Source organism: Erysipelatoclostridium sp. MSK.7.34 (assembly GCF_019041935.1).
GTDB lineage: Bacteria > Bacillota_I > Bacilli_A > Erysipelotrichales > Coprobacillaceae > Thomasclavelia > Thomasclavelia ramosa.
The window spans coordinates 1-57,671 of sequence record NZ_JAHPYJ010000002.1 but is presented as its reverse complement, the minus strand read 5'-3'; the positions used below and the strand labels follow the sequence as shown (position 1 = coordinate 57,671).

43 protein-coding genes (1 of these 43 running past the window's edge) are annotated in these 57,671 nt (G+C 31.5%); 37 read left to right on the top strand and 6 right to left on the bottom strand.

The window, feature by feature from the left end; all coding sequences use genetic code 11:
• From KTF99_RS01770 to KTF99_RS01685, 18 genes are all read left to right on the top strand, one after another.
• A protein-coding gene (locus KTF99_RS01770; RefSeq protein WP_029481648.1) for an FtsX-like permease family protein crosses the window boundary here: on the top strand, positions 1-2,619 show its 3' portion. The gene continues 621 nt to the left of window position 1, outside the view; only the last 2,619 of its 3,240 coding nucleotides appear in the window; its start codon lies off the left edge, out of view; it ends in the stop codon at positions 2,617-2,619.
• Positions 2,620-2,864: 245 nt separating this feature from the next.
• A complete protein-coding gene (locus KTF99_RS01765) occupies positions 2,865-4,307 on the top strand; it encodes a C40 family peptidase (RefSeq protein ID WP_003538523.1) in 1,443 nt (480 codons plus the stop codon).
• A gap of 425 nt (positions 4,308-4,732) precedes the next feature.
• Positions 4,733-5,950 (top strand): BTAD domain-containing putative transcriptional regulator, encoded by a 1,218-nt coding sequence (locus tag KTF99_RS01760; RefSeq protein WP_008792092.1) that lies wholly within the window; start codon positions 4,733-4,735, stop codon positions 5,948-5,950.
• 156 nt (positions 5,951-6,106) lie between these two features.
• Positions 6,107-6,754, top strand: a complete 648-nt coding sequence (locus tag KTF99_RS01755; protein WP_008792091.1) for a hypothetical protein — start codon at positions 6,107-6,109, stop codon at positions 6,752-6,754.
• Positions 6,755-6,774: 20 nt separating this feature from the next.
• Positions 6,775-7,464 (top strand): LPXTG cell wall anchor domain-containing protein, encoded by a 690-nt coding sequence (locus KTF99_RS01750; protein ID WP_009008794.1) that lies wholly within the window; start codon positions 6,775-6,777, stop codon positions 7,462-7,464.
• On the top strand, positions 7,451-8,284 hold the full coding sequence (locus KTF99_RS01745; RefSeq protein WP_008792089.1) for a MucBP domain-containing protein: 834 nt from the start codon (positions 7,451-7,453) through the stop codon (positions 8,282-8,284). The genes KTF99_RS01750 and KTF99_RS01745 overlap by 14 nt, the downstream gene beginning before the upstream one ends.
• Positions 8,277-8,792, top strand: coding sequence for a signal peptidase I (locus KTF99_RS01740; RefSeq protein ID WP_003538514.1), 516 nt, complete (start codon positions 8,277-8,279; stop codon positions 8,790-8,792). Before KTF99_RS01745 ends, KTF99_RS01740 begins: the two co-directional genes overlap by 8 nt.
• Complete coding sequence (locus KTF99_RS01735) at positions 8,789-11,686, top strand: vWA domain-containing protein (RefSeq protein WP_003538512.1); 2,898 nt, start codon at positions 8,789-8,791, stop codon at positions 11,684-11,686. Before KTF99_RS01740 ends, KTF99_RS01735 begins: the two co-directional genes overlap by 4 nt.
• A gap of 23 nt (positions 11,687-11,709) precedes the next feature.
• On the top strand, positions 11,710-12,330 hold the full coding sequence (locus KTF99_RS01730; RefSeq protein WP_008792087.1) for a hypothetical protein: 621 nt from the start codon (positions 11,710-11,712) through the stop codon (positions 12,328-12,330).
• 17 nt (positions 12,331-12,347) lie between these two features.
• Complete coding sequence (locus KTF99_RS01725) at positions 12,348-12,989, top strand: BsaA family SipW-dependent biofilm matrix protein (protein WP_009299600.1); 642 nt, start codon at positions 12,348-12,350, stop codon at positions 12,987-12,989.
• A 22-nt stretch (positions 12,990-13,011) separates the two neighbouring features.
• The gene (locus KTF99_RS01720; protein ID WP_008792085.1) at positions 13,012-13,506 is read left to right on the top strand and encodes a signal peptidase I; all 495 of its coding nucleotides are present in this window, start codon (positions 13,012-13,014) and stop codon (positions 13,504-13,506) included.
• 18 nt (positions 13,507-13,524) lie between these two features.
• Positions 13,525-14,166 carry a SipW-dependent-type signal peptide-containing protein gene (locus KTF99_RS01715; RefSeq protein WP_003538500.1) on the top strand — a complete coding sequence of 214 codons (642 nt, stop codon included), beginning with the start codon at positions 13,525-13,527 and terminating at the stop codon, positions 14,164-14,166.
• A 232-nt stretch (positions 14,167-14,398) separates the two neighbouring features.
• Positions 14,399-15,172: a BsaA family SipW-dependent biofilm matrix protein gene (locus KTF99_RS01710; RefSeq protein WP_003538498.1), complete on the top strand. Its 774-nt coding sequence runs from the start codon at positions 14,399-14,401 to the stop codon at positions 15,170-15,172.
• Between the two features lie 232 nt (positions 15,173-15,404).
• On the top strand, positions 15,405-16,133 hold the full coding sequence (locus KTF99_RS01705) for a BsaA family SipW-dependent biofilm matrix protein (protein ID WP_008792083.1): 729 nt from the start codon (positions 15,405-15,407) through the stop codon (positions 16,131-16,133).
• 20 nt (positions 16,134-16,153) lie between these two features.
• The gene (locus KTF99_RS01700; protein WP_217215417.1) at positions 16,154-16,930 is read left to right on the top strand and encodes a BsaA family SipW-dependent biofilm matrix protein; all 777 of its coding nucleotides are present in this window, start codon (positions 16,154-16,156) and stop codon (positions 16,928-16,930) included.
• Positions 16,931-16,952: 22 nt separating this feature from the next.
• Complete coding sequence (locus KTF99_RS01695) at positions 16,953-17,666, top strand: BsaA family SipW-dependent biofilm matrix protein (RefSeq protein WP_003538491.1); 714 nt, start codon at positions 16,953-16,955, stop codon at positions 17,664-17,666.
• 151 nt (positions 17,667-17,817) lie between these two features.
• On the top strand, positions 17,818-18,840 hold the full coding sequence (locus KTF99_RS01690) for a hypothetical protein (protein WP_003538484.1): 1,023 nt from the start codon (positions 17,818-17,820) through the stop codon (positions 18,838-18,840).
• Between the two features lie 101 nt (positions 18,841-18,941).
• Positions 18,942-20,417 (top strand): bifunctional ADP-dependent NAD(P)H-hydrate dehydratase/NAD(P)H-hydrate epimerase, encoded by a 1,476-nt coding sequence (locus tag KTF99_RS01685; RefSeq protein ID WP_009008798.1) that lies wholly within the window; start codon positions 18,942-18,944, stop codon positions 20,415-20,417.
• 252 nt (positions 20,418-20,669) lie between these two features.
• Here the strand turns inward: KTF99_RS01685 and KTF99_RS16990 are convergent, their stop codons facing one another.
• The 3 genes from KTF99_RS16990 to pgeF form a co-directional block, all read right to left on the bottom strand.
• Positions 20,670-23,633, bottom strand: coding sequence for a bifunctional diguanylate cyclase/phosphodiesterase (locus tag KTF99_RS16990; RefSeq protein WP_254210082.1), 2,964 nt, complete (start codon positions 23,631-23,633; stop codon positions 20,670-20,672).
• Positions 23,634-23,641: 8 nt separating this feature from the next.
• Positions 23,642-26,236: a PAS domain-containing protein gene (locus tag KTF99_RS16985; RefSeq protein WP_254210081.1), complete on the bottom strand. Its 2,595-nt coding sequence runs from the start codon at positions 26,234-26,236 to the stop codon at positions 23,642-23,644.
• A gap of 337 nt (positions 26,237-26,573) precedes the next feature.
• Positions 26,574-27,320, bottom strand: coding sequence for a peptidoglycan editing factor PgeF (gene pgeF / locus KTF99_RS01675; RefSeq protein ID WP_003538479.1), 747 nt, complete (start codon positions 27,318-27,320; stop codon positions 26,574-26,576).
• Positions 27,321-27,394: 74 nt separating this feature from the next.
• On the opposite strand from pgeF, the gene KTF99_RS01670 reads away from it, so the two are divergent.
• Positions 27,395-27,787 carry a hypothetical protein gene (locus tag KTF99_RS01670; protein WP_009008800.1) on the top strand — a complete coding sequence of 131 codons (393 nt, stop codon included), beginning with the start codon at positions 27,395-27,397 and terminating at the stop codon, positions 27,785-27,787.
• 21 nt (positions 27,788-27,808) lie between these two features.
• Here KTF99_RS01670 and KTF99_RS01665 read toward each other — a convergent pair whose 3' ends face one another.
• A complete protein-coding gene (locus KTF99_RS01665) occupies positions 27,809-29,452 on the bottom strand; it encodes an Rqc2 family fibronectin-binding protein (protein WP_195992672.1) in 1,644 nt (547 codons plus the stop codon).
• Between the two features lie 123 nt (positions 29,453-29,575).
• Between KTF99_RS01665 and gmk the strand changes: the two genes are divergently transcribed.
• The 4 genes from gmk to KTF99_RS01645 all read left to right on the top strand — a co-directional run bounded on the left by gmk (position 29,576) and on the right by KTF99_RS01645 (position 31,751).
• Positions 29,576-30,148, top strand: coding sequence for a guanylate kinase (gene gmk, locus KTF99_RS01660; protein WP_003538467.1), 573 nt, complete (start codon positions 29,576-29,578; stop codon positions 30,146-30,148).
• A gap of 28 nt (positions 30,149-30,176) precedes the next feature.
• Positions 30,177-30,587, top strand: coding sequence for a hypothetical protein (locus tag KTF99_RS01655; RefSeq protein WP_003538465.1), 411 nt, complete (start codon positions 30,177-30,179; stop codon positions 30,585-30,587).
• A 125-nt stretch (positions 30,588-30,712) separates the two neighbouring features.
• Entirely contained in the window at positions 30,713-31,129 is a 417-nt protein-coding gene (locus KTF99_RS01650; protein WP_003538462.1) for a YjdF family protein, read from the top strand.
• A gap of 49 nt (positions 31,130-31,178) precedes the next feature.
• Entirely contained in the window at positions 31,179-31,751 is a 573-nt protein-coding gene (locus KTF99_RS01645; RefSeq protein WP_003538461.1) for a YdcF family protein, read from the top strand.
• On the opposite strand, the gene KTF99_RS01640 is transcribed toward KTF99_RS01645, so the two are convergent.
• On the bottom strand, positions 31,752-32,573 hold the full coding sequence (locus tag KTF99_RS01640; RefSeq protein WP_003538459.1) for a DUF4300 family protein: 822 nt from the start codon (positions 32,571-32,573) through the stop codon (positions 31,752-31,754). It lies immediately after the preceding gene.
• A gap of 116 nt (positions 32,574-32,689) precedes the next feature.
• Here KTF99_RS01640 and KTF99_RS01635 point away from each other — a divergent pair, with 116 nt between their 5' ends.
• The 11 genes from KTF99_RS01635 (at position 32,690) to KTF99_RS01590 (ending at position 48,183) form a co-directional block, all read left to right on the top strand.
• Positions 32,690-33,208 carry a nitroreductase family protein gene (locus tag KTF99_RS01635; protein ID WP_008792074.1) on the top strand — a complete coding sequence of 173 codons (519 nt, stop codon included), beginning with the start codon at positions 32,690-32,692 and terminating at the stop codon, positions 33,206-33,208.
• Positions 33,209-33,248: 40 nt separating this feature from the next.
• Positions 33,249-33,374, top strand: a complete 126-nt coding sequence (locus KTF99_RS17345; RefSeq protein ID WP_003538456.1) for a hypothetical protein — start codon at positions 33,249-33,251, stop codon at positions 33,372-33,374.
• Positions 33,375-33,568: 194 nt separating this feature from the next.
• Positions 33,569-35,767 (top strand): replication restart helicase PriA, encoded by a 2,199-nt coding sequence (gene priA, locus KTF99_RS01630; protein ID WP_020994633.1) that lies wholly within the window; start codon positions 33,569-33,571, stop codon positions 35,765-35,767.
• A gap of 12 nt (positions 35,768-35,779) precedes the next feature.
• Complete coding sequence (rsmB, locus tag KTF99_RS01625; RefSeq protein ID WP_029481638.1) at positions 35,780-37,033, top strand: 16S rRNA (cytosine(967)-C(5))-methyltransferase RsmB; 1,254 nt, start codon at positions 35,780-35,782, stop codon at positions 37,031-37,033.
• A gap of 1 nt (position 37,034) precedes the next feature.
• A complete protein-coding gene (gene rlmN / locus KTF99_RS01620) occupies positions 37,035-38,063 on the top strand; it encodes a 23S rRNA (adenine(2503)-C(2))-methyltransferase RlmN (RefSeq protein ID WP_029481636.1) in 1,029 nt (342 codons plus the stop codon).
• Positions 38,063-38,800 (top strand): Stp1/IreP family PP2C-type Ser/Thr phosphatase, encoded by a 738-nt coding sequence (locus tag KTF99_RS01615; RefSeq protein ID WP_003538450.1) that lies wholly within the window; start codon positions 38,063-38,065, stop codon positions 38,798-38,800. Before rlmN ends, KTF99_RS01615 begins: the two co-directional genes overlap by 1 nt.
• A gap of 1 nt (position 38,801) precedes the next feature.
• The gene (pknB, locus tag KTF99_RS01610; protein WP_008792071.1) at positions 38,802-40,748 is read left to right on the top strand and encodes a Stk1 family PASTA domain-containing Ser/Thr kinase; all 1,947 of its coding nucleotides are present in this window, start codon (positions 38,802-38,804) and stop codon (positions 40,746-40,748) included.
• Between the two features lie 9 nt (positions 40,749-40,757).
• Entirely contained in the window at positions 40,758-41,633 is an 876-nt protein-coding gene (gene rsgA / locus KTF99_RS01605; RefSeq protein WP_029481634.1) for a ribosome small subunit-dependent GTPase A, read from the top strand.
• On the top strand, positions 41,626-42,267 hold the full coding sequence (gene rpe, locus KTF99_RS01600; RefSeq protein WP_003538443.1) for a ribulose-phosphate 3-epimerase: 642 nt from the start codon (positions 41,626-41,628) through the stop codon (positions 42,265-42,267). Before rsgA ends, rpe begins: the two co-directional genes overlap by 8 nt.
• On the top strand, positions 42,264-42,854 hold the full coding sequence (locus KTF99_RS01595) for a thiamine diphosphokinase (RefSeq protein ID WP_008792070.1): 591 nt from the start codon (positions 42,264-42,266) through the stop codon (positions 42,852-42,854). The genes rpe and KTF99_RS01595 overlap by 4 nt, the downstream gene beginning before the upstream one ends.
• A 172-nt stretch (positions 42,855-43,026) precedes the next feature.
• Entirely contained in the window at positions 43,027-48,183 is a 5,157-nt protein-coding gene (locus KTF99_RS01590; RefSeq protein WP_029481632.1) for a beta-N-acetylglucosaminidase domain-containing protein, read from the top strand.
• Between the two features lie 130 nt (positions 48,184-48,313).
• Here KTF99_RS01590 and KTF99_RS01585 read toward each other — a convergent pair whose 3' ends face one another.
• The gene (locus KTF99_RS01585; protein ID WP_003538437.1) at positions 48,314-48,796 is read right to left on the bottom strand and encodes a PTS sugar transporter subunit IIA; all 483 of its coding nucleotides are present in this window, start codon (positions 48,794-48,796) and stop codon (positions 48,314-48,316) included.
• A 462-nt stretch (positions 48,797-49,258) separates the two neighbouring features.
• Between KTF99_RS01585 and nagE the strand changes: the two genes are divergently transcribed.
• From nagE to KTF99_RS01570, 3 genes are all read left to right on the top strand, one after another.
• A complete protein-coding gene (gene nagE, locus KTF99_RS01580) occupies positions 49,259-50,719 on the top strand; it encodes an N-acetylglucosamine-specific PTS transporter subunit IIBC (protein WP_008792068.1) in 1,461 nt (486 codons plus the stop codon).
• 19 nt (positions 50,720-50,738) lie between these two features.
• Complete coding sequence (locus KTF99_RS01575) at positions 50,739-51,569, top strand: PRD domain-containing protein (protein ID WP_008792067.1); 831 nt, start codon at positions 50,739-50,741, stop codon at positions 51,567-51,569.
• 187 nt (positions 51,570-51,756) lie between these two features.
• Positions 51,757-57,438, top strand: coding sequence for a beta-N-acetylglucosaminidase domain-containing protein (locus KTF99_RS01570; protein ID WP_029481630.1), 5,682 nt, complete (start codon positions 51,757-51,759; stop codon positions 57,436-57,438).
• Positions 57,439-57,671 lie beyond the last annotated feature (233 nt).

Genomic DNA, 57,671 nt, shown 5'->3' with positions numbered 1-57,671 from the left:
CAAGATCTATATGATCTTCGTAATGGAACTGTTTTTAATGAAATTCGAGTGACTTTAAAAAACAGTGATGATAATAATATTTTTAGTGATAATTATTTAAGGTATGTAAAAGATGTTAATAAAGAAATTAAAAAAGTTCTTAGTGGTAAAGTTGCTCAGGTCAATGAGGAATTAGCGGGTGATGCTAATCGTGAATTAGAAAAAGGCGAACAGGAATATAATGATGGTATCAATGAATACCAAGATGGATTAGCTCAATATAACAGTGGTCTTAGCCAATATGAAAGTGGCTTAAAGCAGTATCAAGATGGTTTAAATAAATACAATGATGGGTATCGTCAATATCAAAATGGTCTAAAGCAATATCAAGATGGAAAAGCTCAGTACGATCAAGGAGTCAGTGATTATCAGCTGGGAAAAGCTCAGTATGATCAAGGAATCAGTGCATATAATGAGGGGATAAATCAATATAATAATGGACTGAATCAGTATAATGTGGGAATTGAGCAATATAATCAAAGTGTAGTACAATTACAATATTTAATTGAGAATAATTTAATTACGCCAGAAGATGCTGCAATAATGCAAGAAAAGTTGAACGAGACTAAAATTCAACTGGATGCAACTAAAAAAACTTTGGATGCGAGCAAGCTGGAATTGGACAATAATGGTGCTGTTTTGGCTGCTACAGCTAATCAATTGGAAAGTGCAAGAATTACGTTAGCAAATACGAAAGTTACTTTAGACAGCTCCAAAGCCCAGTTAGATGAAACAGCGATAACTTTGACTAATTCTAAAAAACAACTGGACGATTCTAAAATTACATTAGACAAGACAAAAGTTTTACTGGATGAAACAAAGATTAAATTAGATGAAGCGAAAACATCGTTAGATGATGCTAAGATAAAACTGGATGAGGCTCGCAGTGCCATTGATGATATTCCAACTGGAAAACTGATTAGTTTAACACGTGAGGAAAGTGCTAGTATCTTAAGCTATGATTCTGCTTGTCAATCAATGAAAGCCATTGCAGTAGTCTTTCCACTGATCTTTTTCTTGGTCGCTGCATTAGTTAGTTTAACAACAATGACTCGAATGGTTGAAGAACAGCGAGTCCAAAGCGGAACCTTCAGAGCTTTAGGATATGATAAAAAAGATGTAATTAATCAATATTTGATTTATGCTTTTTTAGCTACTTTCGTGGCTAGTGTATTAGGAATTATCGCAGGAGTATATTTCTTCCCAAGTATTATTTATTTCTTGTATCGTAAAATGTTGTTTAATGTCGGTGCACCAATCAAGATTTCATTTGATACTTTTATTTGTATCCAAACATTTTTGATTTCAGTAGCGATTACTTTATTAGTTACTTACATAGTGACACGTCAAGAATTAAGTGAGATGCCAGCTAGTCTGCTTAGACCTAAGGCCCCTAAAATGGGAAAAAGAATTGTTCTAGAAAGAATAACATTTATTTGGAAACGTTTGTCTTTTAATCAAAAAGTTACGATGCGAAATATTTTTAGGTATAAAAAGCGTTTCTTTATGTCGATTATAGGAATTGCTGGTTGTGCGGCTTTAATTGTTACTGGATTTGGGATCAAGAATTCGGTTTCTACTTTAGCAGATAAGCAATATGGTGATATTTTTACTTACGATGGAATGGTTGTATTTGATCGTAATCTAAGTAATGATCAATTAAAAAAAGAAAAGGATGAGTTTGAGAGTTTAAGTAGTGTAAAAGATTGCAGTAGTTTTTATCGAAAAACGATCACAGTTGTAGGAAGTAAAGATCATTATGGTACATTAGAAGTATTTAAGAATAATGAGGAACTTAGCAAATATACAAATCTAGAGAATTATCAAACAGGTGAAAAAATTAAATTAAATAATCAGGGGGTTGTTATTTCAGCTAAATTATCAGAATTATTAGGAGTAACGATTGGAGATAAAATAAATATAACGATTGATGAAAAAGATTATCAGGTTAAAATTACAGGAGTAATGTTATTGTATTTTCAACACCATATATATATGAGTGAAGAATTTTATCGAGGTCTAACAGGTGAGACTCCAGTTAATAATTATGCGTATTTTAATTTAGAAGATGATGGCAATCGTAAAACTGTTACTAACTATTGCGACAAGGATAGCAATATTGATTCATTAAATTATGTTAAAGGAATTAGTCAAGCATTTAGAGATCAAATGGGCAGTATCGATAGTGTTGTTGTAATATTGATTGCTTGTGCTGGGGCCTTAGCTTTTATTGTCTTGTATAATCTAACAAATATTAATATTCAAGAACGTAAAAGTGAAATTGCAACTATAAAGGTATTAGGCTTTTATCCACGTGAGGTGTATGATTATGTATTTAGAGAAAACCTAATTTTATCAGCAATCGGATCAATTGTAGGATTAGGAATTGGGAAAGTTTTACATATGTTTATCATTAATGCGGTAGAAGTTGAAGTAGCTATGTTTATTAGAAGTGTTAATTTAATGAGTTATGTTTATGCAATAATTATTACAATGATCTTTACTTATTTAATTGATTTTGGAATGCGAAAAGTTTTAAAAAATATTGATATGGTTGAGTCATTAAAGAGCATTGAATAAGGTATTTTTAGTTATAAATTCTGGATAATATTATTATTAATATTTATGTTTATGGTAATTTCTATTTAGGACTATGTAAAATCTTATAAATTTCTTAAGAAATCTTAAAAAAATTATTCTCTTGAAAGCTAAGCGGAGCTTGCGATACAGCCAAAGGACAAAAATGAAAGAGCTTTCAGGGCTAGATTTTTCTAAAAAATAGTAATATAATAACAATTGGATATATTATTGAAAGGAGGTAACGAATGGATAGAAATATTAAGACAAGCTTTAAAAATGTAGTTGACGAGTATATCGTTAATCGTAAAGCAATGTTCATTCCGATTGCAGCTGTTGCTAGTTTTATGCTAGTTGGTTATGCAGCAGCAGACAAAGAAAAACCTGAGATTAAGTCTAATCAAATCGATCTTGCCTATGGTGAGAAATTTGATGTAGATAGTATTGATATTACTGATAATAAGGACAGTCGTGATTTAATTGAAGTATCAGCTGACACTTCATCATTAAATGTAACACAATTAGGTTCTTATAAAGTATCAGTTACTGCAACTGATAGTGGTTCTAATGTTGCTACAAAAACAGTTCAAGTTAATGTAGTAGATAATGAGGGACCAAAATTTGAATCATTAGGTTCAAATCAAGGATACACAATTGATGTTCCTGTAAAAGGAAGTACAGATTTCGCTAGCTATGTTAAGGCTAATGATAATGTTGATGGTGATGTAACTCCATTTATTGAGGCTAATACCCCATTAAATACAGAGGTTAAAGGTCAACAAGATATTACTTTAAAGGCTACTGATAGTTCAGGTAATGAAACTGTTAAAACTTTTACATTCGCTGTTAGCGATTTAGAAGCTCCGGTTATTAATTTAACCCAAGGAGAAAATGTTACTGTAGATTACGGAAGTGGTTTTGATTTAAATAATTTTGTAAATGTTACAGATAACTTAGATGGTACTTTAGTACCAACTGTTGAAGGATCTATTGATACTTCAAAAATTGATGAAACGCAAACATTGAAAATTTCTGCAACTGATAGTTCAGGAAATGTTAGTGAGGCTAACTTAAATGTTGTTGTTAAAGATTTATCAGCTCCTGTAATTAGTTTAACAAAATCTTCAATTACAGTTAATGCTGGTGAAAATGTTGATTTTAATGCATATATTGCTTCAGCAATTGATAACAAAGATGGTGATGTTAAAGCCAATGTCAAAGTTGATGCTCCTAGTACAGCGAAAGCTGGTACTAAAACAGCTACATATACAGTAACTGATGCAGCCGGTAACACAGGTACCGCGAGCTTATCAGTAAAGGTAAATGCAGTTTATGGCGGGGCAGCAAGTAATAACTATGGTAATAGTGTTTTATCAGCTGCTTATTCTAGATTAGGGTGTCCATATGTATGGGGAGCAGACGGTCCAAATTCATTTGACTGTTCAGGTTTTGTCAAATGGTGTTACTCACGTGTAGGAATTTCACTTCCACACTCGTCTTCAGCTCAAAAGAATGCAGGTACACAAATTAGTATTTCCCAAGCACAGCCAGGAGATATCTTATGGAAATCAGGACATGTTGGTATTTATATTGGTAATGGTCAATATATTCATGCCCCAAGAACTGGTGATGTAGTTAAGATTTCATCTGTGTCTGGTTCAGGATTCGTTTGTGCTGTAAGAGTAAAATAAAAATTGAATATAACAACTAATTAAAGATTACGATTTTAAATTCGTAATCTTTTTTGATTCTATCAATATAATTAGTATTACCGCACTTATAAATAAAGTTGACGTAATTAAAAATACAGTGCTATAATGAATATGTTATTTTTATAAAAAAATTAGAATCGAGGATCATACTTTTCCTGCACGGGAAAGAATACGTTTTCGTTCGCATATAATCTTACTATAAAACACGTAAATAGACCCAAATTTATGTGTTTTTTTTGTGCACGAAAATCTATAGTTAAACCAAGTGGTAAGAATTTATCACTAATAAATTACTATTAAATAAAAATAATGGGCTAATACTGTAATGGGGTTTTAGAATATGACTATTTTGGTGGATAAATTTGTGGGCAAGTAACATATCTTGAAAAGTGAGGGAATTAGATATGGCAAATGATAAGATTAACGTAAATATGTTTGGAACGTTTTCACTTTCACGTGGAAATGTAACAGTTGATTTAACCAAATTATTAGGAAAACAGTTGATTAATTTATTCCAATTATTGCTGCTTCAAAAAGGAGTTGTAATATCTAAGAATAATATTATTGATATTTTATATCCGGATAGTGAAAATCCAAATAGTGTGGTTAAGTTTTCTATTTTTAGACTTCGTAAAGATTTAAAAGCATCAGGTATTTTTAATGAGGATGAAGAAGTTATTTTAACTGTTAAAGGTGGTTATCAAATCAATCCCAAGTTGGAATGGGTGATGGATACTGAGGAGTTTTATTATAACTGGGACAAAATAAAATATATTGATGATATAAGTGATAAGGACCTAGCATATGCTCAAAAAGTAAATCATCTATATAAAGGTAAATTATATATAACGACTAATCATTCTATTTGGATTGAACAGATGCTAGAATTTTTTCGCTCAGCATATGTTAACTGTGTTATCAAAATTTGCAAATACTACATGAAAAGAAAACAGTTTGAAAAGATGATGTCAATAAATTATCATGCTATTCTATTAGAACCATTTTACGAAGGTCTACATTATTATTATATTAAAGGCCTGATTGAATTAAAGGACTATCATAATGCGTTAAAATATTATGATGACCTGAATGAACGCTTTTATAAAGAGTTGGGAACAGGATTATCACCGCGGTTTAAAGAGCTTTATGATGTCATTACAGAAGATATAGAAGAAGATTATATTATTAATACTGAAAATGTTAATGAAGATTTGATTATTAATAATGCTGATTATCGAGGGTTTTACTGTGGATATGACATGTTTAAGCATATGTATGAAATTTTACTTAAGAATGCACTTCGAGATAATAAGAAATATTTTTTGATTATTTTTGATCTTAATGCTAAAACTACAATAGAAAATCAAGTACATGTAATGAACCAGTTAAAAGAAATGATTGCTTCATCATTAAGAGTGAATGACTTGTTTGCTAAAATTAATAAGAAACAATATATTATTTTAGTAGCGTGTCAGGAAATGGACAATGCATATACAATCATTCAAAGAATAAATAAAAAGTTTTATGCAAAATATAATAGTACTACATATCGTTTGAATTATGATGTTGCAAAAGCAAAATTATTATATAAAAAACCAATAGAGTCTTCAGTTCAGAGTTAAGTTTTAGAGATATAACTTAACTCTTTTTTAGATTTTAAAAGAAAGTTATTATCTAAAACAAAATATAACCGCTTTAAAACCACCATTACATATAATATGGATGTAATGTGGGAAAAGTATCCACCGATCAATATTAAAGCAAAGGAGATAATCATCATGGAAAATAAAAAAAATAAGCTATTAATATTAATGATTGTTCTATGTATCATGGTTCCAATTGGAGGCGCAATTGCCTATTTCCGTGCCGATACTTCTTCAAGTAACAAACTTAGTTCAGGGAATATTGGAATTGAATTGAGAGATGCTACAACAAATGAAGATGGTCAAATAACGGATGAAGGTATTAACTTTAATTTTGGTTATCCTGGAGCTATAAAAGATAAACAAACATTTGTAAAAAATACATCAGAAAATGATTTATATACAAGAATTGCTGTTACCAAATACTGGGAAGATGAAAGCGGTAATAAGGTGATCGATGCTAATCCTGGTTTTATTGAAATCATTACTAATGATAAAGATAATTGGATTATTCAAGATAGTGATGAAAATAAAGAAGTTGTTTATTTCTATTATAAAAAATTATTAGAACCAGGGGCAGTAACAGATTTATTTGTTAATCAAATCAAATTATCTGGCAATATCGATAACACTAATGCAATGCGTTACTCTGGTTTAAGTGCTCATTTAAGTTTTGAAGCTGAAGCAATTCAAAAAGTTGGTGCTGAATCTGCAATTTTGAGTGAATGGGGCTTAGAAGTTAAAATTGATAATAATGATGTTATTCAGTATGTAGAAGAATAGTCGTGGAGGAGGTCATTAAAATGCGAGGTAAAAATATTTTAAAAACATTAGTTGTAACAACAGTACTAGCACTATCTATGACTACTATTCATGCAGCTGATACTAATGTATCATTTGATGGTGATGCAGAAGACTTTATTTTTTTGGATGGTAGTCAGGATTTATTTGATAATTTTAAAAATATTATGCCTGGTGAAGTTCGAACACAAAATATTGTTTTAAAAAATGATGATCATCGAGAGTTAAGATTTTATTTGAGTGCTGATGTCTTAGATAGTCTTGATACTGATACTTCGGGATTAAGTGTTTATAATATTACAATTACTAATGAAGGTGAAGAGTTTTATAATGGAACACTTGATGATCTGGCTGCTTTAAGTTCTGGAAGAATGAGTGAAGATACGTTACTTGCTAGTTTACAAAAAGGTGAAACTACTACAGTAACAATGACATTGGAAGTTAATGGTGATTCAATGGATAATACGTATCAAAATCGTGAAGGATTGATCAAGTTTAATTTTAGTGTTGAAGAACTTGATGATCAAAGTACTATTGTTGAAGTAGTTAGAAATGTTTATGAAAGTATCAAAACTGGTGATGCAACTGTAATTGCACCATTACTTGGATTGGTAGCAGTTAGTGGATTTGCAGTTATATTCTTATTGAAGAAGAAAAAGCATAAGGAGGATTGCAGTCATGAAGAAAATTAAAAAAGTCATTATTGTTCTAGCTATGATGATTGCAATGGTCGGCTTTGTTAATCCAATGACAGTTGATGCTAGTAGAACCTATAAAGTAACATTTAGGGCAGGAGCTCATGGTACATTTGCTGCTAATGGTGAAAATAAGATTACTATCGATGTAGCAGCAAACGAACGTTTTCCGGATATCCCTGATATCAATGTAGAAGATGGCTATTATTTAATGGGATGGAATAAAACCCTTCCAGCTAGTGGTGAGGCTGTTACTGGTGCAATGACATTTGTAGCCAAATATCAAGTTTTGACTAATGGACGCGAATATTCGATCAATTATGTTAATCAGGATAATGTTCAAATAGCCACAACAAAAGTTATGACAGCGCCACTTGGCAGTACAGTGAACGAGAGAGCTAAAACGATTGCTGGCTATGAATTGATTGGAGCTGCTGATTTATCAATTACAATTGGTGAAACAGATAATTCAATCACATATGTATATCGAGATTTAAATGTAACACAGGAATATGTTGAAAGTGTTGTAGTGATTCCTGTAGGTTTACCTGCTAACACTGCAGTATCAACTGCAACTGGTGGAGCAGGAACTGGTGGTACTACAACTAACCAAGGTGATGATACCGAAAATGTGACTGATTCAGAAACTCCGTTATCACCTGGGGATGGAACAGAGGAAGTTCCTGATGATCAGACGCCTTTAAAAAAAGGTGAAGAAGGAATTAATTATACTTATTTGTATATTACAGGTGGAATTGTTTTACTGTTAATTGCTGCTGGTATCTTTATTCTTAAAAGGAAACAAGCAAGTGAATAAAATAAGAAAAATTAATAATATTGTTTCAACGATATTATTGATCTTATGCTTTATATATTTGATTATAACACTTGGCCCAAGATTGCTGGGGTATGAGGTAAATGTTGTATTATCGAATAGTATGGAGCCTGTTTATTCAACTGGAGAATTATTACTAGTTAAACCAGCTAAAGCTGATGAAATAAAGGTAAATGATATTATAAGTTTTAAAGGCTCAGGTGTAAGCGGTAATGTGATAACTCACCGAGTAATTAAAATAGACCAAGAAAAACAAGTATTTATTACTAAGGGTGATGCTAATAGTAGCCAAGATTCAAACCCAGTTGCCTTTAGTCGATTAAATGGGATAGTAAAGATAAATATTCCTTATATAGGATATATTTATGGAATGATCCAATCAATGATTGCAAAAATAATTTTGGCTGGTCTAGTGTTGATTTATATAATCGTTAATCTGGTAACAAAAAAGAAGCTTAACAGTAACGTCAGTGAGGAGGAAGCTAAATGAAGATATCTAAAAAAAGAAAACAAAATAAGTTTACTAGAAAGATAAAAACACTGGTTTTGGCATTAGCGATGATAATACCAGCGGCTGGAACTAACTTAATTGTTGAAGCGGAAAATAACCCTGGCTCTACTACTAGTAGTGATGGCCTAGTTACTGTTAATAAAACTTCAGAAAGAGTTGGCGATAATCGGTATAAAATCAATTTGGATTTAGCTACTGGAAAAGCCCAGGATAGTGTTGAGGCGATTGGTAATGATATTGTTCTAGTATTTGATATTTCAAATAGTATGGCTGAAGATGAACATGGAAATAGCACATCTTCAAATGATAAAAAACGTCTTACTAAAGCTAAAAACGCTGCAATTGAGTTTTTGAATAATAGTAAAATTTCTGGAAATAAAAAGAATCGATATTCAATTGTGACATTTAATTACTATGGTACAGTAGAACAAAATCTAACAAGCAATCTTGAAACCGCAAAACAAGCAATTAGAGATGTCGAATTAGGAAATAATTCGGATGGTGGAACCAACATTCAAGCAGGGCTTTATAAAGCTAGAACTGTTTTAAAAAATGCTAAATCAGAAAATGGAATTATTATTTTATTAAGTGATGGTGGTGCGACAGGAAGTTATAAACTAAATAATGAACGCAATAATGGTTATTTAGTTAATGATTATAGCGAAGCGACCGCTACTGATAAAGCTTTAGGATATAGTGGTAGATATACTTTTGGGGAAAATGCAATCAATTATGATAGTGTAATTAAGGGCGGAAGAAATGATTTTACATTAGACTTATATTTAAATAATAGTCACTATTCTTTAAATAATGCAGCTGCTACATTAGCTGAAAATGAAGCATTATTAGCAAAGAAAAGTGGAAATACAATTTTTACGATTGGTTACACAACTGGAAGTAGTGTTAATAGTTTCTTGAAGAATGTAGCTACTCAAGGTGAAGGATATGCCTATAGTTCCTCTAGTGATTTAAGCGGAATTTATGAAAATATTGCTAATGAGATTGTGACTCGATATGAAACAATCATAAAAAATGGGATTGTCAATGATCCAATGAGCCAGTATGTTGATCTTTTAGATTTACCTGATGGCCGTTATGATAACTCTGTAGCTGATAAATTAATATTTGATCGTGGTTATGTTATTGTAAGTACAGAAAATGGTCGAAAAAAAATCACTTGGTATGTAGGTGATGTTGAAAAAAACAGTCAAGCTCATTTAGAATATTATGTAGCAGTTAAAGAGGAATATAAGGATGGTACAGATTATCCAGCCAATGACCCAACCCAGTTAGTCTATAAAAATTATATTGATAAAGATTCTACATTGGATTTCAATGTGCCAACAGTTAATGAAGAATTGCCAATTACAAGTGCAACTCTTACTGTAAAAAAGGTTGTAAACAATTCTAGTGAAGATAAGACATTTATTATTCATGTGGTTGGTCGAGATAGTGAAAATGCAGTAATTTATAAAACAGATTTAATCTTAAAAAATAATGAAGAAGTTCTTTTAGAAAATTTACCGTTTGGTAAATATACCGTAACAGAAACTGTTCCAATGGAATATAAGCTAGAAAGTACAGAAAGTGGTTATGCTCAAACAAACTTATCTAGTGGAAATATTATCGAACTTAGTCAAAATAAAGATGCAGCTAATGGTTATGTGACTCTAACAAATTCATTTGGTCATGTTGGATTCTTTAAAGCGACTGATGAAAAGACTAATTATCTTCCTGCTGGAAGTGAAACAATCAATAACTATGAATATAATGTAAGTGGAAATGTTAAATCTACGACAGTAAAAGCCCCACAAGACGTTGTCTTGCTATTAGATAAATCAGGCAGCATGGATGAGTCAATGAATGGCAGCAGTCGTCTAACCCATTTAAAAAATAATGTAATTAAATTTATAACTAAGTTATATGAACATAATCCTGACAGTCGTGTATCAGTAATTACTTTTGCATATAGTGCAGATGGTTCGATCACTAATAATAATTTTGTGAAGTTATCAGATATTAAATCAGGTAATGAAACATGGTACACATATTTAACTAAAAATAATGGTGGTATCAAAAATATTAAAGCTTCAGGAGGAACGCAAATTGATTTAGGTTTGTATGAAGTTCGTAATCAATTATCAAGTGCAACTGGAGAAAATAATCGTTCAGTAATCGTCTTTACTGACGGTCAACCAGGAAATAAGGGATTTAATACTAGTTATAATGATTATGATGATAATGGGTATCGGGTTGGAGCTGAGGCTTTAAATCAAGCTGATTTTATTAAGTTTAGTGGAAATTTAACAGGAATCAATAATTACATTGAAAGTAGTAATGGATCAAAGTATTATGGTCATAAAAATGATGATATTACTAAAAATCGTAGTAACAATAATTCTAATGATGCAGGCAATAGAACTAATCGTTCTGGTAAAGGTTTAGGTAAGACGATTTTTACGATTGGTCTTAATTCCAATAATTCATCATTATTTGATAGTTTCTTAACGCGTTTAGCTAGTGAAGGACATTATACAAAAGCAAATAACAGTAGTGCGATGGAAAATGCATTTAATAGTATTTTTACAAGTATTACAACAATGGATACCGATGTTGATATTCGAGTAAAATATGATGCTAATAAGTTTGAGGTAATTGATGCTCAAGGTGGTAAGCTAGGTGGCAGTGGTACTAATGCTTATATTGAATGGAAAGATATTATTGATGAAACTACTGGAAAATTTGTAATTGAAGGAATTAAATTTAGAAATATTGTGGCTGATGCAGGAGAACCACAGTTAACTGTGCAAGGTTATAAGGATGGTGTAACTACTGATTTAGAAGCTGCAGAAATAAAAAAAGTTGGTAATTAATAAAGAAGGTGAGGGATGACGCAATGAAATATTTAGGTAGAATTAAAATGAAACGACCATTGATGGTATTGATGGTAGTGGTGACAGTCTGTCTTACTGCAGTGGGCGGAATCTACGCATGGTCAAAACTAAGTGCATCTGTCACTAATAATATTAAGACACCAACAGTGGATACTGAAGTAGTAGAAAAGTTTGACAAAGATTCAACTGTAGACTGGTTTGATCAAGTAGAAAAAGAAGTACAATTCAAAAATACTGGAACAGCACCAGTCTTTCTAAGAGTTTCTTATGCGGAGTTTTGGAAAGATGCTGATGGCAAGGTTATTTCTGGGTTAGTTGATGGCAATGAAGTTGTTAATAAGAACTGGACTGAAGCATGGCAAAATGACTGGTTTGATGGTGGTGATGGCTGGTATTATTATAAAAAAGTTCTTCCAGCTAATGAAATGACAGCTAAAGTTTTAACTAGTCTTAAATTTGATAGCAATTATGCCGAAATTTATCAAACAGCAGATTATACTTTGAAATTTGTTAGTGAAGCAGTACAGTATAGTGATGACGATAGTGTTAACCATCGAGCAGTACAAGCAAACTTTGGTCGTGATTTTAAAGTTATTTCTAACAATGTAATTACTTGGAATTAAATGGAGGTGAAGATAAAGTGAAATTTTTAAAAATTAAAAAGACGAAGGTAGCTTTAATCTTTGCTTCAGTATGTTTGATTGTTGCGATTGGATATACAAGTGCTTACTATAATAGTACCGTCAATGTAGAAAACAAAATGGCAACGCAAGAACCGGAGATTGAATTGATTGAAAAATTTAATCAAGATTCACAATTTTTACCAGGAGAAACCGTTGATAAAAAGGTTAAATTTGCCAACAGTGGTGAAATTGATGCTTTAATCAGGGTAAGTTACAGTCAAAGCTGGATCAATCAAAATGGTGATTTTGTAAATGGTGACGTTGATAGTGTTGAAAAGAAATGGACATCTGCCTGGCAAGATGAATGGGTGGATGGAAATGACGGCTATTTCTATTACACTAAAGTATTAAAAGCTAATACAACAACTAATATCATTTTGGATAGTCTGGTTTTATCGGAGCAAGTTTCAAATGATACTCATGCGGTGGATTATTCAGGAATAATCTATCAAATTACATTTAATTTAGAATCATGTAAAGCTACAACTGAAGGGGCACAAAGCACCTTTGGTAAAACTGCTGCTATTTCTGGAAATAATGTAACATGGAGTGATTATAAGGGTAATAGTAATCAACAGAAATCTGGAGAAGATTTTTAATAACTAGGATAGGAGGCAGGTTATGAAGATATTTAAGAAAGTAGTTAGCTATTTATCAATATTATGTTATGTAGTGATAATAGCATTAGTGCTTATACTTGCTCCTATGGTAGTTGGCTACAAGCCTGTAGTTGTATTATCTGGAAGTATGGAACCCACATATCCAGTTGGAAGTTTGATCTATTACAAAGCTGCTTCTTTTGAGGATATTAAAGAAAACGATGCAATCACATTTCGAGTAGATGATGATACATTAGTTACTCACCGAGTGATAGTGAAAAACGAAATTTCACAAACTTTTGTTACAAAAGGCGATGCAAATCCAACTAATGATACAAATCCGGTAGAATATCAAAATGTAGCCGGAAAGACATTAGAATTCTGCCTCCCTGTTGTTGGAACGATCTTTGCTTCATCAGCAAAATATATTGCGGTAGCAATTATTGGTGGAATATTGTTATTAAATATTGTTTTGAGTAACCTTGTAGCGGATGAAAAAGAAAAAGTGACAGTCTAAAGATAGGAGTGTAGCGAGATGAGTAAAAAGAAAAGAACCATAATGAGTCTAATAGTTTTGCTAGGTTGTGTACTTGCTGTATCCGCCACACTGGCATGGTTTACAGATAGTGATGAGACTAAGAACCGGATTAGAATTGGTGAATTTGGAATAGATGTTATCGAAAGCTCAACTAATCCCGATGCCTCTGTGAGTGAAGATGGAATTAAGTATGATGATCCAGTAGTGATTGGACAAGAAAAATCTAAAATTGTTGATATAAAAAATACTGAGGAACTAGATGCTTTCATAAGAGTGACGGTTGAAAAGGTATGGATGGATGAAGATGGAAATATCTTGAGTGATAAAGATCCTGATAAAATTGTAATTCGTGGAATTGATGAAGATAAATGGATATATAAAGCTACTGGGGAAAAGGGTAAATCTTATTACTATCTAAAGATGCCATTAAAATCTAATGAGACTGTCAATTTATTTAAATCATTTATTATTGAAAATAATTTTACCTCACATGAGGAAACAATGTCATATGCTAATCTTAAATCTAAGATTATAATCACTGCTAATGGTGTACAAGCAGATGACGGTGCTAATGCAGTTGCTACGCAAAATTGGGATTCAATTATTGTTGAAAATGGACAATTAGTTTCTATTGATTAAATCGTGAAAGAGATGTATTTTTATACATCTCTTTTTGTTTTTGAATATTATTTTTCGTTTGTGAATATAACCGGAAAAAAACCAAATAAAGATATACTGTTAATTGTAAAAGAAAAGTTTTCTTCGATAGTTATATTAATAGAATAAGAGTTATAAATATAACCAGAAGCAAACCATCAATTGTTATCATTGATTTGTAAAATGAAATAAAAAATAAAAAGGAGTGGAAATCATGAAAAACAAGAAAAGCGTAGTGGCATCAATTGTATTATCAGGGGCATTGGTAGTTGTAGGAACTCTAGCATATTTTACTCAAACACATACAGTTGACAATAAATTAAAAACAAAAGGGTTTGGCTCTGATATTGTCGAAAAATTTACACCTAAAGAATTTAATCCAGGAGCAACTGTTACAAAAGAGGTACGAGTTGATAATACAGGAGATTATGCTTTAGTAGCACGTGCTAAATGGGAAGAATCATGGACACGCAACGGAGAAGAATTTAAAGCAGTAGCTTATCCAGACACTAATAATGAAAGTGTTGTTGATAAAAATGGTATGAGCGATAAATGGGTTGACGGTAATGATGGATGGGCATATTATAATGAGATGATTGGAGTAAATGGACATACAGAAAATTTCCTAACTTCAATTACTTTAAAAAATAGTGCTGATGTAGTTGGAACAGATATTAAAAACTTTTATTATACAACTGCAGCAACTGAACCGGATAAAACATCAATTGGAACTGACTCAAAAACTCAATGGGTAAAAATTTCTGAAGAAGAATTTAAAGCATTAGATGATGAAAATAACAATATTAAAGCGACATTTAAACGTGCTGAAGTTAAATCAAATGGTTTATATGATAACGCTGAGTATACATTAACAATTACTGCTCAAGTTTCACAGGCTAATAAAGAAGCTGCTGCAACTTGGATTACTGATGCAACAAATCAAACTGTAAAAAATTTCTTGAATGGATTACCTACAGTAAACAACTAATGAAGCCACGAACACTCTAACAATTGTTAGAGTGTTTTTCTTTATAAGTTAAGACAATTATTGATTTTTAGATTCAATAAAAACATTAAAATAGAATATTAAGGAAAGTGAAATATAACCAGAAGCAAACCATGATTATTTATAATAATGTTGTAATATGACAAAAGTATATTTGTTGGTTATTAATACCACATATCGGTTATTAAATATTTGAGAAAGGGGTACGAAAATTATGAAACGAAAAAAGAGTTTGATTGCAATTATTTCGTTATCAGCATTTTTAGTTATAGGTGGGGCAGTTGCTTATTATAATAGCACAACGAATGTTGATAACAAATTAAAAACTGGACAGTTTAAGTCAGAAGTTGTGGAAAAATTTACACCAAAAGATAATTGGGAACCCGGAGATAAAGTTACTAAAGAAGTAGGTGTTGAAAATACTGGAACTGGTAATATTGTTTCTCGAGCAATGTGGAGTGAAACATGGAAAACAGCTGATGGTGAAGATATTACAGTTACAAGTGCTGATCCAAGAGCTAGTGTTGTTGAAAAAGAATATGGTAATAAATGGATATATTCAAATAGTGATGGATATTTCTATTATGACGGAATAATTTCTTCGGGTGGTAGAGCCGAGGATAAGTTTTTAAAATCAATCATGTTAAGTGGAGATGTCGATTTTGCTGAAACTAAGAAAACAGTAGTATATTATTCGACGATGACAACTGGTGAACCAAGCAAAATAACTAATAATCCTGAAACAGGATGGGCAGTTGCCCCAAATACAGGCATTCCCAATAATGCAACTTACAATAAAACAGTTGTAACTGGTAATGGTAAGTATGCTAGTGCCAACTATACTTTAACGATTACAGTTCAAGTTTATCAAGCTAATAAACAAGCAGTCGCAGGAACCGCTTTTGAAACTGTAGTTCCTGAAACGTATGCATTATTAGATTAAAAAGAAAGTGAGTGATAGAAATGAAAAATAAGAAAAGCCTATCTGCCCTTATTTCATTAGCTGCAATTGTATTGGTTGTAGGTACATTGGCTTACTTTTCTAGAGACTTAACTGTTGAAAATAGACTTAAGACGGCAAAGTATGATACAACGATCGAAGAAGAATTTATTCCAACTGATAAGTGGGCACCAGGTGTTGAAATTAATAAAAAAGTTACAGTTAAAAATACTGGAAACGTTGATATTGTGGTAAGAGCAAAATTAACTGAGCTATGGAAACGTAGTGAAAATCTGATGGATCCTAATGATCCAGATAAAATCTTGAGCGAGGAAGGTGAAATTTTACCAAATTCATTCGTTGATGAAAACGGCATTTCACATGATGCGGCAATTAAAAATTTTGTTCAAAATATGGTTTATGAATATGAAGATGTTAAAGATAATCTAGCAGATTATCATAATAAATGGATTCATTATGGTGATTATTACTACTATTTAGGTGTAATTGGTGAAGATGAAGCATCAAATGGATTATTAAATAGTGTGAAGATGAATCCGTTATTAGATGCAACAGTTAGCGGCAGTCATACAGTCGTTGAAGCAGATGAACAAGGGACTACAACTGTAACTAAAAAATATCAATACGGAAAATATGGATATGATAGCGCAGATTATACTTTGACAGTTGAAGCGCGGACAGTCCAAGCTTCAAAAGCAGCAATTAGGGATGCGTTTGGTGAGAATGTGATGGCTGTGTATTTAGCCGATCATTTTGCTACGATTGCTGAACAACAATAAAGAAAAGGAAAGGTGAAGAAGAATGAAAAATAAAAAAAGTTTAGGTGGAATATTATTATTAGCATTAACAGTAGGAGTAGTTGGGTCGTTAGCGTATTTTAGTCAGGAATTGACAAAAACAAATGAATTTAAAACAGCAAAATATGATACTACAATTGAAGAAGAATTTACTCCACCAACTGATTGGTTACCAGGAGTTGAAGTAAATAAAGATGTAACAGTAAAAAACAGTGGTAATGTTGATGTAGTTGTTAAAGCAACATTAACAGAGTCATGGACCCGCGGTGATGAAACTTTAAGCAATACATTTACTGATGAAAATGGTTTAACACAAAATGCGGCTTTATTGGCATTGCCAAATGTTGTGAAATATACTGATGATATAGAGTTGGCGGCACAAGCAGGTAAATGGGTTGAATATGAAGGAACTTATTATTATATGGGAGCAATCAAAGGCGGTAATAGTTCAGCTTTATTATTAGATAACGTTACTTTAAATCCACTATTAGATGTAACTGATAAGAGTGTTACTACGGTTGTAACAACTGATGAAAATGGAACAAAAAAAGAAATTACAACTACCGAAAAAGGTAAGTACGGATATGATGATGCTAATTATAAATTAACAGTAACTGCAAATACGATTCAAGCAACAGCTTCAGCTATTAAAACTTGGGGAAGTAATCCAGTTGTAGATTACATTGTTGCTAATTATGCAACAATTGCTGAAAAATAAGATATAAATATAGAAAGAACGAACTGTACCCCTCACTTCAGTTCGTTTTTTCAATTATATAATGAGTAACAAAAAGATTATAGGATTAATGTTTCTATAATCTTTTTGTATTCTTTGATTGTTGGGTATATAATTATCTTGGGGTGGGAAGATGAAATTGTTTAAAAGATTATTAAAGTATTTTAGTAGACTAGAAAAAGAGGAAATTATAGATCTTACGCCAATTGTTGAAGATAAATATAATGAAGTGGCGATAGGAAATCTAGTATGGGCTTTGATGCCGTTAAGTAATGATGAGTTAGAACGTATAGAAGAAAGTCATCGAATTAGGCCCTATTTGGTCGTTGCTAAGGACGAAAATTATTTTTATGGGTATTATTGTTCTACAAAACAAAAGTCCCGTTATTTAGCTACATTTAAGCTTGATAAGAATATATATGACCATCGTAAAAATACATATGTCTATTTAACAAACACTTATAAGATTCCGCGAACTAATTTTCGAGATATTTACAATCGGATTGGAATTAATAACTTAATAATGATTGAGCGAAAACTGATTGTTAATTCACGCTACCTAGAGGGATTGATTCATTTTGATGTTCCGATTATTTATTGCGTTGGTGATATTATTAGAGTGGGTGATCAATTATATTATATTTATCAAACAGATAATTCAAACTTATATGTTAATAAGACTAAGTTTGTTCGTGAAGCAGCATTACGATATGAATTTGATTACAGTGAAACGATTATATTTGATTGTAAAAAATCTTATGAGCTGGTTAATATGCTATCACCAAAACATATTGAAATAGTATATGAAAATAAACGAAAATATAAGCATGAACAAAAAAGAAAGCAAGTTAAGCAGTATAAAAATGTTTTTAATTATCCTCGCGGAAGTGTTTTTGAGGATTGTAATGGTGATAAGATAATTTATTTATATAGCCGTTCTAATCATCATTATGGAATCAATACAAAAATCAATGAATTTTTTCCATATATATGTGATATTCAAAATATTGAAAAAGCGAATATTATCGGTACTATTAATGATGGAAAAATGATGATCATGCTGGAACGTCTGTTAGACCAAAATATTAATCCACATAATATTGTTACAATGATTTATCAAGAGATAATGGATGAGCGTCCTAGAAGCAGAGTGTAGAAATCTGCTTTTTTTATTTTTTTTGCTTCTAAGTAGGTTTTTATGAATAATTGCTTTATAATATAAACATAAGATTTTATAGAGAAAGTAATGGTGATAATATGTATGTTGCAACAAGTAGACAAATGAAGGCTTACGATCAGGCTTTATTAAATGAGGGATATTCAATCGAAGAACTAGTGGATAAAGCTAGTAATGCCATTTTACCGCATTGTTTGGGTTATAATAATATCGTGATTGTTTGTGGACCGGGAAATAATGGAGCTGATGGTTTAAGTTTAGGGATTAAACTACATATTCGAGCACGAAATGTGAAGTTATACTGTTTTGGGAACCCTAATAAATTTTCTCAAGCAAATAATTTTTATATTGAGCAAGCGCAAGAGATGGAAGTTCCAATTACTTTTATGGATGAAGAAGATATATCTTTATTTATAAGTGATGCACAAAAAGCAGATGTGGTAATTGATGCAATGTTTGGTTTCGGATTAAATGGTGAAGTTCGTGGAGTAGCTAGGATATTAATTGAAGAAATTAATAATTTATATGATATAGACATCATCGCAATTGATATTCCAACTGGATTAAATCCTGATACAGGAATACCTTATGGTAATGTGATTTGTGCTAGTAAGACAATTACTTTAACAGCAATCAAACAGGCTTTTTTAAATGAAGAGTGTCATATGTATACAGGAGAGATTGCAGTTGAAATATTGGATGCTAAAGATTTACGTCAGGAGCAGGGGCTTGCTAAATTGGTTAGTCCATCATGGATCAAATATCATTTAAAACCGCGTGCTTATTATGGACATAAAGGAATCTATGGCAAGATTTTACATTTAACTGGATGTGATTACTATCGAGGAGCTGCTTTATTAGCGTCAAAAGCCTCGGTTTATAGTGGAAGTGGTGTTGTATGTGTTTGTTCAAGTGAAAAAGTAATTGATGCGCTAGCAACAGTTACTCCTGAATGTACTTCTAAACTTCGTAATAGTAAACTGGAACAAGAACTTTTTTATGACCGTGATGCAATTTTGATTGGTTCAGGTTTAGGGTTAAATGAACAAAGCGAGCAGTATGTAATTGATACTTTACAATATGCCAATTGTCCAATCGTAATTGATGCTGATGGTTTGACGATTGCAGCTAAACATTTAGATTTATTAAAAGAGTGCCCCGTTCCTATTATCTTAACACCTCATTTTGGTGAATTTAAGCGTTTGTGTGCTTATGATGATGAATTAGATATGATTGATAAAGTTGGTGGTTTTGCTCGAAAATATGGTGTTACTGTTGTTTTAAAGGGTCCTAACACATTAATTACAGATGGTCGAGAGACATATCGTAATATTACAGCTAATAAGGCGATGGCTACGGCTGGAATGGGAGATGTTTTAGCTGGGATGATCGTTAGTTTTGTTGGACAAGGCTATACACCTAAAAATGCAGCTATTTTAGGAACTTATCTACATGGCAGCTGTGGGGATGTAATAGGGGATAATTCTTATACAGTATTACCTAGTAAATTAATTGATTTGATTCCACAAGTAATGCATGAAATTATCAATGAATAATTAGAACTTGAAATCTAAATTTAATTTTAATAGATTTAAAAATATATGTGAAAAAGTCATCAATAGTGATGACTTTTATAATTAGTATTTAAGCAAGATAAAAGAATGTATTAAAATCAATAAAATAGAAATTTTTTGATACAGGGTATTTAACTATGATGCATTTATAAAAAAAGATAATCACGTAAATTAGTTTTATGCTCATCTGCTTTAGAACTAAAAAACTATCTTAGGATTATCTTTGTTTTAGTGTCAATGGGGGTTAGTGATGCCAGAAATCTTTTTGAAATCATCTTCAGATAAAGGCTTATTAAGATAATAGCCTTGAATAACATCACAAGATAAATCTTTTAACACTTTTAGCTGTTCTTTAGTTTCTACTCCTTCAGCGACACAAGTTATATCTAATTGTTGACACGTATTAATGATATTTTTGATTACTAATTTAGCACGGTGATCATGATAAATATCGCTTACGATCTTTCGATCAAGTTTAAGTGAGCTTAAGTGCAGCGAGTATAGTATATAAATATTGCTATATTCAGCACCGAAGTCATCTAAAGCAATTTTATATCCTTCAGCTAAAAATTGATTAACAATATTTTTTAAACTAGCAGAATCAATTGATCCAATGGATTCAGTAACTTCTATTTCAATTAATTCTTTAGGAATATTATAGCTTTCAACGATTTTATTAGTTTCTTCTAAAATACCAGGTTCTAAAATAGTTGCTCGAGAATAATTTATTGAAATTGGGAAAGGCTTCCAAGTAGTTTTTAACCAGTTACTGAGAATTCGGCAGACATCTTTTAGAATAAATAAATCTATATGTCTAATTAATCCTGCTCTTTCTATTTCTGGAAGAAAACGCCCTGGTGGAATAATTCCTTTTTGAGGATCGTTGTATCTGATCAATGCTTCAGCACCACAAATTTGATTAGTTTTAGTATGAGCCTTAGGTTGTAAAAAGGTTAAAAATTTTCCATTTACAAAAGCAGTATTTAAACGCTCTAATATTTTTGCTATCGACTGATCAGATTTAGCTAACTTAGAGTGTATTTTTTTATTTACAGCATGTCTTGTTTTTTCCTCTAATTGCTCTTGCATTGTTTCTAACACAAGTGAATTCTTTTCCCAAACTTTTTCACAAATGATCCATTGATCATAAAATTCAATTAGCTCTTGGTAAAAAGTATCATATATATGAATGAAGTTTTCATACGTAATATCTGGACAAAGCACTATAAAATGGGCATTACTGATCCGATAACATGATTTTTTATCAAAAAATTTAGTAATTGTTTGTGCGATGAACTGTAAGATTTCATCACCTTGGACGATGCCATACCGCTGATTATATTTTTTTAGATTAATGATAGTTATTTCAATCATTCCAAAAGTAGAATAAATATCAGTATTTATATTTCTTATAGTCTTAATATAAGAATCGTAGTTAGATAAACCGGTTTTTTGATCATGAGTAAGGGCATAAGTATATTTAGTCTGCAAATTATAAATAGTGGTAATTTTACAAATAACATCAGCAATCACCTCAATAGATTTTGAAGCGTTAATATGTTGTTTAACAGTTTCCACGAGCAAGCATGATACAAGCTTGTTTTTGTTATAAATGCCGATAAATAATAATGGTAGTGGTACATCCTTTTCAAAATATAGTTCTGTAATATTTTTATAACAAAAATGGTTTTTATCTAATATTACAAAGTATTTTTGTGGTGCGACAGCACTAACAATATTTTCAAAGTGTTCCTTACTGAAATGAGTATTTTTAATATTAGAGATTTGATTATTATAATTCCACTTTGAAGTCAGAGAAAATTTTTGTTGATTATCGCTTTGATGAAATAAGAGAACATTTTGGGCATTAAAGAATGTTCCTAATTGTCTAAGAATATTATCAAAAGCATTTTCTCGTTGAATATTTTTATCTATATTTTTCCAGCTTATTTCTAAAAATTGTTGTAAATCTGAATCCTGATTTTCATATGCTAAGTTAAAGGGAATATCCTGCATTTCAATTTTTCTTACAGTATCGCCCTCATAATGAGACAGCTGTTCTTTAACATACATAAGTTTATCGATTTTGGATACAAAACATTCACGCATATTTGTTTGTTCAAAGTCGATTTGTTGAGAACAAAATGGGCACGGTGATTTACGATTATGTAATAATTCATAACATTTTATTGGCTTTTTAACTGGGAAAATACAATTAAATATGATTTGTCCAGTCGGGCTCATCGATAAAATTGTAAAATCATTAGGGTTAATAATCATTTCAATCTTGAAATTAAATTCAACTTTTTCAATTTCTTGATAAGATAGTATCTGGTTTTTTCCGCGTCTTTTAGCTGTATCTAAGGCATGGAGTGCGCATTGATGAATTTGACTATAGCTCATATTTTCTGAAAATAGATAGATTAAACCACCGGTGAGAGTTAACTGGGTCTCAATATCTTGAAAATGATAAATACTAGAAAGCTTTTTTTGAAGTTGTAAGGCTGCTTGATAGATAACTTTTTTTGATTCAGCATTATGATAAAAAATAGAGAATGTATCACCATTGATTCGTGCTGCAATACAGCTGGAAGAAATACTTTTCTTGATCATTTGTCCCATTTGACGAATGATTTGGTCACCGAACAAGAAATTCCCACTGTGATTTATCTGTTTAAAATTATCAATATCTAGCAAAAGAAAAGCATTGACTTTCTTAGGATCATATTCTTTCTTCAGCAATGTTTCAATCATTAGCTGTGAAGTAGACTCATTATATAAGCTACTCATCTCATCAATTTCTGCTTTATTTTGCAATGCTAATTCACGTCTTTTTTGGATATCAATATTTTTGGTATAAATAAATAATATTACATCGTTATTTTGAGGAGAAATAGTTGTTTTCATATTTAAGGATACCCATAATATCATTCCATTTAAATATTTCTGCCTAAATTCAAAAGTTGGAATATCGGTAAAAGTACGGATATAGTCATTAATTTGATTTTTAGAATATTTTTTCTCAAATTTTTTTTGATCATCCTCATTAGCAATAGTCTGTAATAAATATTTATAAATATCATCGTATGTGTAATCAGAGAGCTGTTTTTCATACTGTTCATTGGAATGTAAAGAAATATCTTCGATAAAATCACGAGAAAAATTTAAACGGATGTTTAATATAATATCTTCATTCAAAACTTTCCTTAAACTTTCTTCATTATAGATTCTTGTCTCAATTTTTTTTGTTCTGTAACATCTTCTGATATGCCAATTGCCCATGCTGGTTTTTCATCAATATGCTGGACAATAGTATATGTTATTTTTTCCCAAAGATATTTATCTTTCGCATCTTTTTGTTTGACCCTGATTGTAGCAGAAAGGGGAGCAGCTCCTTTTTCTAAGCGTTGATATAAATTCTTAAGTTCATTAATGCTTTGAGGATGGATCAACCCTTGTGCAATTATGCTTTCTGGGATATTGGCAGTAAGATTTTGATAGCTGCGGATTACTGCAGAATCGGGATTGCCAATTACTTGTTTGTTTTGAATATCAAACTCCCAAATATTTAAGCCGGTTTTAGTTTGTGCAACTTTAAACAACTGCTGTGAGCGATATAACTTATCTTCTAGTTTTTTTCGTTTAGTAATATCCATGACCATTCCAATCATAATAATTGTTTGATCAAGCAGCGAAGTAAAGCTGGCACTAATATGAATCCAGGCAATTGAATTGTCTCGTTTTTTAATTCGATATTCAAGAATAGCTTGTGACTGATTATTTTTAATTAAATCCGTTATTTGGGCTCTTATTCTTGCTTTATCTGATTCATAAATGAGATTTTCAGCACAATCATTTAAATCATGGTGAAATTGCTTTTTGGTATACCCATGTATTCGATAATATCCGTCATTAGCATATAAAATTGGAAAATGTTCAATTAATGCAGCTTTAAAAACTCCGTCAAGGCTATTTTCATTAATGAAACGTAGTTCTTGTTCATTATTCATTTCATGGGAAATATCAACAAAAAAAGACAAAATTAATTTTTGACCATGCCCATCGATAACGTATTTTCCTCTTTCATATACCCAAAGCAAATGGCCTCCGTGGCAAACTATGCGATAACGAATTTCATAAATGTCATTTCTTTCAAGCTGTTGGAAAATTTCTCTTTCAACAAATTGACGATCTTTTTCATAGATAATATTTGAAAATTTTCCATTTGTTATTTGACATAATTCTTCATAAGAATATTGGGTATATTCTAAAATGGCTTGATTAAAGCAATAGAGTGGAAAGCCAGAGTGCGCTTGGACAGCTAGTATTCCTCCCGGGATATTTTTATTTACAAAATCAAGTAAGTCAGTTTTTGTTTTTAAATCATTTTGCTGATCAAATATGTTTACAAAGTAAAAGCTTTTTTGAAAAAGAAAATTATTTTTATTGCTTTGATTTTTCTCATAAATATAATACGAAGTATCTAAATAAGTATCTAAAGAATTTGGCTCTAGAGAAGCTTGTTCTCTATTTTTATCTAAATTACGAATTGTTCCAGCAAATAAATCTGGATTACCATTTTTATCTCTAATCATTTTTCCTTTACAAAGCAAGGGAATCCAACGGTTAGAGGCATCTTTTGCACGATAATAAATTGTATGCTGTTCAGCTCTGCCATCAGCAATTTCTTGATTACTTCTTAAAAATCCTGCTTTATCATCAGGATGAATTTTTTCTCCCCAAAATGCTGCAGCATTATCAAGAATTTGATTTGGCAAACGAAAATCTATCATCATCTGACGTGAGTACATGAATTTACTTGTCTTTAAATTTCCAACAAATAAGTAGTCATCAATTGTTTCTGATAAACTTTCAAAAAGATGATCACGATTATATTCAAATAAAGGAATAGAATTATACTTAGGTTGTGAATTTGTTAGCCTTTTTTTATTCATAAGAATATGATAATCTCGTTTTTGGATATACATTTGTGAATCAGCAATAGATAATACATCAGAAACAGTTAAATTTTCATCTACATGGATATTAGCAATTCCATAACTAAAAGAGGTATCATAATCAATGTTTTCTTTGATTCTTTCTTGATTTAAAGTTAAAAGAATATTATCCATCCAAACTTCTACACCTTTAACAGTAGTATCTAAAAAAACAATTATAAATTCATCACCACTAAGGCGAAAGATAAAGTTTGGCTCTTTCAAACGCTTTTTTATATTTTGGGCAACAAATATTAATAGGCGATCGCCTTCAAGATGTCCATAAGTATCATTAACCCATTTTAAACCGTTCATGTCATATAAAACTACAACAAAGTCTTCGTTAAGATATTCAGCAGTTAATAGTTCTTCAATTCGTTTTTTACCGGCATTTCGATTAAAAATACCTGTTAATTCATCAATTGTTGCTTCTACAGATAACTGTAGTTGTTCAGTAACGTCAATCGAATTTTGGATATGATAAAGTTTGTTATCCCAAAGTTCTAAAGTATCATGATTTAAATATGTTTTTTCTGTTACCGTGTTCTTTTCATACCATACACAAATTTTTTGTGAATTAGATTCTTGAAGTTGTTTGATTTTACAAAACTCACATCTTTTGTTCATTCCAGATTGTAAAATCTGCCAGCATTTCTTTCCTTCGGTGTTAGAGACTTGAAACGTATTTTTCATATAATCGTTCATATATACAATTTCATCAGTTTCAACATCGGTGACATAGATATTAGAGTTAATTTGATCAAGAATCTTCTTGTAGAATGCTGAATTAAAATTTTCATTCATCGACAAAATCACCTCAATTATCGTTTATATATATTACTTTTATTATATCATTCATCGAGAAACATATAAAAAAATTAACAAGTAAAAAGATAAGTTAATGTAGTTAAAATGTGATTTTGTAACTGATTTATAACCAATTTATGTAATTTTATGGAAAATTTAATTACTAAAAAATAAATATTAACAATTAAAGTAGAAAAAACTGATTTAATAAATAAAAAGGGCTATAACGCCTAGAGTGATATGCTTCCTCCTAGGTAGACAAATAAAATAATAAAAACTTGTCATCTAGAAGGGAACATATCAAAGATTGAAAATCTTTATTTGTTATAGTCCTTTAAGCTTGTCTTTTTATGATTGTGATATTTCTGCCACTATCTTTATATTTACGATAGCTATAAAATAACTTGTCATTTTCAACAGTACAATATGGCGAAACAGTAATATTTTTTTTCAATAAACCTAAATTTAATAACATTTGTCGGTTTAGACCTTTGTTATCAAGCAAATAATGTGTAGTATCTGTTTGTTTATAGTACGGAGTAGTATCGAAATCCATTTGTTTAACTAAGTCGATGACATTATCCATTACCTCAAGACAATCTTGGCAGATGCATGGTCCAATATAGGCAAGCATCTCTTTAGGATCACAATGTTCATTTTCAATTAGATGTTTTGTGACTTTTGAAACAATTTGTTTAGTTGTTCCTAGCCAACCAGAATGAATTGCAGCAATTATTTTTGTTTTAGGACAATATAGTAACACTGGGGTACAATCTGCATGAAATGATAATAAAAAGAGATCAGTATCTTTTGTATAAAGAGCATCAGTATTGTTAAAGGCATCATCTTGGCAGTACATACCTCTGCCACCGTCTTTAAGAGATACTTCTTTAAAGTTGGCTGAGTGTGTTTGATGTGGTGCCACCATGTGCTCTAAATCAGTTTTTAAAAGTTTGGCTAATTGTTTACGATTATTGAGAATCAATTGTTTGTCCTCGTTATTATAAGACATATCGCCTAATTCTTTAGTAATTGTATATGCTTCAATGTTTTCAACAGTATTCCATTTGATTAATTTCATAATTTAGACCTTTCTGTGTAATTTGCCTTAGCACCAAATTTAATCGAACATATAGTATATTAAAGGAGGTGGAAATGATGTTTTGTAACTCAGGATGTGGTTGTAACAACAGCTGCGGATGTGGAGGATGTAACAGTGGAATGAACTGCTGCCGTGCTACTCCAATCGTTGCACCAAGAAAAGTTTGTACAAGCTGCTCTAATCAATATGTTGAACAACCAATTATTTGCCCAATCGAATGTCGCCATATTAATAATATCGTTTATTACCCACGTTATTATCCACGTTATGAACGTACTTTCATGACTCAAAGTAATGGAAATCCATTCGCAAGTGCTGCTAACGCTACTCCATTTAACGGAGCAGGTACAGGATTTAACGCAGCTAATAACACAGGTGACTCTGTTATTAATGGAATGTATAACAACGCTAATAACGGAGGAAGCGGATGTGGATGTAACCGCTAAAAAAGATAGATGCCCAGGCATCTATTTTTTTTGTAATTCATCGAGGCAATGTTGATCAGGATCAATATAAATAGTTTTATAATTATCTAAGATTACTTGCCCAGGTTTAGCGCCATGAGGCTTTTTCAATGTTTTTATTAAAGTATAATTGACAGGAACACTACTACTGTTTTTCCCTTTTGAATAATAGGCAGCGATATTACTAGCTAATCGAATCGTATATTCATCTAATTGATCACCTTTAACGACAACATGACTACCAGGCATATCTTTAACATGAAACCAGGTATCATAGCGATGAGCATGTTTAAAAGTTAGATAATCATTTTGAAGGTTATTCTTCCCAATACATATTTCAATACCATCTTTAGTATAATATGTCTCAAAAGAAGGTTTTTTATTTTTACGGATCGTATTAGTTTTCTTTTTCTTTTTTAAATATCCTAGATTTTCTAATTCTTCTTTTATTTCTAGGGCATCATAGTATGAAGCATTATCCATTAGTGTTAAAAGACTGTCAAAATATTCAATTTCTTTTTTGGTTAAATCAATCTGCTCATGCAGAACATTGATTGAATTTTTTGCCTTTTGATACTTGTTATAATATTTTTGAGCATTACTTTTAGGATCAAGTTTTTCATCTAAATCAACCATAATCTTAGAACCATCATAGTAATTATCTAGTTCAATATGACGCATTCCTTTTTTTAATAAATGTAAGTTTGAGTATAAAAGATCGCCAATGATTCGATATTCATCACTATTGTTCGAATCTTCTAGAGTTGATTCTAATTTTGCAAGTTTAGTAACATTTTTTTGATATTCATTATTAATAAATTTCAAAAGATTTGATGTTTGTTGTTTTATACGTTCTTTTTGATCGATTAAATTAAAATGTTTATCCAGACCATCGAATAATGAATAAGACTGTGCCTGCTGATTTAGATGAGTTAATGGAATTAAATGAAAATATTCTTTTTCATCAACTCTACTTATATAAAGGGTATCGCTATTTTTTATTTCATCCATAATCTCTTTAAAATCTATACCATTATCATGACGATAAAGAATTTCTTTAGATAGGATTGGAGACATCCCTTGATATATTTTTGTTAGATTATTGTTTTCAATAAAATCACTAGTGAAAGGATCAACTTTATTTTGATTCATTGGTGGCAATTGGTACATTGCCCCTGGTTGTACAAAACGTTCACTATTAATGTTAGGGGTAATTCGTTTTAAACAATCAAGAATTTTTTTATCTTGATTGCAAAGAATAATATTAGAATGTTTACCCATAATTTCAATATAACAATGGTATTCAACGTAATCACCAAATTCGTTATGACAGCCAAAAAGAAAATGACAAATTCGATCTAATTCGATTTGTTCAATTTTTTTGATATAACCACCCTCAAGATGTTTACGAAATAACATTGTTAAAGGATTCGGACTTTCCGGAGTAGGATAGTCTAAATTAGTCAGCTGAATTCTTGCGTACATTGGATGGCAGGAGAGCAGCAGCTTGTAATTAGTTCGATTATTACGAACTTGAATCAATAATTCATATTTTGAGATTTGGTAGATTTTGTTGATTCTACCACCAGTTATTGTTTTGTTTAAGTCATCAATTACTTGATGCATCATTATTCCATCATATGCCATTTTTTATCACCGTTGTAAGTATAACATAGATTAAAAATAATTGACATTATATAGTTTGAAAACAATTGACAATATAAGACGTATTTTGTATGATGAACTTATCAAAAAAAAGGGGTGTAGACAGTGCAAAAAGGAATGTTGATAATTCTTAGTGGGCCTAGTGGCGTTGGTAAAGGAACAGTAAGAGAAGAATTATTCAAAGACGATAGTTTAAATCTTGCTTATTCGATTTCGATGACAACAAGAAAACCACGTCCAAATGAAAGAGATGGAATTGATTATTTTTTTGTTGAAGAAGAAGAATTTAAAAGTAAAATTGAAGAAGGAAAGTTATTAGAGTGGGCGCAGTTTGTCGGTAATTATTACGGAACACCCAAAGATTACGTTGATCAATTATTAAATGAAGGTAAAAATGTTGTTTTAGAAATTGAAGTTCAAGGGGCCCTTCAAGTAATGGAAAAATGTCCAGATGCAACAACAATCTTTTTAGTACCACCTAGCTTAGAAGAACTCGAACGACGAATTCGTGGACGTCGTACAGAGGAAGAAGAGATTGTCCAACAACGTTTATCAAAAGCAAGAAAAGAAATTGCGACTAAAGATGAATATAAATATGTAGTGGAAAATGATGACGTTATGGCAGCAAAAGATAAAATTGCTGAAATTATAAAAAATCATCAAACAAATCAGGGGTAAATATCCCTGATTTTTAGTAGGAGGAAAAATGGAAAAGTTTAAAGAGTATTTTAAGGTGTTTGCGTATATTTTTTATCCAGGAATGGTTTTAATTTTATATTTGGCACAAGGGTTAGAAGGTAAATTAGGGCTTGATTTAATTTTTTGCCCAACCGACATTATTGTGTTATTAGCTATTTTGGGAATATACATGTTGTTAGATGCATTTAAAGTATTTGATGCTAAAGTGTTTGATTTTATGAAAAAAAATGATGGACGGCTAAAAGTGCCATTTTTACTAGCTTTTTTATTAATTATTGCAGTTTTGATGGGACTATATGATGATTTAAAAGTATATTTTTATTTGAATAATGATGTAAGTATTAATTTATTTATTATAATCGCATTAGGTTTAGGGTTAGCAGGAATAGCTTTCCTCTTAAATAAATCTGAAAAATAAGTTATAATATGGTTGCTAAGATAAAAACACGAACTTGTTGGTAGTCAAGTTGTGCATTTTGCATCAGTAACCTGCCCTCCTGAGGTTGTCCGTTCTTAGAAGTAAATTTCAAGGAGGATAGCGATATGTTGGATGTTGGTTTGGAATTAAATGTTTTATTTGATGATCCGTTTTGGATTGGAGTATTTTATTTAACAAATGGAGATAAGTGTTACGTTGAACGAGTTGTGTTCGGTCAAGAGCCAAGTGATGGTGAGATATATGTTTATTTTTTAAATAATTACCATAAACTTAATTTTGTTGCTGAGTTCAAAGCGAAACATAAAGATAAACCAAAAAATCCTAAGCGATTACAACGGATGATTAGAAAACAATCTATGAACTTACAAACAGGTACTAAATCGATGCAAGCGTTGAAACGACAATATGAGCAAAATAAGGCAAAGAATAAAATTATTCGTCGTGAGCAGCGAACGGCTGAAAAAGAGCATCTATTTGTATTGAAACAGCAAAAACGTAAAGCGAAACATCGGGGCCATTAGGCCCTTTTGTTACAATTTCCCGGGAAATGTAAAATAATGAGGTAATAAAATGGTCAAACGAGTAATAATTGGATTTGGAATATTGAATCTACTAGCATTTTTATTAGTATTTAAAAAACCATATAAAAAACAGCGTTATAAAAAATATGATTGTGCGATTATTTGTGGTTATCCCGCTAATATCGATGGTGAGCCATCAACAATTATGAAATCACGGGTTGAAATGGGTGTTACTTTATATAAAAAAGATAAGATTAAATTTTTAATCTTATCTGGTGGGGCAGTTAAAAATGAATATCAGGAAGCGAAAATAATGGCTTCATATGCAATTAGTTTAGGGGTAAAAAAAGAAGATATCCTTATCGAGGGACAATCTCGAAGTACATATCATAATTTGATGTATAGCCGCGATATAATGCAGATAAATGGATTGAAAAATGCTCTAGTTGTTACAAACAGCTGGCATTTACGAAAGGCAGATCATTATGCTCGGAAATTCAAATTAGATTATGCCATGGTCAGTGCTTCAGCACCGAAATCATACTGTTGGATTAAAGTCGTGGTTCTGCATCTAGGAACTAATATAAAAATGTATTACAATTTATTCAAAGGATATTATTAATTATTTATTCAGATATTTATTATTTTCAAAAACGAGTGGCAAACCGTCATTTTCATCTCCTTTGAGATCGTTTCGAGTTAATAAATACGTTTTTAATTCACTTCGGCTATTAAATTTTGTCACCTGATAAGGATAAAAACAACCGTATTTTTCAATAAAATATAAACCATCATTGCTATCAATTAAAACACCACAGTGGCTAACAAAGCGACGGTTATCTGCGGAAGAGTGAAGCCACAAGGTAATCAATGATGCTTTTTGGTTTTGTTTTACGCTAAAGTCACGATCACTAAATGTTTTTTCAATTTGATTGATATGAGAAATTTCATTATTTTTTATGCCGGTAACAGAAATGCTGTTAAAAGTAGTAATGAATTTTAAACGATCTTCTTGGCTCATTGAATACTGATCAATAGTATCAATTAAATTTAAATTAAACATAATATATGAGTCATCTGCGTGACCGCTATTATTAGTATAAATTAGGTTTTTTATTAAGATAAATGAAGGAATTAGTGAATTAGAATCGTTTTGATCACTTATTTCAACTGGGCTATTATATTTAAAATATTGGTAATCTGGTTGTTCTCTTTCTAAAGTTTCAAAATCACCAATTAAGGGTGTAGCGTGCTGATTAAAGGTATTAACATAGGAAAAGAATTGTTTAATATTCTCTTTGGGGAGGTCAGCTTCATTTAAAATATTAGTAAGTTTATTTTGACTGGCTTGATTACCAAGATTGCTATATAAAATTGGCTTGTCTTTAGAGCATCCTGTTATCATAAGCAGGCATAGTAAAATTATTGATAGTTTTTTACACATAAACAGCCCTCCTTTTATCTAAATTATATAGAGTATTTTTCTTAAAAACAATTATCTATATCTTAATATTCATTAAGTCTGTGATATAATATCCTTATAAAAAGGGGGATAGTATAATGAATGAAACAATCAATAATTTAATTACACGTCGAAGTGTTCGAAGCTTCCAAAAAGAGCAAATTAGCGAAGAACAATTGAATGAAATTTTGACGGCTGGAACATATGCAGCCTCAGGAATGGGACGCCAATCTGCAATTATGGTAGTTATTCAAAATCCTGAGATAATTAAGCGGCTATCAAAATTGAATGCGGCAATAATGGATAGTGAAAACGATCCTTTTTATGGAGCGCCAACAGTGGTAGTCGTTTTAGGGGATTCAACGATTGGAACATATTTAGAAGATGGTGCGTTAGTAATGGGGAATCTTTTAAATGCAGCCAATGCAGTTGGCGTAGATTCTTGCTGGATTCATCGTGCCAAAGAAGTTTTTATGAGTACTGAGGGAAAAGAATTGTTAAAGCAGTGGGGCATTGATGAAAAGTATGTAGGAATCGGTAATTGTATTTTAGGTTATGGTAAAGAACCGAAACCAGAAGCTAAACCGCGAAAAGATAATTATATTTATCGTGTCTAGGAATCGCAAAGATTCCTTTTTTTAAAAGAGAGTGAATGCAATGAAGTATGTATTAACTCATGCAACTGTTTTTGATGGTTATCATGATTATGTGTTGAAACATGATCTTAATATCTATCTTGATGAATCATCAATAAAAGCTTTTAGTGTCATCAGGCTAGTTTAATTTGCACTTTATTACCAGCGGTGTTACTCGCTAATTTTTCGCTAGAACAGATGTTTGTGGTAAGATGATAGATCATCCAAAAATAAAAAACGTGGGAGAGCAATTAAATACTTTGCTATAAAGATATAAGAGTTAATCGACTCTTTTATTTTATCTTGTAGATGTGGTAGAATAGAAACAAATTGGAGATGATGATGGTGTATATTGTACAAGTATTAGTAGAACATCCAACCCATGCTCTTGACACTACTTTTGATTATTTAGCAAATACTGAAATTGCTAGTGGGGTTAGAGTGACAATTGCGTTTGGATATCAACGAATAATCGGATATGTAACGGGATGTCGTTATAGCAATTCAACAAAAGAGGAATTAGAAACAGCAGCAGGATTTAAATATCGCTATATTAGTGAAGTTATTGATGAGCGCCCCTTATTAAATCAAGAATTACAAGAGCTGTCTTTGACATTAGCAAAATTAACTTTGTCGCCACGAATTAGCTGTCTTCAAGCAATGTTGCCACCTCAATTAAAACCAAGTACAAATAAAAGTGTTGGAATTAAGTATCAAAAAGTAATTAAAGTTATTAATGAAGATGCTACTCTTAAAACTGTTAAACAACAAGAAGCGTATCAATATTTAAAAACACATCCCGACACGCCACTAAAAGCATTTCCTTATAGCCGTGGACTGCTTGACAAGTTAATTGAACAGAGGGTAACGGTAATAATCGAACAGGAATTATATCGTGACCCTTATTTAGATGATCAAAAAGAGGAACATGAGTTTTCTTTAACTGTTGATCAACAAAAAGTAGTCAATGGAATCATGAGCAAAATTGATACTTATCATACTGCTTTAATTCATGGTGTGACTGGTTCTGGAAAAACCGAAGTGTATCTACATTTATCTAAATATGTGATTAGAAATAATAAAACTGTCTTAATGTTAGTACCGGAGATTTCTTTAACACCGATGATGGTCAATGCTTTTAAACACAAATTTGGGAAAGAGGTAGCAATTTTACATTCAAAATTATCTGCTGGTGAGCGTTATGATGAGTATCGGCGAATTTTGAATAGTGAAGTTAAGATCGTTGTTGGTGCTCGAAGTGCGGTATTTGCGCCTTTGGAAAAAATAGGATTGATTATTTTAGATGAAGAACATGATCCTAGTTATAAACAGGAAAGCAAGCCACGGTATCAAACGACTCAGATTGCTCGAATTCGGGGGCAATACCATAACTGTCCCGTTATTCTTGGTAGTGCTACACCGTCACTAGAATCTTATAGTCGAGGACAAAAAGGAATTTATGATCTATACGAGCTACCAAAGCGGATCAATCAGTTTCCCTTACCAAAGATTGAATTGATCGATATGGCTGATGAAATTAGAAATAAAAATTATTCACTTTTTTCAAAAGCGATGAAGGAACAAATTCAAACCTGCCTGGATCATGATGAACAAGTAATTCTTCTATTAAATAAACGTGGTTATGCAACATATGTTCGTTGCCTTGATTGTGGTGAAGTAATTAAATGTCCTCATTGTGATGTAACCTTAACATATCATAAGGCGGATCACAAATTACGTTGTCATTATTGTGAACATCAAATTGAAATGCCGCGTCTTTGTCCACATTGTTCAAGTGAACGATTAAAATTAGTTGGAGCAGGAACACAAAAAGTAGAGGAACAGCTGGAGACTATATTTGATGGTGCAAAAGTGATTCGTTATGACGTTGATACAACTAAACAAAAGGATGGGCATCAAAAATTATTAGATAAGTTTGCTCGCAAAGAGGGTAATATTCTATTAGGAACACAGATGATAGCAAAAGGATTAGATTTTGAAAATGTTACTTTTGTTGGTGTTTTAAATGCTGATATAAGTTTAAATATCCCTGATTTTCGTGCTAATGAGCGAACTTTTCAACTGCTTGAACAGGTTTCAGGACGAAGTGGACGTGGTCAAAAAGAAGGTACAGTAATGATTCAGACATACAATCCTGAGCATTTTGTGTTACAATGTGTCAAGAATCACGACTATCTTCGTTTTTATCAGGAAGAAATGAAAACACGAAAATTAGCAGCTTACCCTCCATATGTTCATTTAGTGAGCATTTTAATACAAGGAAAAGATGAAGAAGTTGTTAATCAAAGTGCGGTGCAAATAAAAGAGTATTTACAAAAACAACTTGATAAAATGGCAATTCTTGGTCCGGCAAATAGTTTGATCTATCGGATGCAGGATATTTATCGTAAACGTATTATGATTAAATTTACAAATAGTAAACAATTATATCCAGTATTAGAAAAGATGAGTGATTTTTATAATAAAAAAGGAAATAAAGTTCATGTGGTTTGTGACTTTAATCCATATAATCAAATATAGGAAGGACTATTTATGGCAAGAACGACTGCATTAGATGTATTAATAAAATACCAAAATGAGCAAAGTTATTTAAATATTACTTTAAATGACTATTTAGAAAAAAGCTTATTATCTAGAAATGATAAAGATTTGGCTACACGAATTGTATATGGAACGATTCAAAATAAGTTATATCTTGAATATCAATTGGCGCCATATATTCAAGGGAAAAAAATTAAAAATCGTGAGAAAATGATTTTATTGATGTCATTGTATCAATTAATTTTCTTAGATAAGGTTCCGGATTATGCTGTAATTGATGAAGCTGTCCGTTTAGCAAAGAAACGTGATAATTTTGCGGGGAAATTTGTTAATGCTATTTTAAGAAATTTTTTACGTAATGGAAAATGTGAGATTGATGAGAAGGATGAATTGAAAAGAATTTCTATTGAAACAAGCCATCCCTTATGGATAGTTAAGATGTTAAGTAAACAGTATGATTTAAATATAGCCAAAAAGATTTGTCAGCATGATAATACACCACCAACCAGAGCAGCGAGGGTCAATATTTTAAAGACTACAAAGGCTCAATTATTAACTGATGAAAATTTTGAAGCAGGGAATCTTTCTCCCGATGGACTCTTGTACAGAGCAGGAAATATTGCTAACACTGATTATTTTAAAAACGGGTTAGTCACTATTCAAGACGAGTCAAGTCAGTTGATTGCTCCGTTGCTGGATCCTCAGCCAACGGATCTCGTTCTTGATATGTGTTGTGCTCCAGGAAGTAAAACTACACATTTAGCAGCTATTATGAATAATCATGGTAAAATAATTGCATATGATTTATTTGAACATAAAATCAAGCTAGTTGAAGCTAATCTAAAACGCTTAGGTGTTAATAATGTAGAACTGCATGTTGGGGATGCCACTTTGTTGAAAGAAAAATATTCAGAAGAATCATTTGATAAAATTTTGCTTGATGCACCTTGCAGCGGTTTAGGAGTAATGAAACGTAAACCGGAGATTAAATATCATGATTCTGGTGCAATGGATACAATCATTCCTTTACAAGCAAAATTGTTAGACAATGCCTACTATTTATTGAAGAAAAATGGTAAAATGGTCTATAGTACGTGTACAATCAATAAAAAAGAAAATGAACAAATGATAAAACAATTTCTTGATAAATATCCAGATATGAAGATAATTGAAGAAAAGAAGATTTTACCGTATGTTTATGACAGTGATGGATTTTATATGTGTAAATTAGAAAAAGGAAAATAAGATGAAAAATATTTATGATTATTCACTAGAACAACTAACTGAATATTTTGCTTCAATCAAACAAAAGCCATTCCGTGCTAAACAAGTTTTTAGCTGGCTTTACCAGAAAGATGCTCGTAGTTTTGATGATATGTCGGATTTATCAAAAGATCTACGAAATCAATTGAAAGTAGAATTTTCTTTAGATGTTTTAAAAATTAAAGAAAAACAAGTAGCAAGAGATGGGACAATTAAATATCTGTTCGAATTATTAGATGGAAGTTTGATTGAATCTGTCTTAATGATTCATGACTATGGTAAGTCACTATGTGTAACTAGCCAAATTGGCTGCAACATGAAATGTACATTTTGTGCTAGTGGTTTATTACGCAAACAACGTGATTTAACACCAGGTGAAATTGTTGCACAAATTATTAAAGTACAACAAGATATTGATCAACGAGTTAGTCATGTAGTCGTAATGGGGACGGGTGAACCATTTGATAATTATGATAATGTGATGGAATTTGTACGGATCATTAACCATCCACATGGTCTAGCTATCGGCGCTCGACACATTACTATTTCAACTTGTGGATTGATCAAAGGGATCAAGCAATATAGTGAAGAAGGAATTCAAACTAATTTGGCGATTTCGTTACATGCTGCTAATGATGAAATTCGCGATGAATTGATGCCGATCAATAAGGTGCATCCAATGGATGATTTACGTGAAGCTATCAGTGAATATATTGATAAAACAAATCGGCGTGTTACTTTTGAATATATCATGTTAAAAGGTGTTAATGATGATATTGTTTACGCTCGTCAATTGGCACACTATCTACGTGGATTAAATGCATATGTTAATTTAATACCATATAATAGTGTTGATGAGCATGGTTATCAACCTAGTGATAAAGAAACAGTAGAAATATTTAAAAATGAGCTATTAAGATTACATATTAATGTAACTTTAAGAAAAGAACATGGGCGCGATATTGATGGTGCTTGTGGACAATTAAGGGCTAAAAGAAGTGGGGTGAAATAATGAACTATTATGCATTGACTGATATCGGTAAAGTACGAAATAAAAATCAGGATCAGGCTACTGTTATTGCAAATGTAAAAGATCAAGTTATTGCAATTGTCTGTGATGGTATGGGTGGTCATCGTGCTGGTGAAATTGCTTCTCGGGTGGTGATGGATCAATTTGTTAATTGTTTTGACAGTATCCCCCCATTTGATAATGTTGATGAGTTGAAAAAATGGGTAAATGAAACAATTTATGAAGCTGATGCGATTGTAAAAAGAATGGCTAAGCAAAATGTTGAGCATCATGGTATGGGTACGACAATTGTCGTGGCAATTTTAATGGATAATGTGATATATATTTCTCATGTCGGTGATAGCCGTGCTTATGTTTTGAAAAATGATCAATTAATGCAATTGACTAAAGATCATACTTTAGTTAATGCTTTAGTTGATCGTGGAGCAATCAGTGAAGAAGAAGCTGTTAATCATAGCCAAAAAAATGTTTTGACTCAGGCAATTGGTGCAGATACTGAATTAACCCCATCTTTTATCGAATTAGAATTTGCAGATAGTTTATTGTTGCTTTGCAGTGATGGATTATATAATTGCTTAAATGATGAAATAATTAAAGAAATTTTAAAAAAGAATATAAAAGTATCTCAAAAAGTTACTGAATTAATTGATCGAGCTAATGAAAATGGTGGACGTGATAATATCGGAGTAGCTATCATTGATAATCGGGAGGAAAAATAGGATGGCAAAAATAATTGCAGAACGTTATGAATTGTTAGAACTAATTGGTCAAGGCGGAATGGCAGATGTTTATTTAGCTCAAGATATTATCTTAAATCGTACTATTGCGATTAAGATTCTTCGAACTAGCCTTGCTAAAGATCCAATATATGTAACTAGATTTCAACGTGAAGCTAGTGCAGCAGCTGCACTTTCTCATAAAAATATTGTTGAAATATATGATGTTGGTGAGGATGAAGATAAATATTATATTGTCATGGAATATGTGCCGGGTATGACGTTAAAAGAGTTGATTTTAAAGCGTGGTGCTGTTCATGTAGTTGAAGCAATTGATATTATGAAACAAGTAATTAGTGGAATTTCTAAAGCTCATCAGCTAGGGATTATCCATCGTGATTTAAAACCGCAAAATATTTTGGTTACTGATAGTGGAGTGGCTAAAATTGCCGATTTTGGAATTGCTTCAATGCAATCTCTAGCGCAGGTAACCCAGACAGATGTTATTATGGGCTCATTGCATTATTTAGCTCCAGAATTAGCACGTGGTGAAAAAGCGACTGCCCAAAGTGACGTATATGCTTTAGGAATTGTTTTTTATGAGTTGTTACGGGGAGAAGTACCATTTAATGGTGAATCACCAGTTAATATTGCATTAAAGCATATGCAGGAAGATCTACCATCATTGTTGGAGTTTAATCCTTCAATTCCCCAGTCTGTTGAGAATATTGTAATTAAAGCTACTGCTAAAAATCTTAATGATCGTTATAAAAGTGCAACAGAAATGTTGGATGATATAAAGACTTGTATGGAGCGTCAGGATGAAGAAAAATTAGTTTTTTCACATGACCAAGATACTGATCCAACAATTGTTATTGATCCTCGTTCCGCATTTACTAGTGGCAATACTGCACCAATCGTAGATCCAGTTGAAGAAAAAGAAGTGGCAGCCCCTAAAAAAGAAGGTTTTTTCAGTAAATTAGTTAATAAATTTAAAGGTTTAGATACAAAAGCTAAGGTGGCAGTTGGTGTGGTTACTGCTTTAGTTATCGCGGGAATTGCTTTTGCGATTTATCTTGGAGTGAAGCCAGATACTAGTCTAATGCCTGATTTAACAGAAAAAACAGTTGAACAAGCAAAAGAAATTTTAAAAGAATATAATGTTACTATTAGCGATGATATTACTGAAGAACTATCTGATGAATATGAAAAAGGTGAAATCATTGCAACAGACCCTAAAAAAGGAACGACGATCAAAGAAGGTGATGTCGTTAAAGTAACAGTATCGAAAGGCAAATATATTGTTCTTGAAGATTACACTGGAAAAAAAGAAGATGTTGCTAAAAAGGCATTAGAAAAATTGAAATTTGAAGTAGAGATTGAATATGAGATATCTTCTAAAACTAAAGGAACTGTAATTGATCAAAGTATTGAAAAAGGAACTAAAGTAGATCCAACTGAAAAAGATCGTAAAATTATTTTAACAGTATCAAAAGGTGATTATGTAGTTCTTGGTAATTATGTAGGAATGGATCAAAATAAGGCCAAAGAAGCACTGACAAAACTTGGGTTTGATGTTACGATCAAAGAAACTAGTTCAGAACAAGCAGTTGGAACAGTTGTTGAACAGAGTTTAAAAGAAGGGCATAAGGTTGATCCTGATGAAAAAGATCGGACAATTACATTGACTGTTTCTTCGGGAATTAAAATTGAAGTACCAAATGTTAAAGGAATGGATATTGATGCTGCTGCGACCTTACTAACAAATAAAGGTTTTTCAGTTAAACGGGAAACATTGCCAACACCTACAGATCCAAATGAAATTGAAAAGATTACTGTAAATCAAGTAGTCCGTCAAAGTTTAGATGCCTTTACTACGGTAACTAAGAAGAATGAATCTATTACACTTTATTATTATAATTATAAACCTGAAATACCTACAGATGATTAGGAGGTAGAGATGTCACAAGGAAGAATTATTAAAGCATTAGCAGGGTTTTATTATGTCGAAGATGATCATCAAATAATTCAATGTCGTGCTAGGGGGAAATTTCGTAAGGATGAGATTAAGCCCCTGGTTGGTGACTTTGTTGAATATGAAGTCGAAGGTGATAATGATGGCTATGTAATGAATGTATTGCCTCGTCATAATTGTTTAGTTCGACCACCTATTTGTAATGTTGATCAAGCTCTGATTGTTAGTTCTTGTAAGGAACCTGATTTTTCATCAATATTATTAGATAAATTTCTTTTAGTAATTGAGCATTTAGGAATTGAACCAATTATTATTATTTCTAAAATGGATTTAGATGAAGATAAAAGCGTTAAACAATATGTTAAAGATTATCGTCAGGCTGGATATCGGGTATATGAAATAAGCTCAAAAGATAATCATGGGCTTGAGGAATTAAAAACAGTCTTTAAAGATAAAGTATCAGTGATTACTGGACAAAGTGGGGTAGGCAAAAGTAGTTTTTTGAATGCCTTAGATATTAATTTAAAATTGGAAACAAATGAGATATCAAAATCTCTTGGGCGAGGAAAACATACAACTCGTCATGTTGAACTGCTCAAGATGTATGGTGGATATCTTGGAGATACACCTGGTTTTTCTTCATTAGAATTGGAAATGACACCGGAAGAACTAGCTGTAGCCTATCATGATTTTGCTCAATTTAGTCATGAATGCAAGTTTAGAGGATGTTTACACGATAGTGAACCTAATTGTGGGGTAAAAAAAGCCGTTGAAGATGGAAAAATATCTAAAGAACGCTATGAGCATTATTTAATGAATTTACAAGATGTAAAAAAGAAAGAGGAACGGAAGTATGGTTAAAGTAGCACCTTCATTATTATCAGCTAATTTTGCTTATTTGAAAGAAGAGATTAACGCAATCAAAGCGGCAGATTGGATTCATTATGATGTAATGGATGGACATTTTGTTCCAAACATATCATTTGGATATAGTATTTTAAAAGATGTTAGTAAAGTAACGGATATGTATCTTGATGTACATTTAATGATTACTGATCCAGCTAAATATGTGGATAATTTTATTAATAGTAATGCGTCATTAATTGTTTTTCATTATGAAGCAGTTGCTGAAGATAAGATTAATGAATTAATCGCTCATATTAAGGAGCATGATGTGGAGGTCGGGCTATCAATTAAGCCGGATACACCAGTAGAAGTACTAAAACCATTTTTGAATGAGTTAGATGTTGTTTTAGTAATGTCAGTTGAGCCCGGTTTTGGTGGGCAAAAATTTAATTCGGCAGCTGTTGATAAAATTGCACAGCTGGCAACACTCAGAAAAGAAAATAATTATCATTATTTAATTGAAGTAGATGGAGGAATCAATGAATCGACTTCCAAGTTATGTAATGATGCTGGAGTTGACGTTTTAGTGGCTGGCAGCTATGTTTTTGGTAGTGATGATTATACGAAAGCAATAGAGTCACTAAAATGAAGATAGGTATTTGTAGTGCACTGGCTTGTAAACTCGATGACAGTTTAAAATATATTGGTGTTGATCATGGTGTTGAAATATTACTTAAACAGGGGATTAAGCCTGTCTTTGCAATTGGTGATTTTGATTCGATTGAAAACGAGAATGTTTTAAGTGAGTTAGATATAGAAAGATTGCCAACTCGTAAAGATGTGACCGATACACATGCAGCTTTAGAATATGCTTTGGAGAATGGTTATGATGAAGTAGATATTTATGGTGTGACGGGCGGTCGTTTAGATCATTTTCTTAGCGTTATGTGTCTTTTGGAAAAATATGCAGATAAAAAAATTAGAATTATTGATCAGCAAAATGTTATTCAATTATTATTGCCGGGAACACATAAGGTGTATCAAGATGAATATAAGTATTTTTCATTATATGCACTAGATGATGCTTATATTGATATTGATGGTGCTGAGTACCCATTGAATCAGTATTTTTTACAACGACAGGATCCATTATGTGTATCCAATCAAGTAAGTTGTGAAATTGCAACTATCACAAATAGTAAACCAATCGTTCTGGTTAAATCAAAAGATGCTTGATAAATCCATTTTTTGTAATCGCTTTCTTGACAGGGGATAATTGTCATGATATACTCGTGAAGTAAATGGATTGTTACTATTAGATTAGGCAAGACCGATGTACAGATTATTTTCTGTATATCGGTCTTTTATTTTTCTAATCCATTTGACTAAATCTTAGGGAGGAAAAAAGATGGCAAGATTTTGGGACAAAGCTTTAAAATCTTCATTAGCAATGTTGGTTGTATTTAGTACACTATTTTTTATGTCACCAAATATAAAAGTAGAAGCTAAAGAAACAAATTATGAAATTTATCCAACACCACATGAAATTACTTATCAAGATAAGGATTATGTTATTCGTTCACAAGTTAATGTGGTATATGAAGATGGAATTGATGCTGCTACTAAAAAGAGAATGACTGAAGTATTAGAGTCAAAAAATAAACAAATTAGCACATCTAAGCAGAAAGTAGACGGAAAAACAAATATTTTAGTTGGTACATATAAATCTGGAGGGTATGTTGATGGCTATGTTAAATCCAACTATAGCGTTGAAGAGAGTCTATTTAGTAAATTTGGGGCGCATTTTGTTGCTTCAAATAATGGTGAAATTGTTATTTTAGGAAAAGATACTGATGGGGCATTTTATGGAATTACCTCATTAAAACATATTTTTAATCAAATGGATGGATCAACAATCCGTAACTTTGTAATTAAAGATTATGCTGATACCGATATTCGTGGTTTTATCGAAGGGTACTATGGGATTCCTTGGTCAAATGAAGATAGAATGTCATTAATGAAATTTGGTGGTGATTTCAAAATGACTTCTTATGTATTTGCACCTAAAGATGATCCATATCATAAAAATTTATGGCGTGAATTATATCCTGAAGAGGAACTCGCAGCCATTAAGGAAATGGTTCAAGTAGGAAATGATTCTAAATGTAGATTTGTATGGACAGCCCATCCATTTATGGGTGGTTTCAATACATCTAAAGTAGATGAAGAAATTGCTTCATTACTTAAAAAGTTTGATCAATTGTACGATGCTGGGGTACGCCAATTTGGTGTTCTTGGTGATGATGTTGGTAGCCTAGACCGTAGTGTTGTAATTAAAATGATGAATAGTGTATCAGCTTGGGCAAAAGAAAAAGGAGATGTTTATGATTCTGTTTTCTGTCCAGCAGGATATAATCATTCATGGCAAGGGGATTATTCTGAATTAAGTGATTATGATGCTGGATTCCCTGAAGATGTGAAAATTTTCTGGACTGGTGAAGCAGTGTGTCAACCAGTTGAACAAAAAACATTAGATCATTTTAAAAGAAACAGATTACCAGAAGGGGCTGACGAAAGAAGAAGTCCACTGTTCTGGTTGAACTGGCCTGTCAATGATATTAACGGTTCACGTTTAATGATGGGGAAAGGAAGTTTATTACACACTGATATTAATATTGATGATTTAAGTGGGGTAGTAACTAATCCAATGCAAGAAGCTGAAGCTTCTAAAGTGGCTATTTTTGCGGTAGCTGATTATGCATGGAATGTTAAAAGCTTTAATGATGATCAAAGTTGGGCTGATTCATTTAAATATATTGATCAAGAGGCAAGTGAGGAATTACATACATTAGCTAAGCATATGTCTAATCCTCAACCTAATGGTCATGGCTTAGTTTTAGCTGAATCTGAAGAATTACAACCATTAATTAATGAGTTTAAAACTAAGTTAGCTAATGGTGATTCAATTATTGAAAGTGGAAAACAATTAATTGCAGAAATGAATGTGATTATTGATGCTTGTGATGGTTTCCATGCAAATAGTAAAAATGAAAACCTGAAAAAAGAATTATTATCTTTTACCGGTTCTTTAAAAGATTTAGCGACAGCAATTAAACATTTTACAGAATCAGCAATTGCAATTGAAGAAAATGATATGGTTACAGCTTTTAATCAATTCTCAAATGCATCATCAGAATTAATTAATAGTCAAAATCATATCCGTAAATTATTAAATGGAACAGCTAAAGTTAGTCCTGGATCAACACATTTGATTCCTTTGGCAAAAGCTTTACAAGATAAACTTTCAGGACCAATTAATGACTATATTGCTAGTGGAGAAACAGAACAACCATTAGAAATTAGTGCTTCATCAAGCTTTACTACTTGGCATTCAGGTAAAATAGCTGATATTGTTGATGGTAATAATGATACTGCAGCATGGCATAATGGATATGAAAAAGCTGGTCAATATTTCCAAGTGGATCTAAGTAAACCAACGACTATTTATGGTGTTCATATTTTAAATGGTGCTAATAATAGTGATAAAAAAGAAGATACTTTTGGTTATGCAAAATTACAATATTCTACTGATGGAACAACTTTTAAAGATTTAAATAAAGAAGTATATGGTGAATATGCATCACAAGTAGATGTTACTAATATTGAAATTGAAGATGTTGTTGCCGTACGTTATGTATGTAGCGAAGTTGGTGGCGGAAACAAATGGCCGGCAATGCGTGAATTTACTGTTGTTACACAACCGGCAGAAGAGGAACAATTTACTAAAGAAGTGATCCGTACTACGGATGGATGGAGTATTTATGGTGGTAGTGATGCTAATCTTATTGATGGTGATTTAACTACTAAAGTACATTATAATGTTAGACAAAAAGGGGAACCTGCAAATACAACTATTCCAGGTGATTATGTAGGGGTTAAATTATCTAAACCAATTACTTTAGGTAAGATTAATATTCTTCAAGGTAACACTGATAGCGATGGTGATTATTTTAAAGATGCTGATTTACAATATTCATTAGATGGTAAAACTTGGACAACAGTTGAAACATATAAAAATACAATTAATATTGTGACTGATTTGTCAGATCAAAATATTACTGCTCAATATGTCCGATTGGTTAATAAGGTTAATCAAAACACTTGGATTGCTATGCGTGAATTTGATGTAGCAGCTAAGGTATATCATAATGGTAAAGTATTTACTAATGTTAGTGAATATAAGAGTTTAACTGCTGATTATTTAGATGAAAGTGCTAAAATTACGCCAGCTAAAGGGATTACTTTAGCTAATGGTGATTATGTAGGTTTAAAACTAGATCGAATTCATGAATTAAAAGATATTGTTAGTGAATTAACAAATGATAGTTTGACCATTCAAGTTTCTAAAAATAGTTATGAGTGGCAAAACGTAAATGCTGGTAATGTAAGTGCTGATGCTCGTTATGTTCGTATTATTAATAATAATGAGGCTGAAGTAACTTTTGATCTTAATAAATTTATTGTAAATACAGTTGAGATTAAAGAGAAATCAATTACAAGTAGTAATTTTTCAATCGATAAACCATTGAATGTATTTGATGGTGATCTTACTACGGCTACTGCTTATCAGGGATCACAAAATGTTGGCAAGTATTTCACATATGATTTAGGTCAAGAAATAACTTTAAATTCATTTAAAGCTATATGTACTGATAGCGAATGGGATTATCCACGTCATGGAAAGTTCTCAGTTTCTACTGATGGTGAAACTTGGACAGAAATCATGCTTTTAGGTAATCAAAATGAAAATAACCCAGGTGAAGCTGAAAATACTGATGAAATTGGTTTTGTTTTACCAAGTCATGAAATTTCATATAATGCAAAAAAAGTAGATGGTTTAAATCTGCAAGCTCGTTATTTAAAATTTGAAATTACTAGAACTAAAGTTGGAGCTGATAAATGGGTTAGATTCCAAGAATTAGAAATAAATAATGGGGAATTTATACCTTCACAAAACAATCCAACCTTTACATCTAGTAGTCAAGAAACAAGAGATGGATTATTTAGTTATATGGTTGATGGGGATATTTCAACAATGTTTATTCCTAAAGATGCTAATGGTTATGTGAACTATAGTTTATCATCTAATAACCAAGTAAACACAATTAAAATTATTCAAAATAGTGCTGTAATTTCTAATGCAGTTGTTAAAGCAAGATTATTTACAAATGCAAGTGCAGAACAATGGGTAACTTTAGGAACATTATCACAAGCAATTAATGAATTTGTTTTACCTGAAAATACAATCTTATTAGATATTAAGGTTGAGTGGGGGGATGTGATTCCTAATATTACAGAATTATCAACATATAAATCTGAGGTCACTACACTTAATGTTGATGCGCTTAAAGCTTTAATTGATAACAAGGAAGATTTATCTTCATGGACAGCTGCAGCAGCTGCAACATATGGAGATGCTTATAATGCAGGTAAGCAAGTACTTGAAAGTGAGTATGCTTCACAAACAACTGTTGATAATGCCGTTAGAGCAATTAATAAGGCAATTGAAAATAAAGTATTAAAAGGCGATTTAAGTAAATTGGAAATAATTATCGCTAATGCACATACTGATCAAAATAATTACACTGCGGCTTCATGGTTAGCATATAGTAAAGCTATTGAGGCAATTAATAAGGCAATTGCTAATGGTGATAATACTTCAGTTGCAGATGTTGATAAATTAATTGCTAATTATGATCTAGCAAATACTAATTTAGTATTTAATCCTTCAAATCAAGAAGAAGCAATTATTACAATTGAAGGAGAAAATGATTTTGTAGCTTCGGTTACAAATCCAGAAAAACTTTACACAATCAACTCATGGAAAATGTATCTAGAAGCTAAGGCAAAAGTTGAACAGTTGATTATAGATAATCAAAGCACTCCTGTACACCCTGATGAATTTGCGAAAGCTATTAGTGAATTAGCTGCTGCTAAAGAAAAATTAGTAGTTGTTGGTGATCTAAAAGATATTTTAGATACAGCTAATAAAGTTAATCAAGAATTATATACAACTAGCAGTTACAAAGGATTAGCTGATGCAATTGCTGAAGCAACTGCAAGATTAGAAAATGGAACTGCTGAAGAAATTGATGCTAGTATCAAAGCACTTGATAATGCACTTAAAGCTCTTGTAGTTCGTGCTAAAGCTGATGAAGTAAAAGAATATATTAACAGTATTACATTAGTGGATTTAAGCAAATACACTGACAGTTCTGCTAAAATATATCAAGAGGCATATAATGTTTTAAAAGCTATGCTTGATAACTTAAGTGATATTTCTGCTAAAGAATTTATTGAGGCTAAAAACAATTTTGAAACAGCGGTTGCTAAATTAGAAGAAAAAGCAACAGTAGCCCCAATACCAACACCGACTCCAAACGAACTTCCTGCTAGTGATTCTGCGAAAACAGGTGATGATGTAAATATTTTTGCCTATGTAACAGGATTAGGCGTTGTTGTTATTGTTGGTATATACTGGCTGTTAAGAAAAAAAGAGGAATAATTTAATAGATGTTAAAAAGCGAAATTTAAATTTCGCTTTTTATACTGTAAATAAAAAACGAGCCTAATTTTTGAAATGAGGCCCCTTATTTGGTTATCCAAATAAGGGGCTTCATTTAATTTAGACTCAATCATTTATAAGTAAAAATGGTTTTACCAGTTTCAACAGATGAAGCAGTAGTAAATGTTTTAATAGGGTGAGATTCATAGTTGCAAACAATAATAGGGGTAATAACCTTATTATTTAGGACTTTTAATAAATTATCGCTTAGTGTAACAATATCTGCTCCTAAAGAAACATAGTCACCGGCTTTTACATGATACTGAAAATTATTAGCATCTGGCTTTGCTCTATTGATACCAATATGTACTAGTAAATGAAGACCATTAGGAAGGGTCATAACAAATGCGTGTTTAGTATTAGCAATAACACTAATTATTCCCTCACATGGTGCAACAAGTTTATTATCGGTAATTTCAATTGCAAGACCATCACCGACCATTTTGTTAGCAAATGCTTTGTCGGGGATATTTTCCAGACGAATAACTTTGCCACAGGCAGGAGCACATACTGTATTTTTTTTATTTTTTAATAGTCTAGTAAAAAAATTCATTCATTATCTCCTTTTAAATATAGAAAAAGGCATTAGTGATATCAAAAAATAATCACTAATGCCTAATTTAATAGTAACATCGTTATATTTATAATATCGACTAAATAATTATATGTCAAGAATATCTTTAAATATTCTTATATTATACCAATTATTTTATAAAATGATAATATGTAGTTATGATTTAATGTATATAGCCACAGATATATCTATTGACATGATTTGATAATAAAAGGTATAATTTCTTACATAGTGCGAACTTAGTTCGTTGTATTTTTTTTAACACAAAGTAAGCGCTTTAGTGATACAATAGGTTTGGATATATTATTCTGCACGAAAAATAGTACATTTTCGTTCGGACAAAAAAAACACATTAATTTACTAATAATCAATGTGTTTAGAAACATAAATATATTGAATGGAAAGGTACAGTTAAATCCTATATTGATTGGGGGGATGGGAATGATGAAATACATGCAAAGATTGGGAAAATCATTGATGTTGCCTGTATCAGTGATGCCAATTGCTGCATTATTAAAGGGAATTGGTTATTGGATCGACCCAACAGGATGGGGAAGTAATAATGCTATTGCTGCTTTTTTGATTGAATCTGGGGGAGCGATTATTGATAATTTACCAATTTTATTTGCTGTAGGAATTGCTATTGGAATGTCTCAGGAACGAGAGTTAACGGTAGCTCTAAGTGCGGTTGTTTCTTATATGATTGTTTCTAGGCTGCTTTCACCACCGGCTGTAGCATTGATAAAAGGAATTCCCGAAGCAGAAGTTTCTGCTGCTTTTGAAAATTCTGCAAATGCATTTGTTGGAATAATTTCAGGTCTTGTAGTGGCATATAATTATAAAAAGTTTTCGAAAGTAAAGTTACCTGATGCGTTATCTTTTTTTGGTGGAAAGCGTTTTGTCCCAATAATATCGACTGCTTCAATGCTAGTTATTTCTTTATTATTACTAATTGTTTGGCCGTTTTTTTATGAATGTTTTGTATCATTTGGAGAAATGATTTCGAAATTAGGACCAGTTGGAGCTGGATTATATGGATTTTTTAATCGATTATTAATTCCTACTGGATTACATCATGCACTCAATTCTGTCTTTTGGTTTGATGTGGCAGGAATTAATGATATTGGCAAATTTTGGGGAACAGTGTCTGGAGGCATTAAAGGAGTAACTGGTATGTATCAGGCTGGTTTTTTTCCAGTAATGATGTTTGGATTACCAGCAGCTGCAATCGCTATTTACCAAAGTGCTAGACCTGAACGAAAAAAACAAGTTGGAACGATTTTATTGTCTGCTGCTTTTGCTTCATTTGTTACTGGGGTTACAGAACCATTGGAGTTCTCTTTTATGTTTGTTGCACCAGTATTATATTTTATTCATGCTCTATTAACAGGAATAATGCTATTTGTGGCTGCGGTATTTAAATGGCTTGCGGGCTTTGGCTTTTCGGCAGGATTGATTGATTATATTTTGAGTATTAAAGCCCCGTTCTCTAACGATATATTTATGCTGATTCCACTTGGATTGATTTGTGCTTTTATATATTATTGCATTTTTAGATTTATGATAGTTCGTTATAATTTAATGACACCTGGTCGGGAGACTGATGAAGATATAATTGAAATTGAGGAAGAGGAATACAATATTACATTAGAAAATCAAGACTATGATGAGATTGCAATTGTTTTGATAGAAGCTTTGGGGGGGCGAAATAATGTGCAGTTTGCAGATAGCTGTATTACACGATTACGTGTGGAATTAGGTAATCCTGATTTAGTTGATGAACAAGCTATATTAGCTACTGGAGCAACAGGAATTATAAAAATTGGAAAAAATAATTTACAAATTATCATAGGCACCGAAGTACAATTTATTGTCGATGCCATGAATGACATATTAATGTAAATGGATGGAGGCAATAACATTGAAGATACTCAAGGTTTTTAATAATAATAGTGTTGCAGCAATATCAGATGAGTTAGGTGATATAATTTTAACTGGTTCGGGGATCGGTTTTCAAAAGAGAATTGGTGATGAAGTTGACGAAAGCAGGATTGAAAAGACATATTTTTTTAAAGATGATCAGCAGAAACGATTTGAGCAATCGATTGAAACAGTACCTGCTATATATTTTGAAATAACTAATAAAATTGTTAATCAAGCTAATAAGGAATTAGATACAGATTTTAGTGGTGAAATATTTTTAGCGATAAGTGATCATATTTCATTTGCAGTAAAAAGAAAAAAGGAAGAGATTTATCTTCCTAATGTTGTTTTGAGTGAAACAAAAGTATTATATAAAAAAGAATATAAAGTTGGTTTATGGGCACTTGATTATATAGAAGAAAAAACGGGGATACGGTTAGATGACGACGAAGCAGGTTATATTGCTTTACATTTAGTAAACTTTTCACTCGATAATAAGGCAAATAATGCAACGAAAATTGTTACTTTGACAAAAGAAGTACTAAATGTGATTAAATTATCAATGAAAGTTGACTTAGAGGAGGATTCTCTAGGTTATGCGCGAATTTCAACTCATTTAAAGTATTTAGCGGAAAGAATTTTTAGGGATGAAATTGATGAATTGCAAGATACTACAGCGGATATCCGGGAAATGTTGAAAGAAGATTTACGATTGTCTCTGTGTATTAATCGGATTGTTAAATTAATTCGTGATCGTTATGATTATGAATTATCACCAGACGAGCAAACTTATTTATGTATACATATAAAAAAGAACGCAAAATTATAATGGAAGCGCTTGACGTTTACTAAATATTTTGCTAATATTTACTTGTAAATACGGATTGTTACTCTAAGCAGGCAAGACCAAATATGTATTATGTTTTTTAGCATAATTATATTTGGTCTTTATTTTTGTTTAAAATCTGTATTGATTTATTTATATAATGTATAACTAATATTGATAATTTTTGGGAATGGGACTCGATATTAACTATACGGGAAAGGAAAAGGAGATAATGAGAAAAATTAAAAAAAATACTCATAAACTGATGTCTATGTTTTTGGCAGTACTAATGGTTTTCGGTTGTTTTAGTGCATGGCCAACACAAGTTAGTGCTGCTGAGTCAGATTATGAAATTTATCCTAAACCACATTTGATGGAATATCAAAGTGGTGATTACGTTATTCATCAAAATATTAATATTGTATATGAAGATGGTATTGATGAATATACTAAAGCTAGAATGAATGAGGTATTGGCAATCAAGAAGATAAATGCTACTATCTCAAATGAAATTAAAGAAGATCAAACTAATATCTTAGTAGGTATTAAAGGATCAGATGGATACGTTGATAAACATGTATCTAAAAATTACACATTAAAAACAAGTGGATTATATGATAAATTAGATTCATATTTATTAGCCTCAGATAATGGGACAATTACTGTATTAGGTAAAGATACTGATGCTGCATTTTATGGAATCACTAGTTTATATCATATCTTTAACCAGATGGATAGTTATTCAATCCGTAACTTTGTAATGGAAGATTACGCTGATGTAGCTAGTCGAGGATTCATTGAAGGATATTATGGAAACCCTTGGTCAACAGAAGATCGCTCTGAATTGATGAAATGGGGAGGATATTATAAATTAAATTCATATTTTTATGCTCCAAAAGATGACCCTAAACATAATTCTAAATGGCGTGAATTATACAGTGATGAAGAAATTGAAACAAAAATAAAACCGTTAGCACAAGCTGGTAATGAATCAAAATGTCGTTTTGTTTTTGCATTGCATCCGTATATGAATAATGCAATTAGATATAACAGTGAAGAAAATTATCAAGCTGATTTAAAAGTAATGCAGGCTAAATTTGCTCAAGTAATTGAAGCAGGTGTTCGTCAAATTGCAATTCTTGCTGATGATGCTGGAAATGTTGGTGGAGATAACTACATTAAAACTTTGAAAGATATGACTGCATGGATCAAGGAAATGCAAAAAACATATCCAGATTTAAAATTAACATTACCATTTTGTACTCAAGAATATATGGGTAATGGCCAAGGTTACTATACGAATTTCCCAGAAAACGTTCAAATTGTTATGACTGGTGGACGTGTTTGGGGTGAAGTTTCAAATAATTTTACAACAACTTTTACTAATAATGTAGGTCGTGGACCATATATGTGGATCAATTGGCCTTGTACTGATAATTCTAAAAAGCACTTGATTATGGGTGGATATAGTACATTCTTACATCCGGGGGTTGATCCAAATAAGATCCAAGGTATTGTTCTAAATCCAATGCAACAATCTGAACCAAGTAAAGTGGCAATTTTTGGAAATGCATGTTATTCATGGAATATTTGGGAAACTAGTGAAGAAGCAGATGAAATTTGGGAAGATTCATTTAAATATGTTGATCATAATAGCGCAGAAGTAACAGCTGCTTCGGATGCCTTAAAAGAACTATCAAAACATATGATAAATCAAAATATGGATAGTCGTGTAACGCCATTACAAGAGTCAGTAGAATTAAAAGATCGTTTGAATCAATTTAAAACTGCTTTAAATAGTGGTAATACAATCAGTGATGATTTATTTACCGATTTAATTAACGAGTTCACAAAATTACAAACAGCTGCAAAAACTTATCGTAATGAAGCAGGTGACACTCGTATAAAAGATCAAATAATTTATTGGTTAGATTGCTGGGATGATACTACTGAGGCAGCGATTGCTTTAATTAATGGTGTCAAAGCAGTGCAAGATGGTGCTGAAAATGACCAAATTTGGGACTTGTATGCTCAAGGTCAAGCTGCTTTTGAAAGATCAAAAACACATAATTTCCATTATGTTGATCATGATGAATATGCGGAAGTAGGGGTACAACATATTGTACCGTTTATAAAAACAATGGAACAATACTTATCTGATGTTGCATCATCAATTATTGATCCATCAAAACAGGTAACAAAATTTATTACAAATCGTGATGATACACCTACTGGAGCTATTTCAAATGTTTTTGATAATAAAGCCAATACGGAAATTGTTTATAAAAATCCAAATTCTATAAATGAAGGTACATATGTTGGTGTTAGTTACACAAAAGCTATTGATGTAGATAAAGTGATATTTAGATTAGGTACAAATAGTAATTCTAAAGATACTTTTGCAAAATCTAAAGTGCAATTTACTAATGATGGCAAAGAATGGAAAGATTTGGATGGAACTATTTATAATCTACCAAATGAAGTTGTTTTAGAAGATTTAGAATTACAAAATGTAAAAGGAATTAGAATGATTGCCACAGAAGCGAAATCTAATACTTGGTTAGGAATTCGTGATATTGTTGTAAATCCAACAGATGAACCTATTGTAGATAATGATATGGGAACATTATCTATAGATAAATTGTCATTACAAGGCGGTACTCTTGCAAAAGTAACAGATGGAGATAACTCTACATTTGCTCACTTTGCTGAAGATCCGTATAAAGGTGGCACAATTAAAGATTATATACCTATTGATGCCTCATTGATTTTAACATTCAAAAATCCTAAAAAATTAGGAACAATTAATTTTGTTCAAGATAGTAAAACTGATAAAATTACAAAATATGCGCTTGAATATACAATTGATGGTAAAAATTGGCAAGAAATTGCAAAATATGATGGTCAAGCAGCAGTTAATGAGGATGTTTCAGCATTAAACTTAACGGTTAAAGCAGTTAGAATTAGAAATTTAGAATTAAATTTACAAAATGATAGTGCTGGTTTTTGGTGGAAAGTTTATGATTTTAGTGTAAGCAATCCTGCAGCTATAGAAAAGACATTTATGTATACTGATACATGGGAAGTCTACAAAGGAACAGAGTCAAATCTAACGGATGGAGATAACACTACAGCTTTAGATTTTAATACTAAGCCCGGTGATACTAGCCGCGTTGGTGATTTTATTGGTTGGGATTTTGGAAAAACAATTCAGATAGGAAAAGTTCATGCTGTTATTGGTGGAGATCGTAATGCGGGTGACAAGTGGCTTAAATACAGTTTACAATACTCTGCTGATGGTCAAGATTGGACAACATATAAATCATATGAAGGTGTTACTAACGGCAAAGATGTTATTGATGAGAATTTACGTGGAGTAGAGGCAAGATATGTTCGTTTAGTAAATAATGAACAGAAAAATTCTTGGGTAATTTTCTCAGAATTTGATGTTGCCCAATTTGATCCTATTAAAGATTATGATGATACAAATGTATACACAAATACAGAATATAGATTGATAACAGAAAGTAAAGAAGATTTAACTAAATTGATGTATGATGAGGTAATCACATTAACTCAAGGTCAATATATTGGTGTTGATTTATTAAGAATTAAAGATATTAGTGAAATTGTTGTTGATATGAATAAAGATAATTTGACTATAGAAACATCTAAAAATGCACTTGAGTGGACTACTGTAAAAACTAAAACTAGTGAATTACCTGATGCTCGTTATGTAAGAATAATTAATAATACTAATTCTGCCATTACTTTTAATCTTAATAGATTTGAAGTACATTCAAATGAATTATACGCTCCTTCATTATATGAAACAACAATGGGAATTAATAGTTCATGGGGAGTAGCAGAAGATAGTCGTAATAATGGTGCGGCTTTTGATGGTAATATTGATACAACAACAGAATTTGCAGATCTGCCACAAAAAGGACAATACATTATTTATGATTTAGGACAAGAAAGAAATATTTCTAAAATTCAAATGTTCTGCCAAGATTCTGCAGTAAATTATATTCGGGATGCTGATATTCTTATTTCTAATGATTTAGAAAATTGGACAAAGGTTATAACAATTGGTGATGGAGTAGAAAATAAAAATGATGCCTCTGTTACTTGTATAAATTCTGATGCAGGTTATAAAGCATCAAGTACTTATCCTAATAAGGTATTGGTTGAAGGGACTGCTGATAATGTTAAGGCTCGTTATTTAAAAATTTTAATGACAGCAACAAATAATAATCGTGCAGTTTTATTCAATGAAATTGTAATTAATGATGGTGAGTATGTTCCGGTATCAAATGATCCTACTTTTGAATCAAATGCAGTTGAAGTACAAGGATTTGTACCACAAAATATGTTTGACGGTGATTTAACTACAGCATATAAACCAAATACTACTGATGCAGGGTATATTACATATACACTTTCTGATAATTTAGATGTTAAGAAAATAAATATCGTTCAAAAAGGGACAGTAAGTAATGCTAAGGTAATGGCTTTAGTAATGGTTGGTGAAGAAAAACAGTGGGTACAAGTAGGCACTTTAAGCAAATCACTAAATGAGATATATTTACCATTTGATATGACTTATGAATTGAAGATTGTATGGGAAGCAAATAATATCCCAACAATTTCTGAAATTGTAAGATTAAATGATGATGAATTTTTACCAGAATTAGAAGCATTACAAAAATATGTTAACTCATTAAATGTTGATGAAAATAATTATACTGCGTCTTCTTATGCTAAGTATGTTAGCAAATTGAATCAGGCAAATGAAGTTTTATCAACTGCTTCAGGAGATAAGAAATTAATAATCAAAGCATATAGTGAATTACAAATTGCTTATACTAATTTAGTTACTCGTGGTAATGCCCAATTAATTAAAGATGAATTAAATAAAATTGGTGCATTAGTTGCTGATGATTATACTGATTCAACATGGGAGGCATTACAAGATAAAGTTAATGAGGCTAATACTTTATTAGCTAAAGGTGAAGAAGAATTGAACGTTAAAGAAGTTGCTGATATGGTCAACATATTACAAGTAGCTAAATCAAACTTAATTACAAAAGTTTCAGTGAGTAAAGAAGTATTACAAAATTATATAGATACAAATGAGTTGGATAATTTAGATACTAGTAAATATCTAACATCTACTGCAACACCATTTGTAGATGCATTAAAGGTGGCACATGACCTAATTGCTAGTGATGATGCGACAGTTAAACAATTGGAAGATGCTTTAACAGCATTACAAGAAACACGTGCGGCATTGGTTTTAAAAGCAACTGCTGATGAAATTAATGCTATAAATGGATTAATTGATAGTTATAAAGAAAATAATTATACTGCTTCTACATGGAAAGAATTTGTTAAAGTACTAACAGAAGTTAAAGATGCTTTAAATGATGAAAACAGCAGTGAAGATATAGCTGAATTAACAAAAACTTTGAAAGCTGCTGCTGAAAAACTTGTAGAACGAGGAGATTTAACAGATCTTAATATTTTATTAGAAACTGCTGAAGCACTAGATGCTAATAGATATACTGAAGAATCTTATAATAAATTATTGGATATTATTAAAACTATCAAAGTAGAGTTAAAAGATAGTTCAGAAATGCTACAAACTGATGTAGATAAACTACAGGCTAAGTTGCAAGCAGCAATTGATGCATTAGAAATAAAACCATCAGTTACCCCTAATGAAGATGGTATAATTAATGGAAACACTGCATCAGATACAACAACTAGTTCAAAAACTGGTGACGATGTAGTTATTGGATCATTCTTAGTATTAGGAATGTTAAGTATTGCTGGATTATGGCTATACCGTAAAAAAGAAAATTGTTAATAGCGATATATTTCTCTCTCTCTTTTAGAAGAAGGCTGAATAAAAATTCAGCTTTTTTTCTATTTAGGTGAGTATATATATTGACAAAAAATTAAAATATGATATATTAATATCAGTAATCATTACTGTTAATTATAGGTGATGATGAAATAAATAATATAAAAAGGAGATAATTATAATGGCTAAATTTGTATGTTCTGTATGTGGATATGTTTATGAAGGAGATGCAGCTC

Bases quoted from the DNA above. Each gene is read 5' to 3' on its own strand.
- KTF99_RS01765 (WP_003538523.1), top strand. From the start codon at position 2,865: ATGGATAGAAATATTAAGACAAGCTTTAAAAATGTAGTTGACGAGTAT.
- KTF99_RS01760 (WP_008792092.1), top strand. From the start codon at position 4,733: ATGGCAAATGATAAGATTAACGTAAATATGTTTGGAACGTTTTCACTT.
- KTF99_RS01755 (WP_008792091.1), top strand. From the start codon at position 6,107: ATGGAAAATAAAAAAAATAAGCTATTAATATTAATGATTGTTCTATGT.
- KTF99_RS01750 (WP_009008794.1), top strand. From the start codon at position 6,775: ATGCGAGGTAAAAATATTTTAAAAACATTAGTTGTAACAACAGTACTA.
- KTF99_RS01745 (WP_008792089.1), top strand. From the start codon at position 7,451: ATGAAGAAAATTAAAAAAGTCATTATTGTTCTAGCTATGATGATTGCA.
- KTF99_RS01735 (WP_003538512.1), top strand. From the start codon at position 8,789: ATGAAGATATCTAAAAAAAGAAAACAAAATAAGTTTACTAGAAAGATA.
- KTF99_RS01730 (WP_008792087.1), top strand. From the start codon at position 11,710: ATGAAATATTTAGGTAGAATTAAAATGAAACGACCATTGATGGTATTG.
- KTF99_RS01720 (WP_008792085.1), top strand. From the start codon at position 13,012: ATGAAGATATTTAAGAAAGTAGTTAGCTATTTATCAATATTATGTTAT.
- KTF99_RS01715 (WP_003538500.1), top strand. From the start codon at position 13,525: ATGAGTAAAAAGAAAAGAACCATAATGAGTCTAATAGTTTTGCTAGGT.
- KTF99_RS01710 (WP_003538498.1), top strand. From the start codon at position 14,399: ATGAAAAACAAGAAAAGCGTAGTGGCATCAATTGTATTATCAGGGGCA.
- KTF99_RS01705 (WP_008792083.1), top strand. From the start codon at position 15,405: ATGAAACGAAAAAAGAGTTTGATTGCAATTATTTCGTTATCAGCATTT.
- KTF99_RS01700 (WP_217215417.1), top strand. From the start codon at position 16,154: ATGAAAAATAAGAAAAGCCTATCTGCCCTTATTTCATTAGCTGCAATT.
- KTF99_RS01695 (WP_003538491.1), top strand. From the start codon at position 16,953: ATGAAAAATAAAAAAAGTTTAGGTGGAATATTATTATTAGCATTAACA.
- KTF99_RS01690 (WP_003538484.1), top strand. From the start codon at position 17,818: ATGAAATTGTTTAAAAGATTATTAAAGTATTTTAGTAGACTAGAAAAA.
- KTF99_RS01685 (WP_009008798.1), top strand. From the start codon at position 18,942: ATGTATGTTGCAACAAGTAGACAAATGAAGGCTTACGATCAGGCTTTA.
- KTF99_RS16985 (WP_254210081.1), bottom strand. From the start codon at position 26,236: ATGAATGAAAATTTTAATTCAGCATTCTACAAGAAGATTCTTGATCAA.
- pgeF (WP_003538479.1), bottom strand. From the start codon at position 27,320: ATGAAATTAATCAAATGGAATACTGTTGAAAACATTGAAGCATATACA.
- KTF99_RS01670 (WP_009008800.1), top strand. From the start codon at position 27,395: ATGATGTTTTGTAACTCAGGATGTGGTTGTAACAACAGCTGCGGATGT.
- KTF99_RS01665 (WP_195992672.1), bottom strand. From the start codon at position 29,452: ATGGCATATGATGGAATAATGATGCATCAAGTAATTGATGACTTAAAC.
- KTF99_RS01655 (WP_003538465.1), top strand. From the start codon at position 30,177: ATGGAAAAGTTTAAAGAGTATTTTAAGGTGTTTGCGTATATTTTTTAT.
- KTF99_RS01650 (WP_003538462.1), top strand. From the start codon at position 30,713: ATGTTGGATGTTGGTTTGGAATTAAATGTTTTATTTGATGATCCGTTT.
- KTF99_RS01645 (WP_003538461.1), top strand. From the start codon at position 31,179: ATGGTCAAACGAGTAATAATTGGATTTGGAATATTGAATCTACTAGCA.
- KTF99_RS01640 (WP_003538459.1), bottom strand. From the start codon at position 32,573: ATGTGTAAAAAACTATCAATAATTTTACTATGCCTGCTTATGATAACA.
- KTF99_RS01635 (WP_008792074.1), top strand. From the start codon at position 32,690: ATGAATGAAACAATCAATAATTTAATTACACGTCGAAGTGTTCGAAGC.
- KTF99_RS17345 (WP_003538456.1), top strand. From the start codon at position 33,249: ATGAAGTATGTATTAACTCATGCAACTGTTTTTGATGGTTATCATGAT.
- priA (WP_020994633.1), top strand. From the start codon at position 33,569: ATGGTGTATATTGTACAAGTATTAGTAGAACATCCAACCCATGCTCTT.
- rsmB (WP_029481638.1), top strand. From the start codon at position 35,780: ATGGCAAGAACGACTGCATTAGATGTATTAATAAAATACCAAAATGAG.
- rlmN (WP_029481636.1), top strand. From the start codon at position 37,035: ATGAAAAATATTTATGATTATTCACTAGAACAACTAACTGAATATTTT.
- KTF99_RS01615 (WP_003538450.1), top strand. From the start codon at position 38,063: ATGAACTATTATGCATTGACTGATATCGGTAAAGTACGAAATAAAAAT.
- pknB (WP_008792071.1), top strand. From the start codon at position 38,802: ATGGCAAAAATAATTGCAGAACGTTATGAATTGTTAGAACTAATTGGT.
- rsgA (WP_029481634.1), top strand. From the start codon at position 40,758: ATGTCACAAGGAAGAATTATTAAAGCATTAGCAGGGTTTTATTATGTC.
- rpe (WP_003538443.1), top strand. From the start codon at position 41,626: ATGGTTAAAGTAGCACCTTCATTATTATCAGCTAATTTTGCTTATTTG.
- KTF99_RS01595 (WP_008792070.1), top strand. From the start codon at position 42,264: ATGAAGATAGGTATTTGTAGTGCACTGGCTTGTAAACTCGATGACAGT.
- KTF99_RS01590 (WP_029481632.1), top strand. From the start codon at position 43,027: ATGGCAAGATTTTGGGACAAAGCTTTAAAATCTTCATTAGCAATGTTG.
- KTF99_RS01585 (WP_003538437.1), bottom strand. From the start codon at position 48,796: ATGAATTTTTTTACTAGACTATTAAAAAATAAAAAAAATACAGTATGT.
- nagE (WP_008792068.1), top strand. From the start codon at position 49,259: ATGATGAAATACATGCAAAGATTGGGAAAATCATTGATGTTGCCTGTA.
- KTF99_RS01570 (WP_029481630.1), top strand. From the start codon at position 51,757: ATGGGACTCGATATTAACTATACGGGAAAGGAAAAGGAGATAATGAGA.